Raw genomic sequence first — 57,671 nt, forward strand, 5'->3', positions numbered from 1 at the left:
TATCGATCCGCGTGCTTGTTACCCGTCTTGGAGTCTCCTCGGAAGATGGCGTCGGTCTGCGCGGTCACGTTGCGCGCGAATTCCTCAACGAGATCCTCAAGCTTGTTCACCAAATTCCCTTTCTTATGTTCTCGATGGCTCGCAATCCGAACTGACGCTGAGCCTCATAGGATTGCGTGCTCAGCCACTGCCTGATGGTCAAGGTATCTGAACCGGTGAGTCTGGGGCGCTTGGACGAGTAGAACGCACTAACGTCGATATGTAGGCGCTCATCCAACGGGACGACGTTCTCGGTGTTGTGCAAGGCCTCTGGACCGAACCGTCCGGCGTTGCGCTTCTCGACAATGTGGTGCCATTGCTTGCCCTTTCCCGCCGGGCCCATGAAGTCCTTGAAGTCATCGAAGGACTTGAACGCACGATGACCATTGGGGAGGAGCCTGCCCCCTTTGGCTATCTCGCTCCTACCACCCGACGAGTAGGCCCCCCCTCCGTTCTGGGTACCCATCGCAACGGCATTGCTCGGCAACACGACCCGGATGGTGCCCTCAGCCACCGAGACGATGACCTTCTCCGTATCGGCCGCCGCCGCGAGTACTCGCACACCACCATGCTGCGCCCCACGGATTGAGGCCTGTGCGAACCCGGGCAGAGTCGGTGCCCTGGACAGCAACGCGGCCGTTTCACCCACCGCCGCCGTGCCCACCATGACCAGGATGCGCACGCTGTTGGGCCCGATGCGCCGACCGAACCGCTCGCCCACTTCGCGCAACTCCGCGAAGCTGCTGGCCCGCGCGGACTCCTCCGAGAGCTGCATCCAGCCCTCGAGGAGCCCCCACATCTCAATCCCCAGGTAGCTCCACATGAGGACGGCGAAAGCCGCGGCAACCCCCTTGGACACCGGCTCGGGTGCCACCAACAGCGCCATGTAGGCCGTAATGGTGATGCTCGCCATGGCCGCCACACGCGTGGGGTCGAGCATGCTCCGCAACTCCGCATTCACGCCCGCCAGAGCCGGCTCCACGGCCAGCACCAGCGCGATGCGGCGCTTGTCGTCGTCTTGCAGGCACGAACCGTCCTCGAAGAGGGAGAGGCAATCCCCCGGAGTGCCACGCCGTTCGCAGAAGCGACCGTAGGACGTGGCCAGTTCCGACTGACACCGCTGACCCACCCGGGCTCCGGAAACCAGCGCGTACCTGTGACCCGGCCGCATGGGCACGGAAGCAGGAGCCACCCTCAGGGGCATCTCCAACACCAGGCCCGCCATGGCCACCGAGAACTCGGCATCCCCCACCTGCACCGGCGCGAAGTCCGTGGGCAGGGTCGCGAAGACCCGTACCTCCCCATCCACCGCAGCATCACCCATGACCGGAGTCGCTGTGGCGCATCCCACCAGCAGCACGCTCGCCGCCAGGGCCAGGACGCCCAGACCGGCGCACCGCCAGATATCTCGAAACACTCGTTCAATGACGCGAAGGGTCATGCCACCGCCAATGCTGCTGCGCGCCAGAGGCAACGGGAAGAAGCGAGGGGTACGAGCACGCGTCACTTCCAAGCATCCCCAAACGCCACACACATCACCCTACACGCATTGAACCTCCAGAAGCGAGGCTCATCCCTCGCCGTGCAGGGCCTGCCCGAGCCGACGCCGTTGGTCCCCCTCCTGGGCCCAATCGTGCTAGATGCGCGCCCATGGACGGAACCACGGAAAAGGATCCCCTTCGCGCCCGGCTGCAGGACATGGAGAAGCAGGCCGAGCTGGGCGGTGGCGCTGACCGCATCGCCAAGCAGCACGAGGCCGGCAAGCTCACCGCTCGCGAACGCATCGACCTGCTGCTCGATCCCGGCTCCTTCACGGAGATGGACAAGTTCGTCACCCACCGCAGCAACGACTTCGGCATGGGTGACAAGAAGATCCTCGGCGACGGCGTCGTCACCGGCTACGGCACCGTCGAGGGCCGCCAGGTCTTCGTCTTCGCCCAGGACTTCACCGTCTTCGGCGGCTCGCTCTCCGGCGCCTATGCCCAGAAGATCTGCAAGATCATGGACATGGCCATGCGCGTGGGCGCTCCCGTCATCGGCCTCAACGACTCGGGCGGCGCTCGCATCCAGGAGGGCGTCGAGAGCCTCGCCGGCTACGCCGACATCTTCCTGCGCAACACCCTCGCCTCCGGCGTGGTCCCCCAGATTTCGCTCATCCTGGGCCCGTGCGCGGGCGGCGCGGTGTACTCGCCCGCCATCACGGACTTCATCATGATGGTGAAGGACACCTCCTACATGTTCATCACCGGCCCGGACGTCATCAAGACGGTGACGCACCAGGAGGTGACCAAGGAGGACCTGGGCGGCGCGCTGGCGCACAACCAGAAATCCGGCGTGGCGCACTTCGCCGCGGAGAACGAGCAGACCGCCATCCTCATGACGCGCGAGCTCCTCTCCTTCATCCCCTCCAACAACCAGGAGGACCCGCCCGTCCAGCCGTGCGATGACGACCCGTTCCGCGCCGACGAGGGCCTCAAGACGGTCGTCCCCAGCAACCCGAACAAGCCCTACGACATCAAGGAGATCATCCGCGCTGTCGTGGACAACAAGCACTTCTTCGAGGTGCAGGAGCACTTCGCGAAGAACATGGTCATCGGCTTCGCCCGTATGAACGGCAAGTCGGTGGGCATCGTGGCCAACCAGCCGGCGGTGCTCGCGGGCTGCCTGGACATCGACGCGAGCGTGAAGGCCGCGCGCTTCGTGCGCTTCTGCGACTGCTTCAACATCCCCCTCATCACCCTGGTGGACGTGCCCGGCTTCCTGCCCGGCACCGACCAGGAGTGGGGCGGCATCATCACCCACGGCGCCAAGCTGCTCTACGCCTTCGCCGAGGCCACCGTCCCCAAAATCACCCTCATCACCCGCAAGGCCTACGGCGGCGCCTACGACGTGATGGCCTCCAAGCACATCCGCGCGGACATCAACTACGCCTACCCCACGGCCGAAATCGCCGTCATGGGCCCCGAGGGCGCGGTCAACATCATCTTCCGCAACGAGCTGCTCAAGGCCAAGGACGCCAACTCCGAGCGCACCCGGCTGGTGAACGAGTACCGCGAGAAGTTCGCCAACCCCTTCAAGGCGGCCGAGCTCGGCTACATCGACGAGGTCATCCGCCCCGAGGAGACGCGCGCCAAAATCATCCGGGCCCTGGAGATGCTCAAGAACAAGCGCCAGGAGAACCCCCCGCGCAAGCACGGCAACATCCCGCTGTAAGCAGGCAGGCGGGCAGGCGGCTCGCCCCGAGAAACAATGGAACGCCTCCCCGGGAAATTTTAGGGGGGGCGTTCAGGCTTTGAAGGGACGCACCACATACAGGAGCCCCTTTTGTCTCAACCCCGCCTCGTCCTCTTCCTCGCCGATATCGAAGGCAACCTCGCCGCCCTGCGCCAGACGCTCACCCGGGCCTGTGAGGCCGCCAACGTCCCTCCGCCGGAGGTCCGCTGGGTCGAGTCCGCCACCTCGCTCGCCGATGCCGGCTGGCGCGTGGCCGAGCTGAAGCTGGTCCCCTCCGGCGGCAAGGCCGTCCCCGAGGATCACCTCGATTCGCTCGTCCGCTCCGTGGCCCGTGACTTCCGCGATCAGGCGGTGGGCCTCTACACCGACAAGGCCGGCAGCTATGGCCGCGCCTCCCTCAGCGAGCCTGGCCGCCCCTCCCGCTCCCTCGAGGGTGAGTACATTGACGTGGTGCGTCAGACGGCCCGCTGGCTGGGAATCGAGGCCCCCCTGCTCGGCCGCCTGCTCGACGGCGGGGCAACCGCCCGCAACCTGCTGGCCGCCGCGGTGGACTTCGGCAACGACGACCCCAACGCCCCCACCCCCACCGGCAAGTCGCGCCGCCAGGAGCAGCCGCTTCCTCCGCCCGAGCCGGATGAGGATGACCGTTTCGTCGACGCCAAGCTGGCCGAGGCCCGCCGGCTGATGGAGCAGTACCTCAGCAACCGCAAGTAGTGGCTACAGGCTCCGAGTAGTGGTGCGTATTGGCGGCCGGGGGTCCCTGGCCGTCATCGCACTCCCCGAGCATGCGCTCCCCTGTGCTAAAGGGAGCGCCCATGGCCAAGATCCGCAAAATCCTCGTCGCCAACCGAGGCGAGATCGCCGTCCGGGTGATGCGCACCTGCAAGGAGCTCGGCATCGCCACGGTGGCGGTCTACTCCGAGGCGGACCGCTCCGCCCTGCACGTCCGTACCGCCGACCAGGCCTTCCTGGTGGGCCCCCCGCCCTCGCGCGAAAGCTACCTCGTGCAGGAGCGGATTCTGGAGGCCGCCAAGAAGTCCGGCGCGGACGCCATCCACCCCGGCTACGGCTTCCTCTCGGAGAACGCGTCCTTCGTGCGCGCGTGCGAGAAGGCCGGCATCACCTTCATCGGCCCGCCCGCCAGCGCCATGGACGCCATGGGCGAGAAGACGCGCGCCCGCCAGAACATGATCAAGGCCGGGGTGCCCGTGGTCCCCGGCACCGCCGAGCCCATCGCCACCGTCGAGGAGGCCCGCGCCTACGCCGAGAAGATTGGCGTGCCGGTGATGCTCAAGGCGGCCGGCGGCGGTGGCGGCAAGGGCATGCGCAAGGTGGAGCGGATGGAGGACTTCGAGTCCTCGTGGCGCGCCGCCAAGAGCGAGGCGATGAACGCCTTCGGCAACGACGCCGTCTACATCGAGAAGTACCTCGAGAAGCCGCACCACGTGGAGATTCAAGTGTTCGCCGACCAGCACGGCAACACCATCCACCTCAACGAGCGCGAGTGCTCGGCGCAGCGGCGCCACCAGAAGGTGGTCGAGGAGACGCCCAGCCCCATCCTCACCCCCGAGATGCGGGCGAAGATGGGCGAGGTGGCGGTGAAGGCCGCCAAGGCCGTGGGCTACGTGGGCGCGGGCACGGTGGAGTTCCTCGTGGACGTGCACCGCAACTTCTACTTCCTGGAGATGAACACCCGCCTCCAGGTGGAGCACCCGGTGACGGAGTGGGTGACGGGGCTGGACCTGGTGGCCTGGCAGATCAAGGTCGCCGAGGGCGAGAAGCTCCCGTACACCGAGGCCCCCACGCCCAACGGGCACTCCATCGAGGTGCGCGTGTACGCGGAGGACCCCGCGCGCAACTTCATGCCGAGCCCGGGCCGCATCAACTACCTGCGCGTGCCGGGAGGCCCGTACCTGCGCGACGACTCGGGCGTGTTCCCCGGGTACACGGTGCCCAACACGTATGACCCGATGATCTCCAAGCTGTCCGTGTGGGCCCCCACGCGGCGCGAGGCCATCGAGCGGGCGAAGCGCGCCCTGGCCGAGTACGTGGTGAAGGGCATCACCACCAACGTGCGCTACCTGAAGGGGATCCTCTCGCACCCGGAGTTCGTCGAGGGCGACTACGACACGAGCTTCCTCACGCGCGAGCACGAGAAGCTGCTGGGCAAGGGCGAGGATCCGCAACTGACGGAGGCCGCGCTGCTGGCGAGCGTGGTGTACGCGTACCAGCGGGATCAGAAGAAGGCGAAGACGCTGACCCAGGCGCCGTCCGAGGGCGGCAAGGGCGGCATCTCGGCGTGGCGGCTGGCGAGCCGCCGCGGGCGCTAACTCCACGGGGAACCGATTCCAATGCGTTACTTCGCGAAGCTGCAGGGACAGAAGGAAGCGGTGCCGGTGGACATCGAGCCAGCCGGAGAGAACCGCTTCAAGCTCACGCACAACGGCAAGACGTTCCTGGTGGACGCGCTGACGCTGGACCACGGCGCGGTGTCCATGCTGGTGGATGGAACCTCCTACAGCGTCGAGTTCGACGAGCAGGGCGACGAGGTGCAGGTCTCGGTGCGTGGGCAGGTGACGCGCATCGACGTGGCGGACGAGCGGCGGCTGCGGCTGCGCGCGGCCACGGCGGGCTTCTCGGTGGAGGGCAAGCAGGTCATCTCCGCCCCCATGCCCGGCAAGGTGGTGAAGGTGCTCGTGAAGCAGGGCGACGAGGTGAAGGAAGGTCAGGGCCTGGTGGTCATCGAGGCCATGAAGATGGAGAACGAGCTGAAGAGCCCCAAGGCCGGCAAGGTGGTGGATCTGCCGGCCAAGGAGGGCACCGCGGTGGAGATCAACGCGAAGCTCGTGGTGGTCGAGTAGGACCGCCGAAAGTGTGCCGCTGGGCAGAATTTCCCCTCTCCCACCGGGAGAGGGACGGGGTGAGGGTATCGGGTGAACTCGGGTTGAACCCCTTGTCCCCACCGCGGCCCACGGGTTGAAGAACGGACCCGGGCACCCTCACCCTGACCCTTGTATCTACTTTTCCCGTAGGCGACTTCTGAGGTAGAGAGGTCAGCACAAAGGAATGGAGCAAGGGGCGGGCAGGCCGATGACCCTCGGGTCCGCGAAGCGAGACCGTGGGAGAGCCGTGGTCGCACGTCCCCTTTCTCCGCTCTCCCTCTTCGGTAAGCCCGAACAGATGCCTGGGCCAGTACGTAGCCCGTATCACGCAAGGCAGGGACACGAGGTGGAGGGCGGACGTAGTCAAGGGAGTTGGTGCGGATGACAGGCAGCAGCGAGTTGTACGTGGGTATTGATGTCGCCAAGGCCCGAGTGGATGTAGCCCTGGGACGACAGGGCGCTGTCTTCCAGGTGGCTCGCGACGACAAGGGCCTGGCCGAGCTCGTCAAACGGCTCAAGCAGGTCGAACCGAAGCTGGTGGTGATGGAGGCCACCGGTGGGCTGCAGTTGCCAGTGGCCGCGGCGCTCAGTGTGGCGGGCCTGTCAGTGGCCGTCGTCAACCCGCGCCAGGCGCGCGAATTCGCCCGGGCCGCAGGCAAGCTGGCCAAGACGGACGCGCTGGATGCGCGGGTGCTGGCACATCTGGGCGAAGCCCTCAAGCCGCCGGCCAGAGCTCTACTGGATGAGGAGACACGCAAGCTGGAGGCCCTGCTGACGCGCCGCCGCCAGATGGTGGAGATGCTGGTGGCCGAGAAGAACCGCCTGCAGGTGGCGCACACAGCGGCCAGGCCCCTCATCCAGAAGCACATCGACTGGCTGCAGCTGCAGCTCAAAGAGGTGGACAAGGACCTGGGCAGTGCCGTGCGCGACAGCCCCATGTGGCGCGGCAAGGACGACATCCTGCGCAGCGTGCCAGGAGTAGGGCCGGTGCTGGCCATTACCCTGATGGCCGAGCTACCTGAGCTGGGACAGCTCAACCGCAAGCAGGTGGCGGCGCTGGCTGGAGTGGCGCCACACGCCTGCGACTCGGGCACCCTCAAGGGCAAGCGCATGGTGTGGGGCGGGCGCGCTGCCCTGCGCGCCGCCCTCTACATGGCCACGCTCTCGGCCGTACGCTGTAACGAGGTGGTGGGCGCCCTCTATGAGCGGCTGACCAAGGCCGGCAAGCCCAAGAAGGTGGCCCTGGTGGCCTGCATGCGCAAACTGCTCACCATCCTCAACGCCATGGTGCGCACCAAGAAGCACTGGAATGAGGCGGACCTTGCGTCCGCCTCTTGACCCTACACCACAGATGCTCTCCCGAGGGGAGAGGGGATATCTTCGCTCACCTACCTGAAGAGAATCAGGTCCGGGGGCCCGAGAGAAAAGCCCCCAGGATGCGCCGTGCGGACAACGTTGGGGTCGCACGGCCCTCCCGCACGTCGCGCTCCAGCGCGGGCCCGAGCTCGGCCACTCCGGGATGCGCATGCAGGGCAGCGCGCAGTCCGTCCTCGATCATCGACCACATCCACTGCACCTGCTGCACCCTCCGGCGCTTCTCCAGCTCGCCCGAGGTCCGCTCTGTCTCCAGGCGCTTCTCGATCGACGACCACACCTGCTCGATGTTGCTGTTCTCCAGCGCGCTGCAGGTCGTCACCACGGGCTCCGCGCCCGGGCGCATCAGGTGCAACGCCGCGCGATACTCGGCCCGCGCCCGCTCCGCGCGGACCACGTTGTCACCGTCCGCCTTGTTGATCGCGATCATGTCCGCGATCTCCAGGATGCCGCGCTTGATGCCCTGCAGCTCATCCCCGGCTCCCGCCAGCATGAGCACCAGGTAGAAGTCCACCATGTCGGCCACGACCGTCTCCGACTGGCCAACCCCTACCGTCTCCACCAGCACCACGTCGAAGCCAGCCGCCTCGCACAGCAGCAGCGTCTCGCGCGTCTTCCGCGCCACGCCTCCCAGGGTTCCGCTGGAGGGACTGGGACGGATGTACGCGAGGCTCTCGCGCGACAGCCGCGCCATCCGCGTCTTGTCGCCCAGGATGCTCCCCCCCGACACCGTGCTCGAAGGGTCGATCGCGAGCACCGCCACGCGCTTGCCCAGTCCCACCAGGTGCATCCCGAGCGCGTCGATGAACGTGCTCTTCCCCACTCCCGGCACGCCGCTGATCCCCACCCGCAGCGCCCCACCCGTGTAGGGCAGCAACCGGGTGAGCACCTCCTGCGCGAGCGCCTCGTGCTTGGGGTGCTCGCTCTCGATGAGCGTGATGGCGCGGGCGAGCATGGCGCGCTCATTCGCGCGGACGCCCTCGACGTACGCCTCGACCGGCAGAGCCTTCAAGCATCCCCCAGCGCGGCGTCGAGCTTGTCGAGCAGCTCGATGGCCGCCTTCGCGATAACCGTGCCCGGGCCGAAGATCGCCGCGGCACCGGCCTCCCGCAGGGCGTCGTAGTCCTGAGCCGGAATCACGCCGCCCACCACCACCATGATGTCCTCGCGGCCCAGGTCCCCGAGCGCCTTCTTGAGCTGGGGAACGAGCGTCAGGTGGCCCGCGGCGAGTGAGCTCGCACCCACGATGTGCACGTCGTTCTCGACGGCCTGCCGGGCGGACTCCTCGGGCGTCTGGAAGAGCGGACCGATGTCCACGTCGAAGCCGAGATCCGCGAACGCCGTCGCGATGACCTTCTGCCCGCGGTCATGCCCGTCCTGGCCCATCTTCGCGATGAGGATGCGCGGACGCCGCCCGTGCTTCGCCAGGAAGGCATCCGCCGTCTCGCGAGCCTTCACGATGCCCTGCGCGTCCTTGCCCGCCTCACTGGAATACACACCCGAAATGCTTCGCACGGTGGCCTCGTAGCGCCCGAAGACCTTCTCCAGCGACTCGCTGATCTCTCCCACGGTGGCCTTGGCACGCGCCGCGTCGATTGCCAGCGCGAGCAGGTTGCCCTCGTTGCGCTGAGCCGCCTGGGTGAGCGCATCGAGCTTCTGCTTCACGTCGCTCGCGTTGCGCTCGGCGCGCAGCTCGCGCAGCCGGGCGATCTGCGCCTCGCGCACCGCGGTGTTGTCCACCTTGAGGATCTCCAGGGACTCCTCGCGCTCGAGCGGGTACTTGTTCACGCCGATGATCGCCTGCCGGCCCGAGTCGATGCGCGCCTGCGTGCGCGCGGCGGCCTCCTCGATGCGCAGCTTGGGCAGGCCCTTCTCGATGGCCTTGGTCATGCCTCCGAGCGCCTCGACCTCCTGGATGTGCGCCCACGCCTTCTGGGCGAGCTCATGGGTGAGCCGCTCGACGTAGTAGCTGCCACCCCACGGGTCGATCACCCGCGTGGTGCCGCTCTCCATCTGGAGATAGAGCTGCGTATTCCGGGCGATGCGCGCGCTGAAGTCCGTGGGCAACGCGATGGCCTCGTCGAGCGAGTTGGTGTGGAGGCTCTGGGTGTGACCCTGGGTGGCCGCCATCGCCTCGATGCACGTGCGGACCACGTTGTTGAACACGTCCTGCGCGGTGAGACTCCAGCCGGACGTCTGGCTGTGGGTGCGCAGCGCCATGCTCTTGGTGCTCTTCGGCTTGAAGTCCTTGATGAGCCTGGCCCAGATCATCCGGGCCGCGCGCATCTTCGCCACCTCCATGAAGAAGTTCATGCCGATGGCCCAGAAGAACGACAGGCGCGGCGCGAAGGCATCCACATCCAGCCCGGCCGCCAGTCCCGCGCGCACGTACTCGACGCCATCCGCGAGCGTGTACCCGAGCTCCAGGTCCTGCGTCGCCCCGGCCTCCTGCATGTGGTAGCCGCTGATGCTGATGCTGTTGAAGCGCGGCATCTTCTCCGCCGTGAAGCGGAAGATGTCCCCGATGATCCGCATCGAGGGCCCCGGCGGGTAGATGTACGTGTTGCGGACCATGAACTCCTTGAGGATGTCGTTCTGGATGGTTCCGCTGAGCTGCTCGGGACGGACACCCTGCTCCTCGGCCGCGACCACGTAGAGCGCCAGGATGGGCAGCACCGCGCCGTTCATCGTCATCGACACGCTCATCTGATCGAGCGGGATGCGATCGAACAGGATGCGCATGTCCTTGATGGAGTCGATGGCCACGCCCGCCATGCCCACGTCACCCGTCACGCGGGGATGGTCACTGTCGTAACCCCGGTGCGTGGCGAGATCGAAGGCGATGGAGAGGCCCTTCTGACCGGCCGCGAGGTTGCGGCGGTAGAAGGCATTGGAGGCCTCGGCCGTGGAGAAGCCCGCGTACTGCCGGACGGTCCACGGCTGCTGCACGTACATCGTCGAGTACGGGCCCCGGACGAAGGGCGGCAGACCCGGCATCGTCCCGAGGTGCTCGACGCCCTGGAGATCCTCGGCGGAGAACACGGGCTTGACGGGAATGCCCTCGGGCGTGACCCAGGGGTCGGCGCGCCGGGTGCTCTCGTGAGCCTGCTGCCGCAGCGAGTCGCGAGCAGACGCGGGCGAGAGCGTCTCGGGGGCGTCGAAGTCGATCTCCGCGAAGTTCGGCACGTTGCTGCGCATCAGGACACTCCGAGCTGCTTGTGCAGCGAAGACAAGGTCTCGAACAGGTCGCCACCCGCGAAGATGAACAGGTCGACCCCCGCCGCCCGGAACGCCGCCTCGTGCTCACCCGGACGGCCCGCGACGGCCACGATTCGTCCGCTCTGCTGCTTCAGGGCAGCGGTCAGGGCCGGCACCCACTCGGGGTACATCGCATCCGGACCGGAGAGCACCACGAGCTGGGCTCCGGAGGCGGCGATGAGCGAAGCGGCCTGGGCCACATCCGCGAAGCCATGGTGCTGCAACGGATCGATTCCTCCCGCGGCCAGCGCGTTGGCGACCCACGTCGCACGGGCCGTGTGCTCCGCCACCGTGCCGAGGTTGGCCATGAACGCCCGGGGACGATGCCCGTGCGCCGCGAGGTAGCGGTCACTCGCATCCCGCAGCGACTCGAAGGCATCGGCCAGACGCACCGGACGCAGCGGCGTCATCCGCAGCTCGGCGGGTCCGCTCGAAGCAGGGCTCGCGGTCTCGGGCGCGCGGGGCTTTCTGCTCACGGCCTGCTCGTCTAGGTTGGGGAACTCGCTCACACCCACGATGGGCAGGCGGCGCGTGCGGATGGCCTTGTTCCGGGCCGCCACCGTCTCCGCGAGCACCCGGGCGATGTCGCCCTTCACGAGCGCCGCCGTCATGCCACCGAGCCCCTCGATGCGCCGCAGCTCCGTCCAGGCGGCGCGGGCCATGTCGCGGGTGAGCTGCTCGATGTAGTAGCTGCCGCCCGCGGGATCCGCGACGCGGTTCAGGCTCGACTCATCGCGCAGGATGAGCTGCGTGTTGCGGGCGACACGGCGGGAGAACTCGTCGGGCAGCCCGATGGCTTCGTCGAAGGGCGACGTGGTGATGCTGTCGGCCCCACCGACGACGGCCGCGAAGGACTCGGAGGTCGACCGCAGCATGTTCACCCAGGGGTCCCGCCGCGACTTGGTGGCGGCCGCGGTGCGGGCGTGGAGCGCCATGGCCTGCGCCTCGGGAGAGCCACCCGACGCCGCGACGGCCTTGGACCACAGCAGCCGCGCCGCACGCAGTTTGGCGATCTCGGGGAAGAACTGGCTGCCCACCGAGAACGAGAACTGGAGGGAGCGGGCCGCGTCCTCGGGCGGAACTCCGGCGCGCTCGAGTCCCCGCAGGTACTCCACGCCGGTGGCGATCGCCCAGGCCAGCTCGTGCACGGACGTGGCGCCCGCATCGGCGTAGGCCCGCGTCGAGACGAGCATCACGCGCAGCCCCGGAGAGTCCTTGCGCGAGGACGCGACGAGCGGCGCGGCTTCCACGAAGCTCCCCTCGAGCCCGATTCGCAGAGCGCCCGTGCGAGCCAGGACGCCAAGCGGATCCAATCCGAGGCAACCCTGGAGGGACTCGCGCGAAGTCCGGGTGCGTTCGGCGGCCTGGAGCAGGAAGGTCGCCGAGAGCGTCGGGTCCTCCTCGGACTCGAGGTAGACGGGCGTCCTGGAGAGCGGGACCGGGGCGAGGAGGCGCTCCATGTCCTCGGTATTCCGCACGCGGATGCCCTGGGGCTCACCCAGGCGGAGCCACACGCCCAGGACACCCCGCTCGAGATCGACCCGGATGGCCTCGGCGGCGGTGGCCACGTCGGGCTCGCTGTACTCCTGGCAGACGAGCCAGCCGCCCTCCGTCAGGCCGAGCGCGTTCGTCCCTCGAACGAAGGGAGCGACGCCCGGAGGCTCGGGCGGAGCAGCCGGGCCCGCGTCCTCCCGCGTGTAGAGCGGCTGGAGCGAGAGGCCCCCTTCGAGCGCGGACTGGAGCGACGTGAAGGGCTTTCCCTTCAGATCCTTGTCCACGAGGCGACGCCACTCCTCGACCGAGGTGGCAGGAAAGTCCTGGGCGATGTGCAGAGGGGTTTGCGACATGCAGCGTCCTCGAATCAGTGGCGGGGGGCCGGACTCACGAGCGGGGCCCTTTGCCTCTTAGGTCCAAATCCGCCCAGGGGGCAACGGGGCCCCGTGAGCCACCCTATCCTTCTTATACGCGCCATTTTTCCACGTTCTTCGACGGAGGGGTGTGCTGACCCTCCCGGTTGCCCCTCCTGGCGCTTGCATCTCTCCAGGCCGGGTCATAATAGTGAATGGCCTATTCACTGATGGCGGAGGCAGGTGATGGCGCAGTACCTCAAGGACGAGGTCCACGAGGCCATCCTGGCGGCCGCGCTCGAGGTGTTCGCCCGCAAGGGTTTCCGGAGCGCCAGCATGGCGGAGATCGCCTCGGCCGCCCGGGTGTCCACCGGTAACATCTATCGCTACTTCGAGAACAAGAACGCCCTCTACGAGGCCGCCGTCCCCGATTCGTTCGTCACCACCTTCCAGCGGCTCCTGCGGCAGCGCGTGGAGGCCGCCCGGGGAGTGAAGGACCTCCGGAAGCTGGAGCCTGGCGCGCCCTATCGTCTCATCTCAGAGGAGGCGCTCGCCTTCAGCCTGGACAACCGGCTGCGCGTCGTCGTGCTGCTCTCCAGTCCCGAGGGCACTCCGCATGAGCACTTCGCGGAGAAGCTGGTGCAGTTCCTGCTCGAGTCGGCCACCGCCCACTTCCACGCCCGGCCCGCCCCGCCCACGCGCTTCGCGCTCGAGGAGCTCTACCGGAACTACGTCACAACGCTGGGGCGCATCCTCCGTCACTTCGAGGAGGAGCAGGCCATCCGCGAGGCGGTGGAGGCTCTCTCCCGATACCACCTGACCGGACTCGCGGCGCTCTTCGAGTCCTGAGCTGGCGAGCAGCCGGGCCCACCCGCCCGTCCTCGCGCCCATCAAAAATGAATCACCTGTTCACTCATGAAGGAGAGGCACTCGTGACGAACCCGCTGAGCCGGGGTGTGGACACCCGATCTCTGCTGTACCGAATCCTGGAGAGCCCGGAGCAGGTCTCGGCCCTCCAGCAACTGCCAGCCCCCGCCCTGACCCGCCTCATCCACCACGTGGGGCTGGAGGACGCGGGAGAGCTGGTGGCACTCGCCACGACGCAACAACTGGCTCGCATCTTCGACGAGGATCTCTGGCGGAGCACCCGCCCGGGTCAGGAGGAACGTTTCGACCCGGAGCGCTTCGGCCTCTGGTTGGAGGTGATGCTCGAGATGGGGGCGGACCGCGCGGCGGCCCGGCTCGCGGAGATGGACGAGGACTTCGTCACCTTCGCGCTGTCCGCTCAGCTCCTCGTGCTGGACCTGGACGCACTGACGCTCGACCGGATGCGCTCGAACGAAGCACAGGACGACGAGGCCCTCGTGGACAAGGCGCTGGAGAGCAGCCTCAGTCATGAGCTGGACCGGTTCCTGATCATCGCCCGGCAGCCGGAGTCGTGGGACGCGGTGCTCTCGGTGCTCGTGGCGCTCGACGAGTCACACCATGAGCTTCTCGTGCGTCTGCTCGAGCGCTGCTGTCATCAGGCCTCCGAATTCATCGAGGACAACGGCGGGCTGTACGCGGTCCTCACCACGGCGGAGCAGCTCGAAGCGGATGTATCGCAGGCGCGGGAGGAACGGCGCGAGCGTGAGGGCTTCGTCGCCACCACGGACGCGGCGGCCTTCCTCGGCCTCGCGAGGGCCGGGCGCGTGGGAGACGACCCCATCACCCGTGGCTACGTCCAGGCTCAACGCGAGGCCACACGGACTCCGCCCGCCCGTGTGGATGGTGCACAGCCCGAGCAGGCCGCATCCTCCATGCCCCTGCTCCACCTCCTCCAGGAGGCGGAGGTGCTGACCACGCAGCCTCCCGTGGCCCTGCTCGGCGAGGGCGGCGGTTCCGGGACGTACGCCTCGGCCAGGGTCCTCCGGGAGGCGCTGGCCTGGCTCCAGGGTGAGGCGCCCGAGGCCCTCTCCCGGTGCATGCAGGACCTGGGATACCTCGCGAACGTGCTGCTCTCTGGCTGCGGCCACGCGGGCCGTCCCCTGCGCGCACTGGAAGCAGCGCAGGTGGCCATGGCCACGTGCAACCTCGGACTGGAAGCCAGCCTGGAAGCCGGCACGGCGCCCTCGCGGGCTGGAGCCCTCCTCCGGGAGGGACTCGTTCCCGCGTTCGGTCAGGGGTGGCGGGTGCTCCACGAGGAGGTGGTGATGCGAAGCGCCCGCGCTTTCGACGCCGCTCTCGCACTCAAGGTGCCCCCTGGACGCGGAGAGGCCGCGAAGGCCCGGGCCGAGTTCGCTCGGGACATCGCGGCCGGCAGGCCCTGGGCCTCTCGCAAACGGTGGATGCACCTCGCCCCGTTCCTCTCGAAGGCAGCGTTCGCCGCGATGCGGGAGCTCGTGGACGAATGCCCCACGTTCAACGGGGCATTCCTCGCCACGAGGGAGCAGGTGGAGGAGGCGGCGCGGCGAGTGGGAGAGCTGCTCGCGCCGCCCTCCCGGTGAAGCGCCGCGGCTACGGCATGGGCCGCGAGGTGATGGACGGCGCCTCGGGCATCGAGGGCCAGCCGTTGCTCCAGATGATGGGGTCCATGAGCATCACGCGCGCCGTGTGGGCACTGTTCCACGCGTGGTAGACCATGATCGACGTACCCGCGGGCGAGTTGACGACCGAGCCATGCCCCGGGCCCTCCCACGCGCTCGTGCTCTTGAGGATTGGCGCGCCGAGCTTCGTGTACGGCCCCAGCGGGCTCGTCGCGCGGGCCACGCCGATGGCGTACGTGCCGTTGTAGTACGCGTTGCCGCTGTAGAAGAGGTAGTAGTAGCCGTCACGCGCGACGACCCACGGGGCCTCGACGACGCCGCCCTCCCAGGCGAGGTTGTTGGAGATCAGCGTCCGGCGCGTGCCGACGAGCGCCTTGCCATCCGCCGAGAGCTGCTGACCGTAGATGGGCGTCGGCTGGCCCACCGCGTTGCCGTCCGCCTTCCACACCAGGTACCGCACTCCGGCGGTGTCCGCGAACACGGTGGCGTCGATCATCCCCATGGCCGTGTCGTGCACGAGCGGCGCCCCGATGTCGGTGAAGGGTCCGAGCGCGCTCGTGGCGGTGGCGGCGCCGATGGACAGCTTTCCGTTCGAGTGACGCGCGGTGTAGTACGCGATGTAGCCCGTACCAATGCGGTGGATCTCCGGCGCCCAGAAGTCACCCCGGGCCCACGTGGGCTTGCTGGCCGACGGGAAGATGAAGCCCGCGCTCGTCCAGGTCAGCAGATCCTTCGAGGTGCGGAGCGGGAACGCGTTGGCCGCACCGCCCGACGTGCAGGTGGCCACGTACTGGGTCCCGTCATGCACGACGCCCGGATCCGCGCAATCCACGGGGAGCACCGGGTTCTTGTAGAGGCCGCCACAGTTCGTGTACCGGAACGACATGGCGCACGCGTTCGAGCCGGTGAAGTACGGCGCCCACCCGTTCGACAGCCCCGCGTAGGAGTTGGTGCCCGAGTTGACGCACGCGCGGTCCCAGAACACGCGTCCGGAGACATCATCGAACCGGTTCGTGTGCCCCGCGGGCGGGATCCACGACGAGCCATAGGACACACGCGTCGAGCACGTGGCCGTGGTGCAATCCGAGTCGAGCGCAATCACGCAGGAGTTGAGGCCCAGGAAGTACGGCTTCCATCCGTTGGACAGCACCACATAGGAATTGATGCCGTCGTTGTGACAGACGCCGTCCCACGTCACGGAACCACTCGCGATGTCGTACTGGGCCGTGTGCCCCGACGGCTTCATCCACGCGTCGCCGTAGGTGATCTTCGTGGTACAGGCGAGACCGGCCTCGGTGCTCGCAACGGCCGCGGGCTCGGCCAGGGTCTCGGTCTGGGGGGCCTCGCCGCCACATCCGGACAGCAACGCCGGGACGGCGCTCACGGCGACGAGGGTTGAAATGAACGGGTGCTTCTTCATGAGGAACAACCTCCGGGGGGAATCTCCCCAATAGAGACCCTGAAACCGGGCTCATCCAAGAAAAGTGGGAAAAGTTTCAATTCAGGATGGATTGCCCGCCCGCTTCGGCGAACGCACGGGCGCGGGCTCAATACTTTCGAGGGGTTGCGAACCACTGGTAAGGTCGCCGCCCCCGTGAACCGGGCAGGAGAAACGGATGGAGATGCTCTGTACCCTGCGCAGCCTGACGGACCACCAGCGCCAGAAACTGCTCGAGCACCCTGACAAGCTCGAGGAGTTCATCGACGACGAGGAGGACTTCACGGACGCGGAGGGCGCGCGCTTCCTGGACCTCGACATCGGTGAGACCTGGCACGGCCTGCAGTACCTGATGACGGGCACGGCCTGGGAGGGCAAGGCGCCGCTGGACTTCCTCGTGCGAGGAGGCCAGGACGTGGGCGACATCCCCTCCGACGAGGGCACCGCGCGCGTCTTCACTCCGGACCAGGTGAAGGCCCTCTCCAAGGCCCTCGGCGCACTCTCCGAGGACACGCTGCGCGAGCGCTACGATCCCGCGCGCCTTCAGGAGGAGGACATCTACCCGGGCTTCTGGGAGGAGCCGCCTCCCGACCTGGATCCGGAGGAGGAGCTCTTCTCCTACTTCGAGGAGCTGAAGAAGTTCACAGCCGCCGTGGCGAAGCGCGGCCATGGGCTGCTCGTGTTCATCGGCTGAACGGGCTCACCCGACGAGCACGTCCCGGCCCAGTTTGAGGACGAGCGCCACCACCACCAGCAGCACCACCTTGCGCACCAGCTTGTCGCCCCCCCGCACGGCGAGGTGCGCGCCAATCCACCCGCCGGTGAACTGGGCCGCGGCCATGGGCAGCGCCACGTACCAGAGCACCAGGCCCCGGTACGCGAAGAGGCTCACCGCCGCGAGGTTGGAGGCGAAGTTCACCACCTTCGCGTCCGCCGAGGCCCTCATCAGCCCGTGCCCCAGCAGCCCCGAGAAGGCGATGATGAGGAACGTCCCCGTCCCCGGCCCGAAGAAGCCGTCATAGGTGCCAATGAGCAGCGCGATGACCGCGCCCAGCGACAGCAGGCGCTGGCGGGGCGGCTCGGGCCGCTCTCCTGGCGGCGGTCCCCGGCGGAAGGCCAGGAAGGCCGCGACGATCACCAGCAGCACCAGCACCACGGGCTTGAGGACCTCGGGACGCACCAACAGCACCAGCCCCGCGCCCATGAACGAGCCCACCAGCCCCAGGGGAAAGGTGACGGCCGCGAGCTGCTTGTTCAGCAGCCCCGCCCGGTAGAAGCGCACCAGCGCCGCGAACGAGCCGAACACGGACTGCCCCTTGTTGGTCCCCAGCACCACGTGCGGCGGCAGGCCGGTCGCCAGCAGGGCGGGCAGCGTCACGAGCCCTCCTCCGCCAGCGATGGCATCCACCACACCCGCCGTGAGGGCCGCGATGCACAACAGGACGATTTCGAGCGCGCTGACTTCCACGCGCGGCCACCTACCACGTCCAAAGCTTGCGTGCGCGCCGACTCTGGGCGTCAATTCGGGGGAACCCCCCGCCGAGGACCCTCCGTGCTCACGTCCTTCATCTCCGTGATGACCCTCGTGCTGCTGTCCGCCCCGCCCGCGCCCGTGGACCCCAAGGGGCCCACCTGCCGCTCCATCGACGGGCACGTGGCGTGCGGCTACCAGTGCAAGTCGGACGGCAGGCGCGTCCAGTGCGCGCAGACGCCCCAGGGCACCTGCCAGGTCCTCGACGGACAGGCCGTCTGCTTCGACCCCCCGCCCCACGTCATCCGCATCTACGGCAGCGCGCTGCCCACGCCCGAGTGCAAGGCCATCGACGGACAGGTGGCCTGCGGCTACCAGTGCGCCACGCAGTTCGGCAAGGTGAAGTGCGCGCGCACTCCCGCTGGAGTCTGCTCCGGACGCAATGACGAGATCGTCTGCTTCGATCCGCCTCCCGAGGTGTACGCCGTCCATGGCAAGGACACGCCTCGCGCCGAGTGCAGCAGCAACAGCGCGGAGATGGCGTGCGGATACAAGTGCACCTCCGCGGCCGGGAAGGTGGCCTGCAGCAAGACGCCCGTGGGCATCTGCAAGAGCGATGGGCTCCGGCTCACCTGCTTCGACCCTCCCGCCGAGGTGCTCTGCGCCTATGGCAAGAGCCTGCCGCCCCTGCAGTGCCAGTCGAGCGACGGCCAGCCGGTGTGCGGCTACGGCTGTACCAAGGCCTATGCCAAGGTGGCCTGCGCGGCCACCCCCAAGGGCCTGTGCAAGGTGTTCGATACCGAGGTCCACTGCTTCGACCCGCCCAGCACCCAGGACGCGGACCCGGCCTGCCTGAGCCTCATCGGGCTGGCTTCGTTGGAGGCTCCGTAGCGGAGCCGTTGGGTCCGGGTTAGGTTGCCCCCAGGCACACAAGGAGCGACATCCGAGATGGCGGAGGGAGAAGTCCGGCAATACTTCGTGCGGAACGAACAGGGGACCATCTGGGGTCCGCTCGCCCTGCCGACCATCGAGTTGCTGATCGATAACGGCGTCATCCAGGGCCAGCTCCAGGTGTCCGAGGACGGCATCAACTTCGCCTTCCCCGGGCGTTACCCGCACCTGCGTGATTCGTTCCCCCGCGAGACGTGGGGCGACGTCGTTCCGCCCGGTCCGAGCGCACCCGCGCCCGCCCCCGGTGCGCCCGCGGCGGTGCCTCGTGCCGTCACCCGGCCTCCCGTCGCTGGCGCCGGTGTGCCCGTCGCGGGCCCCGCCGTCACCCGGCCTCCCGTCGCTGGCGCCGGTGTGCCCATCGCGGGTCCCGGCATCACCCGGCCTCCCGTCTCCGTGCCCGCCGCGGGCCCCGGTGCCGTCGCCCGTCCTCCCGCTCCCGGTGCCGTCGCCCGTCCTCCCGCTCCCGGTGCGCCTGGGGCGGGCCCCGCCGTCACCCGGGCTCCCGTCCCCGGGGCCGGTCTGCCCACCGCGGGCCCCGGTGCCGTCGCCCGTCCTCCCGCGCCCGGTGTGCCCGGGGCGGGCCCCGCCGTCACCCGGGCTCCCGTCCCCGGGGCCGGTCTGCCCGTCGCCAATCCCGGTGCCGCCCGCCCGACTGCTCCCGTGGCACCCGGTGCACCCGCCCAGCCCTCGGCCCAGGCTCCGGGCGCGCCTCCTCCCGCGGCCGCCGCTCCCGCTCCGGCCGTCGTGCGCCCCTCGGGCACCTTCACCTCGGTCGCCCCTGTCTCCGAGGAGCCACCTCCCGCCAACGGGACGCTCGAGACGCACTCGCCCGTGCGCCTCTACGGCCTCATCGCCGCCGGCAACCACACGGGGCTGCTCACGCTCACCCTCCCCGACTGCGCCGTCAGCATCCACTTCCGCAAGGGCAACCCCGAGTTCATCGACTCCTCCCACCCCGAGGACGCGCTGGGCACCTGGCTCCTCCAGGCGAAGCTCGCCACCGCCGAGCAGCTCCAGCAGGCCGAGGCCGCCCGCGGACGCTTCGGCGGAGAGCTGCTCGCGGCCCTCTTCGGGCTGGGGCTCCTCCAGCCCGCCTCCGCCTTCACCCAGCTCGCCCACCGCGCCCAGTCCATCCTCCTCAAGGGCCTGCGCGCCGAGTCCGGCTCCTTCACCTTCGAGCCCAAGGAGCTGCCCGCCGCCAAGGCCATGCCCCTGGGCAACAAGTGGGCCGTGCTCAGCGACCTCGTGCGCCGCATCCCCAGCACGGACCTCCGCCGCCGGCTCCAGCCCGTGCTGAACCTGCCGGTGATGAAGTCCAGCGGCCGCGTGGCCACCGGTGACCTGCGCCTCACCCCTCACGAGGTGCGCGTGCTCGCCCTCATCGACGGGGTGCGCTCGGCCGGCCAGCTCCTCAACGACATCCCCCAGGACGCCGACCACCTGCTGCGCCTCGTGTTCCTCCTCAGGGAGCTCGAGGGGGTGTCCTTCGCGGCCGTGGCCTCGCGCGCGCCGGCTGCCCAGGCGGGTGCCCCGGCGGCCCAGCCCGCCGCCAAGACGGCTCCTCCGGTGGCCCCCGCCGCCAAGACGGTGCCTCCCGTGGCTCCCGCCGCCAAGACGGCTCCTCCCGTGGCTCCCGCCGCCAAGACGGTGCCTCCCGTGGCTCCCGCCGCCAAACCGGCCGCGCCTCCCGCCGCCGCGCCCCAGGCCGCCCGCGCGGCCACGGCTCCAGGAGTTCCCCAGGCCGGCGCCACGCCCCAGGCCACCGCGCCCCGCCCGGCGGCACCTGCCTCCGCCGCCGCACCCCAGGCCCCCGCGGCCAAGCCCGCTTCGCCTCCTCCCGCCGCCAAACCAGCCGCGCCCGCGGCCGCCGCTCCGCCCGCGGCGAAACCAGCCGCCCCGGCTCCGGCCCCGGCTTCCGCTCCCGCCGCGGCCCCCGGCTCCGCACCCGGCGCCAGCGAGCTTCCCGCGCTCCGGGAGCTCGCCGCGAAGATGAAGGACCAGAACCACTTCGAGCGGCTGGGCCTGGGCGCGGACACCAATGGCCCGGCGGTGAAGATCGCCTACTTCAAGCTGGCCAAGCAGTACCACCCGGACACGCTGCCTCCCGGCGCGCCTCCCGAGCTGGAGAAGCTCAAGGCCGACATCTTCGCCTACATCGGCGATGCCTACCGAGCGCTCTCGGACGACAAGAGCCGCGCCGCGTACATCGAGGAGCTCAAGACGGGCGGCAGCAAGCCGGCCCAGGTGGACGTGGAGGCCATCCTCAAGAGCGAGGAGCTCTTCCGCAAGGCCGGCCTCTACATCAAGGCCCGCAAGTTCGCCGACGCCGCCAAGCTGCTCGACGAGGCCATCCAGCTCAACCCCGAGGAGCCCGAGTTCTTCGCCTGGCGCGGCTACGCCCGATTCTTCACCTTCGAGGACAAGAAGACGGGCTACAACGAGGCCTACAAGGACATCCAGCAGTGTCTCAAGCAGAACGACAAGGTGGCCTCGGGGCACTATTTCCTGGGGGTCATCGCCAAGCTATGCGGTGACACCAGCGGCGCGCTGAAGCACTTCCAGAAGACGGTGGAAGTTCAGCCAAATCACATCGACGCGCAGCGGGAGATCCGCATGGCGGCGCAAAAGAAGTAGGGTGCGCCACCCCGGGAGCGCCGCCGAGCGCTCCCCTACACGAGGAGAAGCATCTTGCCGTTGACCGGAAAACAGCGCCGCCACCTCCGCGGGCTGGGACACCACCTGGAGCCGGTGGTCATCGTGGGCCAGTCGGGCGTCACCGAGGGCGTCATCGCCGCCGTCGAGCAGGCGCTGCAAGACCACGAGCTCATCAAGGTGAAGATCAACGAGGGCCCGGAGGACCGCCACGAGGCCGCCAAGAAGCTCGCCGAGGGCACGGGCTCCGAATTGGCCCAGCTCCTGGGCCGCACCGCCCTGCTCTTCAAGAAGCGGGACGAGGACTCGAAGTTCGAGAAGCTCGAGAAGATCTGAGCGCTCCGCTCAGCGAGTGAAGCCCGCAGCCCGGGCGGCCTCATCCGCCCCCGTGGCCAGGCGCTCCAGCAGCGCGGGACCGAAGTACTGGCGGCGCGACTCACCCTCGCCCGCCTCCACCCGCTCCGGCGTCTCCACGTAGCCCACGTAGCCGTCCGCCAGCCCCAGCACGCCCGTGGCCCCCGTGCGCCGCACCAGTGCCTCGCCCGCCCCCACCGTGGGCTCGCCCGGCAGCATCAGCAGCTCCAGTGGACCCAGCGTCAGCGCCCCCACCTCCGCTGTCCGCGAGGACGATGCGCACAGGAAGTTGTCCCCCGCCGCTCGCGAGTAGGACGGAACCAGCCGCGAGGCATCCGGCCTCGGCAGCGCCACCTCCACCCGCGCGAAGGCCAGCCTCTGGCTCCCGGCCACCACCGGCTCCGCGCGCTCGGCCAACCCCGCCACCGCCCGCGCATACCCCTGCGCCTTCTCCACGCCCTCGCCTTCGTTGAAGTCCACCGACACGTTGCCCGCGGCCCCCTGCATCACCAGCGACACCCCACTGAGCTCCTCGCGCAGCTGGCTCAGCCGACCCGGCCAGTCCGGGTCCACGAAAGCCTGTTTCCGCGGAACCACCGTGGGGTGCGCGGCGAACACCAGCAGCTCCGCCACCGGGCCCTGCGCGCCCCGAAGCACCGCCCGGGTGAGCGCTCCATCCGGAGCCTCGCCCCCCGAGCGCGAGCGCACCAGGCCCGGCTCCTTCGCCTCACCCACCTCCAGCGTGACGTCCGCGAGCCGCTCCACGGACTGACGCAGCGCCTCGGTGGCCCCGGCCACCACCGCCTCCATCGCCGCCTTCCGGAAGCGTCCAGTCCCCACCAGTTGCGACACCAGCCGCGGGTCGTATCCCCCGAAGGACGAGTGCGCGTGCGTGGCCACCACCACCACGTGCTGGAGCCCCAGGCCCGCGGCCCGCTCGCGTACCGCCGCCACGAGCTCATCGGGCACCAGCAGCAGCTCCAGCGACACCAGCCCCACCTTCATGTCCCCCGTGGCCAGCACCACGGCACGGGCCTGGGGCGGGGTGTCCGCCTGGCTGGCCTCGGGGCGAGGAGGCCCATAGCCGGCCACCACCACGGGATACGGCGGAGCCAACGGCACCTTCGCCGCCCCGGCCCTCAGAGGGCCCTCGGCCCTCGCCTGCTCCCGCACCACTGGCGTCCGCTCACTCCACCGCCCGCACCAGTTCCAGGACGCGAGCGCGTACGCCGAGCCCACGGTCAGGAGCATCAAGGGAAACAGGTGGCGCAGCCAGCGCCGGAAGCGCGAGGACATCAAGGAAAGGAAGCCTACCTCCAGATGGTGAATTCCAGGTGAATCTCCACCTGCCTGCCCGTTCCCCACATTCAATCCCGGAATACCCCCACAGGAGGCGGCCGTTCTCCAGTTCCGTTCGGCACCCGAAGGGGGTAAGGCTCGCGCCATGTGTGGGATCTTCGGAATCGTTGGTAACCCAGAGGCGTCCAACCTGACGTACCTCGGCCTGCATGCCCTGCAGCACCGTGGGCAGGAGTCCGCCGGCATCGTCGCCTCGGATGGCCATGGCCTCCGGGCCCATCGCGAGATGGGGCTCGTGGCGGACATCTTCACCGCGCCGACGCTCGAGAAACTGCCGGGCAGCGCGGCCATCGGCCACGTGCGCTACTCCACGGCGGGCGTCAGCCAGCTCAAGAACGCCCAGCCCCTCACGGTGGAGTACGTGGGCGGCCAGCTGGCCGTGGCCCACAACGGCAACCTCGTCAACGCGCAGGAGCTGCGCACCCAGCTCGAGGCCGACGGCGCCATCTTCCAGTCGGACTCGGACACCGAGGTGGTCATCCACCTCATCGCCCGCTCCAAGCAGCCCACCTTCGAGCAGAAGATCGTCGAGGCCCTCTCCAAGGTGAAGGGCGCCTACAGCATCCTCTTCCTCACCGACAAGAAGCTGGTGGCGGTGAGAGATCCCAACGGCTTCCGTCCGCTGGTGCTCGGCATGCTGAAGAACAGCTGGGTGCTGGCCAGCGAGACGACGGCCCTGGACCTCATCGAGGCGGAGTTCCTGCGCGAGCTCGAGGCCGGGGAGATGGTGGTCATCGACGAGACGGGCCTGCACGCCAGCACCCCCTTCCCGCCCACGAAGCTGGGCCGGTGCATCTTCGAGCACGTGTACTTCGCCAAGCCGGACTCGGTGCTGTTCGGCTCGAGCGTGTACGAGACGCGCAAGGAGATGGGGCGGCAGCTGGCCAAGGAGCAGCCGGTGCCCGGAGCGGACCTGGTCATCGCGGTGCCGGACTCGGGCGTGCCGGCGGCCATCGGCTACGCGCAGGCCAGCGGCATTCCGTACGACGTGGGCCTCATCCGCAGCCACTACGTGGGCCGCACCTTCATCGAGCCCCAGCAGTCCATCCGCCACTTCGGCGTGAAGCTGAAGCTGTCCGCGGTGCGCCAGGTGCTCAAGGGCAAGCGCGTGGTGGTGGTGGACGACTCCATCGTGCGCGGCACCACCAGCCGGAAAATCGTGAAGATGCTCAAGGCGGCCGGCGCGCTGGAGGTGCACCTGCGCATCTCCTCTCCGCCCACGCAGTGGCCCTGCTACTACGGCATCGACACGCCGAGCCGGCAGGAGCTGATCGCCTCCAGCCACAGCGTGGAGGAGATCGCCCGCTACGTGACGGCGGACACGCTGGGCTACATCTCCATGGAGGGCCTGGGCAGCGCGGTGGGAGACAAGGAGCGCACCACCTTCTGCACGGCCTGCTTCTCCGGCAAGTACCTGACGGGCGACATCAACCCGGGCGCCACCTCGGCGTCCGAGTCCACCCCGAAGCTCGCCATCGCCTGAGCCGTACCCGCTTCCGGAGATGGCGGCCCCTTCCCATCCCGAGACCTTCCGCGCGGAGCGGCAGTTCACCCGCTCCGTGTTCGCCGGCCTCGTGCTGCTGGGCCTGGTGGCCGTGGCCGGGCCGCTGCTCTCCTACCGGGGTGACGTGCACGAGGTGCGCGGCCAGTTCCGCACCCGCACCGCCCGCGAGGCCCGGGTCTATGCCCAGGCCCTCAGCCTGCACCTGAAGCTGCTGAAGTCCGAGCTGTCGCGCGTTTCCGCCGGCGTGGGCCCCGGGCTGCAGCAGGAGAAGGCCGCCGAGGACATGCAGGACCTCACCACCCCGGACGCCGGCCTCTTCCGCCAGGGCATCCTCCTGCTGGACGCCACGGGCCGCCCCGTCTGGAGCGAGCCTCCCGGGCTGCCCATGGCCCCCTCGCTGCACGAGCGCCCCTGGTTCCAGCGCGTCCTCGCCCAGCAGGCCCCCACCGTGGACGCACTCGCCCCGGGCTCCTCCACCTTCGTCGTCGCCGTCCCCGTGGTGCGCCAGAACCGCACGGCGGGGCTGCTCGCCGGCCTGCTCGACAGCGGCGAGGATCTGCCCGGAGGCCAGCCCACCGGAGAGAACCTCACCCTGTTGGTGCTCAATCGCCATGGGGACCTCTTCGTCCCCGACACGCCTCCCGCCTGGGCCACCGCGCCGGACTTCGCCGCGAAGGTGGAGGCCCTGCTGAACGGCGGGGGCCAGGAGTGGGAGCTGGGCTCCGGCAAGGTGTTCGCCTGGGCCACGCCCGTGCCGGGCACGGAACTGCGGCTGGTGCTCGCCGCGGACGAGACCACCACCCTCGAGCCCATCCGGGACCGGCTGCTGCTGCAGTTGCTCATGCTCGCCGTGCTCCAGGTGGGCACACTGCTCCTCTTCAGCCTGCACTGGCGCCGCGTCTACCGGCTCTTCCTGGGCATGGAGCGCCGCGCGGCGGAGAAGGAGACGATGGCCGCGCTCGGCTCCGCCGCCAGCCTCATCGCCCACGAGGTGAAGAACTCGCTCAACGGCCTCAAGGCCGCCATCGGCATGCTCTCGCCCTCGGAGGAGCAGGGCTTCGCGGTGCGCACGCTGCGCGGGCAGATCGACCGGCTGGCCCACCTGGCCACCTCGCTGCTGCACTTCGGCAAGCCGCCGCGCGTGCAGCGCATTCCCGTGGACCTGCCACGCCTGGTGCGCGAGGTGCTCGACGGGCTGCGCGTGCTGCCCGAGGCCGAGGAGGTGCACGTGGAGGCCCACCTGGAGGCGGAGCTGCTCCTGCCGGGAGATCCGCTGCTGCTGGCCACCGCGCTGGACAACCTGGTGCGCAACGCCATGGAAGCAGCCGTGGCGGCCAAGGATCTGGGACGCGTGGCCTCGCCCGAGGTGCGGGTGCGGCTGCGCCAACAGGACGGCGAGGCGGTGGTGGAGGTGGAGGACAACGCGGGCGGGCCGCCACCGGACTTCGAGGCCCGGCTCTTCGAGCCCTTCGTCACCAGCAAGCCCAAGGGCGTGGGCCTGGGGCTGTCCATGACCCGGCGCGCGGTGGAGCAGCAGGGCGGACGGCTGACGTTCTCCCGCATTCCCGGCGGCAGCCGCTTCTCCCTGCACCTGCCCGTGCAACCGCCCCCCGATGACTTCCCGGACGTCCAGGAACAGACAGCATGAGCACCCCCCTCCTCTTCATCGATGATGACCGGGCCTTCTCGTCGATGGGCGCGGCGGCCCTGCAGCGGGAGGGCTACACCGTGACCCTGGCGCGCTCGCTGCACGAGGCCCGCGCGGCCCTCGGACGCCTCACCCCCGCCCTGGTGGTGCTGGACCGGCGGCTGCTGGACGGGGACGGGCTCTCCTTCCTGCCCGAGCTGAAGGCCCAGGCGCCTGGTGCGGCGGTGGTGATGGTGACGGCGCACGGAGACATCGCCAGCGCGGTGGACGCGATGCGCGCGGGAGCGGTGGACTACGTGGCCAAGCCCGTGGAGCTGGCCGACCTGGTGCTGCGCGTGCGCCGGGCGCTGGACACGGGACGCCTGAAGGAACGGCTGGCCGCCGCCGAGGCCGAGCTCTCCGGACGGCGCCGGCTCGTGCCTCCCGCCTCGGCCGCGATGCAGCGGGTGCTGGGTGCACTGGAGCGCATCGCCTCCTCGCCCCGCAGCGCCGTGCTGCTGCTGGGAGAGACGGGCGTGGGCAAGGAGATGCTCGCCCGTCACCTGCATGGTTTCTCCTCGGGAGGCGAGGGCGCGCCCTTCGTCCACGTCAACTGCGCGGCCCTGCCCGAGCAGACGGTGGAGAGCGAGCTGTTCGGCCACGAAAAGGGCGCCTTTACCGACGCGCGCACCGCCCGCCGGGGACTCGTGGAAGTGGCGCACGGGGGCACCCTCTTCCTCGACGAGGTGGGCGAGCTGCCCCTGAGCCTCCAGGCCAAGCTGCTCACCTTCCTGGACTCGGGACGCTTCCGGCGCCTGGGCGGCACCACCGAGCACTCCAGCAGCGCGCGCATCGTCGCCGCCACCAACCGGGACCTGCCCGCCCTCATGACTCGGGGCGAGTTCCGCGAGGACCTGTGGTTCCGCCTGAGCGTCTTCCGCATCGACATTCCGCCGCTGCGCGAGCGGCGCGAGGACATCCTCCCCCTGGCCGAGGGCCTGCTGGCCGCGCTGCGCCGGGAGCTCGGACGGCGCGAGGAGGTGGTGCTCGGCGGGCAGGCACGGGCCCGGCTCCAGGCCTACGCCTTCCCCGGCAACGTGCGCGAGCTGCGCAATCTCCTCGAGCGCGCGCTGGTGATGGAGCCCGGCCCGGAGCTGCAACTGGACGTGCTGGCGGGCGTGAAGCCCGCGGCCCCGGCGACCATGGCCATGGCCCATGTGGAGCAGGCTCCCACGGACAACCCGGAGGCCTTCACGCTCCCCGCCCCACCCCGCCCCATGGAGGAGGTGGAGCGCGCCTACGCCCGCTGGACGCTGGAGCGCATGGGCGGCCGGCGTGTCGAGGCGGCCAAGGCGCTTGGTCTCGCCTACGCCACCTTCCTCAAGCGGCTCGGCGACGACTGAGCGTCTCGTGCATGGGACAGAGGGAGCTCGAGGCGGACGTAACGGACGCCGGCTCCCAGTGCGAAGCCCTGGCCCACTCCGTGCTTGGGGCCTCGTCCAGCATGTCCGGCCCCCATGACCTCTTCGTCCGCTACACCTTCGGCCACCCCGAGCGGGCCGAGGCGGAACTGCGCGCCGTGTTGCCTGCGTACGTCGTCTCGGAAGTGGACTGGTCGAGTCTGCGCCAGGAGTCCGGCTCCGTGGTGGACCCCGAGCTGCGGGAGACCGAGAGCGATCTGCTCTTCACGGCGCGGCTGCGGACGGGCCGCTCGTTGTTGCTGTACGTGCTGCTCGAACACCAGTCGTCGGTGGAGCCGTGGATGGCACTGCGCATGCTGCGCTACGTGGTGCGTCAGTTGGAGCGCTGGCGCCAGGCACACCCGGACAGCAAGCTGCTGCCTCTCATCATCCCACTCGTCATGTACCACGGGCCGGAGGAAGCCTGGACGGCGCCGCGCCGGGTGGAAGACCTCTTCGAACTGCCAGACGAAGAGGCGGAGCGGGAGCGATGGCGAGCCCTGGTGCCACGCTTCGAATACCTGCTCGACGACCTGACGGCCGAGCGTGAGGAAGCACTCCGGATGCGCCCGGGTCCACCGCTGGCCCGATTGGCCTGGCTGGTGCTCCGCTACGGACGCACCGGGGAACTGGACCAGAAACTGCCGGACTGGACGGCGCTCTTCGCCCAGGTGCAAGCAGGCCCTGAGGGCGCGGAGCATCTGGTGGTGGTCATTCGTTACCTGCTGTGGGTGGGAGGGAAGGCCGTCCACAAAGCGGCGAGGCAGGTGTTACATTCGGTGATGAATGAGGAAGGAGCGGAGGAGCTGATGCGCAGCTACGCCGAGCAACTCATCGAGCGGGGCGTCAAACGGGGTCTGCTCAGGGGCCGGGAAGAGGGATTGAAACAAGGATTGGAACAGGGACGGTTGCACGGTCGTGCCGAGGCCATGCTGCGGATCCTCACCACGCGAGGCTTTGCCATCGACTCCGCATCCCGCCAGCGCATCCTCTCCTGCTCGGACGAGGCCACCTTCGACCAGTGGATCGACCGCGCCCTCCGCGCCACCTCCCTCGCCGAAGTGCTGGACGACGTGGCTCAGTAGACCTGGCGGGCCCCGATTGCAGAATCTGCAATGTCAGGATTTGAAACTCCGGCCCGCCATGTCAGCCGCTGCAACCGGCCCGAAGTCGTAAGTCCTCGGAACCACTCGAACTGAAGCGGGCACGCGGATTGCCCAGGGGACTCCCGAACCTCACCGGGAGCCACCTCCTTGCGCCGCGTTCCACCGCTGCTCCTCTCCTGCCTGCTACTCGGGGCCACCACCACCCCCGCCCAGGCCCCGTCCTCCACCACCCCTTCGTCCACCGACTCGTCCGGCCCGCTCGCCCTGGCCTCGCTGCCGGATGAGGATGGCCTGGCCTCGCTGCTGTGGGCGCGCTCGCCCGAGTTCTCCACCGCCCGTGCCCGTGTGGCCTCGGCGCGCTCGGACCTGGTGCGCGCCGGACTGCTGCCCAACCCCGAGCTGGAGCTCGGCGCCAACACGCTGCCGCTGGGGCCCACCAACCCGCCCGGCCTCAATCGCCTCACCGAGGTACCCAACTTCGGCGTGGGCCTCTCCCAGCTCATTGAGCTGGGCAAGCGTGGCCCCCGCCAGAACGCGGCCCGCGCGGCCCTCGCGTCCACCGCCCTCGAGGTGCAGGCCCAGTTGCGCGAGCGCACCCGGGACGTGCTGGAGCGGGCGGCGGAGGTGGCCACCGTCGAAGTGCGCCTCGCCGAGCTGGAGCGGCTGGCCGGAGATGCCGCGCGGCTCACGGAGCTTCAGCGCGCCCGGGCGCAGCGAGGAGACACCTCGGGACTGGACGCGGACCGCGCCATGCTGGAGGAGGCCCAGCTCCAGGAACAGCTCGCCGGAGAGCGCGGCCGCCTGAGCGAAGCGCTCCTGGAGTGCTCGCGCACGGTGGGCCTTGCCTGCGAGCCCTTCGGTGCTTCGGAGCCAGCCACCGCGTTCCTCTCCACGCGCCTGTCAGCACCACCCGCCACCGACGCCCTGGAGCAGCGGCCCGACCTGCGAGCCCTGGAGGCCCAGCAACGGAGCGCCCAGGCCGCCCTTACGCTCGCGCGGCGGCGCTGGATTCCAGACCCCACCGTGCAGGCCGACTACCTGTATGACCAGTTCCTCATCTCCGGCAATCAGCTCCACTCGGTGGGCATCAACCTCACCATTCCCCTGCCCGTCTTCGATCGGGGCCAGGCGGACGTGCTGGCCGCGAGTGCCTCCGCCGAGGCCGCCGCGAGCACCCGCGCGCAGCTCACCGCCCAGGCCCAACGGGAGCTGACGTCCCTGTCCGCCCAGCGCGACGCCTTGGAGACCCGGCGCTCGCGAGTGCGCACCCAGACCCTGCCCCAGGCCGCGCAGCTCGTGCAGCGGCTGGAGGCCGCGGTGAAGGCCGGTGGCGCCTCGATGCTGGAGCTGCTCCTGGCCCGCCGCACCTACGGCCAGCTCCTGCTGGATGCCACGGAGCTGGACCTCTCCTCCTTCCGCCTCGCGGTGGCCCAGGAGCGCGTGCGGGCCGGAGGCCCCCGGGCTCCCGCCGAGCTGAGCGAGCACTTCTGAACCCCTCTTCCCTCCTTGGAGACACTTCCATGACCGCGTCTTCCTCCCGTCCTCCCCGCCGTCCCTTCATTCTGGCCGCCACGGGCCTCGGCATGGGCACCGCCCTCGTCGCGGGCCTGCTGTTCGGCCGCGCCACTCCGGCCGAGGCCGAGCCCTCGCCTCCCGCCGGTCCCATCGTGCGGGGCGAGAGCGTGCACCTGCCTCTCGAGGGGCCGCAGTGGCAGTACATCGAGCTCGCGGTGGCCTCCGAGGCACCCATGCTCGCGCCGCTGCCGGCCCCGGGCCGGGTGGACCTGGACGAGCGCCGGACCGCCTCGATGGGCGCGCCCCTGGCCGGACGGGTGGACCAGGTGCGCGTACGCATGGGAGACCGGGTGAAGGCCGGCGAGCGCCTCTTCTCCGTGCGCTCCGGCGCCTGGGCGGACCTCGAGCGCGAGCTGAAGGGCGCCGAGACGGAAGTGGCCAACCAACAGCGCATCGCGGACCGGGTGCGCGAGCTGGTGGGCCTGCAGGCCGCGCCGGAGAAGGAACTGGTGGCCGCCGAGGCCGAGCTGCACCAGGCCCAGCTCGCCCTGAAGGCCGCGCGGGCCAAGAAGGCCAGCCTCGCGGTGTCCGCCGAGGGCGACAACCTCTTCTGGGTGACGGCGCCACGCGCGGGCACGGTGGTGGACGTGGACGTGGTGGCCAACCAGGAGGTGACGCCGGAGCGGGACGGGCCGCTCGTGCGGCTGTCGGACCTGGGCGAGGTGCTCGTCATCGCGGACGTGCAGGAAACGGACGCCGCGGATCTGCGCGAGGGCCAGCCGGCGCTCGTGCGCACACAGTCTGGCGCGGTGGAGCGGCGCGGCACGGTGGAGCGCATCTCCGAGGTGGTGGATCCGCGCCGGCGCACCGTGGAGGTCCGCCTCCGGGTGGCCAATGAAGACCGGGCCCTGCGGCCCAATGCCTTCGTGGAGGTGACGCCCGAGGCCGCCAGCGCGGTGAAGCGCGTGCGCGTGCCGGCCAGCGCGGTGGTGACGGACGGAGCGCGCTCGGTGGTCTTCGTGGCGCGCGAGGCGGGCCGATTGGAGCGCGTGGCGGTGATGACCGGCCGCCGCCGCGACGGGGAAGTCGAGGTGCGCCAGGGCCTGGAGCCCGGCAGCCACTACGTCGCTCGCGGCGCGCTGCTGCTGGAGAACACCATCGAGCTGGCCAACTAGGCCCGCGGGGAAACGTCCATGTTCGAGAAGCTCGTTGAATTCAGTCTGAAGAACCGCGCGGCCGTCCTCTTCCTCACGGTGCTGGTGGCGATCTGGGGATGGATGTCCTTCACCGATTTGACGGTGGAGGCCTTCCCGGACTCCACGGACACGCAGGTGAACGTCATCACGCTCTACCCCGGCCAGCCCTCCGAGGAGGTGGAGCGGCAGATCGGCATTCCGCTGGAGCGCGCGCTGAACGGAACCCCGGGATTGGGCCGCCTGCGCAACCTGTCGCTCTTCGGCCTGTCCTTCGTCACGCTCACCTTCAATGACGGGGTGGACGCGCTCTTCGCCCGCCAGCAGGTGCTGGAGCGGCTGCGCGACGCGGAGCTGCCCGAGGGCGTGGTACCGGAGCTCGGCCCCCTGGCCACGCCCATTGGTGAAATCTACCGGTACACCCTCCAGGGCGCGAAGGGAGACCCGATGAAGCTGCGCACCCTGCAGGACTGGGTGGTGCGGCCGGGCCTGCTGCGCGTGGATGGCGTGGCGGACGTGGTGAGCTACGGCGGCCTGCTCAAGGAGATCCACGTCCAGCCGGACCCCACGCACCTGGCGGCCTTCGGCCTGACGCTCCAGGACGTGGAGGACGCGCTGCGGGAGGGTTCGCTCAACGCGAGTGGCGGCACGCTGGAGCGCGGCAGCGAGCAGTTCGTCATCCGCAGCGAGGGTCTGTTCCGCACCCTGGAGGACATCCGCCAGGTGCGCGTGGCCACGCACGAGGGCACGCCCGTCTTCATCAAGGACGTGGCGGACGTGACGGAGGGCTGGGCACCGCGCCAGGGCGTGGTGAGCCGTGAGGGCGACACCGACGTGGTGGAGGGCATCGTACTGATGCGCCGCGGGGAGAACCCCTCGGTGGTGCTGAGCCGGGTGCGCGACGCCGTCACGGGCCTCAACGCGCGGCTGCAGCCGGACGGGGCGGAAGTCTCCCCCTTCTACGACCGCACGGAGCTGGTGAACACCACGCTGCGCACGGTGGGCCGCAACATGTTGGAGGGAGCCCTGCTGGTGACGCTGGTGCTCTTCGTCTTCCTGTTGGACCTGAAGGCGGCGCTGGTGGTGGGCACGCTCATTCCGCTGTCGCTGCTCACCTCGTTCATCTACCTGAAGCTGAGGGGCATGTCGGCCAACCTGCTGTCCATGGGCGCGGTGGACTTCGGCGTCATCGTGGACGGCGGCGTGGTCATCATCGAGAGCATCCTCCTGCGGCTGTCCCACCACGGCAAACCGGGCGAGACACCGGAGACGCCGATGGAGCGCATCCAGGCGGCCACGCGGGCGGTGGTGAGGCCCACGGTGTTCGCGCTGCTCATCATCATCGCGGCCTACCTGCCCATCTTCATGCTGCAGCGGGTGGAGGGGCGCATCTTCGCGCCCATGGCCAACACGGTGGTGGCCGCGCTGGTGGGGGCGCTCATCTTCTCGGTGACGCTGATTCCCGTGCTGGCCTCGCTGGTGTACCGCAAGCCGGTGGAGCACAAGGAATCGCCGGTGCTTCGCGCGGCGGCCAGGGCGTACGCCCCCACGCTGCGCTTCGCACTGAGGAAGCCCTGGCTCGTCATCGCGCTGGCCTCGCTGGGACTGGCCATCTCCGGGTGGATGCTGCCGCGCATGGGCAGCGAGTTCCTGCCGGATCTCAACGAGGGCGGCCTCTACATGACGTTCACCCTGCCCTCCAACGTCTCCATCTCCGAGGGCCGCAAGCTGGTGCCGCGTCTCACGCAGCTCATCCGCCAGGCGCCGCAGGTGGACGGGGTGCTCAGCCAGCTCGGCCGGCCCGAGGACGGCACGGACGCCACGCTCACCAGCAACCTCGAGTTCTTCGTGAAGCTCAAGCCCCCCGAGCAGTGGCCCAAGGAGACACCGGACCTGGCCTCGGTCATCGCCGTGCTGCAGAAGTCCATCGACGAGGTGCCGGGCCTGGAGGTGAATTTCAGCCAGCCCATCCGCGACAACGTCAACGAGAGCATCAGCGGCCAGTTCGGCCAGGTGGCGGTGAAGCTCTACGGGGATGACCTGAAGGTGCTGCAGGAGCAGGCGGAGAAGGTGAAGAACGTCATCGCCAACGTGCAGGGCGTGGCGGACCTGGGCATCGTGAAGAGCGGCGAGGTGCCGGACATCAAGGTGATACCGGACCGGGTGGCGCTGGCGCGGCACGGTATGTCCCTGGGCGAGTTCCAGCACGTCTTCCAGACGGCGGTGGGAGGCCGTCCGGTGAGTGAATTCTGGGAGGGCGAGCGGCGCTTCGACGTGGTGATGCGCCTGCCGCTGTCCAGCCGTGACGACGTGGAGAAGCTGGCGCGGCTGCGGGTGCCGGTGGAGGGAGGCGCCACGGTGCCACTGGAGACGCTGGCACGGGTGGAGACGGGCTTCGGCCGGGCGTCCATCAACCGGGAGAACGGCCGGCGCTACATTGGCATCCGCATGAACGTGCGCGGGAGGGACCTGGGCTCGTTCGTCAACGAGGCGCGCGAGCAGGTGCGGCAGCAGGCGCCCAACCCCGCCGGCATCACCCTCGAGTGGGGCGGCGAGTTCGAGAACAAGGAGCGGGCGATGCACCGGCTGATGACGGTGGTGCCGGTGGCGCTGCTGCTGACGCTGCTGCTGCTGTTCAAGGCGTTCAACTCGTTCGGGCGAGCGGTCATCACGCTGATGAACGTACCGTTCGCGCTGATGGGCGGGGTGTTCGGCCTGTACCTGGCGGGCATGCCACTGTCGGTGGCGGCGGCGGTGGGCTTCATCGCGCTCATCGGCCAGGCGGCGCTCAACGGGGTGCTGGTGATGTCGGCCATCGCCGAGCGGCGCGCGGCGGGAGAAGCGCTAGACGAGGCCATCCTCAACGGAGCACAGGAGCGGTTGAGGCCGGTGCTGATGACAGCGGCGCTGGCGGCGCTGGGCCTGATACCGGCCTGCCTGAGCCGGGGCATCGGCTCGGAGACACAGAAGCCGCTGGCGGTGGTCATCGTGGCGGGCACGATCTCCGCCTGCGCGCTGACCCTGGTGCTGCTGCCGGTGATGTACCGACTGTTCACGAAGTACACGGAGCAGCTCGTGGACAAGATGCCCGTGAGGCTGCTGAGGGTCATGCCGGCCGCGGAGGATCTGCGCAAGACCGGCTCGTGAACGGGGGGAGTAAGCAATCCCCCTCTGCCCCTCCCCGGGGCGGAGGGATGGGGAGGCGGTGTCAGGCGAGAGAGTGGTCGCACGCACCGCCCCTCATGGGAGAGGGCCGGGGTGGGGTTCTCCCCCTCATCCGCCCCGGCCCTCACCTGGTATCGGGCGTGAGCCCGCCACGCTCAACGACCGAGCTGGATGTTCTCCAGGACTCCGAGCGCGTCGGGGATGAGCACGGCCGCGGAGTAGTAGGTGCTGACGAGATAGGACGAGACCGCCTTCTCGTTCACACCCATGTGCTTCACGGACAGGCCCGGCTCGACCTCATCCGGGATGCCCGTCTGCCGCAGGCCAACAACACCCTGATCTTCCTTCCCCGTGCGAAGCACGAGGATGGAGGTCGTGCCGTGCTCGGAGATGGGGATCTTGTCGCAAGGCAGCAGCGGCACGTTGCGCCAGCCGATGAACTTCCGGCCCTCCACCTCGACGGTGGGCGGGTAGAGCCCACGCTTCGTGCACTCCTGACCGAACGCCGCGATGGCGCGAGGATGGGCCAGGAAGAACCGGGACTTCTTGCGCCGGCTGAGCAGATCGTCCAGGTCGTCGGGCGTCGGCGGCCCGCTGCGCGCGTGGACGCGCTGCTTGAGGTCCGCGTTGTGCAGCAGCCCGAAGTCCCGGTTGTTGATCATCTCGCTCTCCTGCGCCTCACGCAGGGCCTCGATGGTCAACCGGATCTGCTCCTTCACCTGGTCCATCGGACCGTTGAAGATGTCCGCGACGCGGTTGTGCACCCGGAGCAGGGTCTGAGCCAGGCTCAGCTCATACTCACGAGGGTTGAGGTCGTAGTCGACGAACGTTCCCGGCAGTTCCTGCTCGCCGTGGTGTCCCGCCGCGAGCTGGATGGCCGCCTGCCCCGCCTTGTCCTGGGGCTTGCTCAACCGCTCCTTGATCCGATCCACATGTGCCGACAGCACCGGGGACTGTTTGATCAGATCCTCGAACACCCGCTGCGGCAGCATCATCACGATGCACGGGGTGAGCGCCTTGACCGTGAACTTCCACTGGTCGTTCGACTGCAGCACCGACGTGTCACCGAAGTGATCGCCGTCGGCGAGCGTCTCGAGCAGGACCTCGTCGCCATACTGGCCACGGCCCACCTTCTGGGCCATGCCATGGGCGAGCAGGATCACATGCTCGGCGGGCTGACCCGCCTCGACGATCCGCTCGCCCGGCTTGAACTCCCGCTGCACGAACCGGGAGGCCAGGGCGGACAACACCCCGGTGTCCTCCACATCGCGCAGCAACGGCAGCTCCCGCAGCTCCTGGGGGATGACTTCCACCCGGGCGCCGACGTTCGCGAAGCTGAGGCGCCCATCACCCACGGAGTACGTCAGACGCCGGTTGACGCGGTACACGCCACCCGGCACCTCGACCCAGGGCAGCATGCGCAGCAGCCACCGGGGGGAGATTCCCGACATCTGCGGCCGCGACTTGGTCGTCGTCGCCAACTGACGGGCCGCGTCCGTCCCCAGGCTCATCTGCTGCTTTTCCGCTTCACCACCACTGCCCGTGTTCATCGTATTCGCCATGAGCTGTGCCTCAGCTGTGTCTGGACTGACTCAGGACCGCCCGCACCCTAGGTGCGGCCGATCTCCACGCTCTCGAGGATGCCGAGCGCGTCGGGGATGAGCACCGCCGAGGAGAAGTAGGTGCTGACGAGGTACGACATGACGGCCTTCTCGTTGATGCCCATGAACCGCACGTTCAGGCTGGGCTCGATCTCGTCGGGGATCCCGGCCTGGTGCAGGCCGATGACGCCCTGGTTCTCCGCACCCGTGCGCATCAGCATGATGGAGCTGGTCCGCGACTCGCTGATGGGGATCTTGTTGCAGGGGAAGATGGGGATGCCACGCCAGGCGGTGACGGCGCGGCCGCCCACGTCGATGCTGCCCGGGTAGACGCCCCGGCGGTTGCACTCCTGGCCGAACGCGGCGATGGCGCGCGGGTGGGCCAGGAAGAAGGACGGATCCTTCCACACGGTGGCCAGCAGCTCGTCCATGTCATCCGGCGTCGGCGGACCGCTGCGGGTGTGGATGCGCTGCTTGAGGTCGGCGTTGTGCAGCAGGCCGTACTCACGGTTGTTGATGAGCTCGTGCTCCTTGCGCTCCTTCAGCGCCTCGACGGTCAGACGCAGCTGCTCCTCGACCTGGTTCATCGGATCGTTGAACAGGTCGGCGACGCGCGTGTGGACCTGCAGCACCGTCTGCGCCACGCTCAGCTCGTACTCGCGGGGCGACGTCTCGTAGTCCACGTAGGTGCCCGGCAGCACGGGCTCGCCGTGGTGACCGGCCGCCAGCTCGATGTCCGCCTGGCCCGACGCGTCCTTCTTCTTCTTGGCCAGCGCCTTGAAGTCATCGATGTGCTTCTGCAGCGTCGGAGACTGGGCGAGCACCGCCTCGAAAGCGGACTGCTGGAGCACCAGCGCGGTGACCGGGGTGACGGCCTTGGCCGTGAACTTCCACTGGTCGTTCGACTCCAGCAGCACCTCGTAGCTGTAGTGGTCGCCATCGGCCAGCACCGCGAGCACCGTCTGCTCGCCGTACTTGCTGGTGCCGATCTTGTTCACCTTGCCGTGGGCGATGAGGACGATGGAGTCGGCCTCCTGGCCGGCCTGGGTGATGACCTCACCGGCCTTGTACTCCTTCTGCTCGAAGCGGTTGGCCAGGGCGAGCAGCACCTCGGGGTCCTCGAAGCCGCGCAGCAGCGGCAGCTCGCGGAGCTCCTGGGGGATGACCTGCACCCGCGCGCCGGTGCTGGTGAAGGTCACGCGGCCATCGCCCACGTTGTAGCTCAGGCGCCGGTTGAGCCGGAACACGCCGCCGTTGACCTGCACCCAGGGCAGCAGCTTGAGCAGCCACCGGGTGGAGATACCCTGCATCTGCGGGGTGGACTTGGTCGTCGTCGCCAGCTGGCGCGCCGCCTCCGTCCCAAGGCTCATCTGCTGCTTCCGGGCTTCCTCAATCAGCTTCTCGATATTGGCCATGACCTACCTCTTTCCTTCCGTCTGAAGAACACGATCCTTTTCGTTGCCGGTCTGCCCGGCCCGATTTCCACTCAGCAGGGACACGATGCGTGCCGCCGAAGTCCCCAGCCCGGAGGGGCCCCCCCGGAGCTGGTGGATGTACCGCCCGGGCGTCCGGCTGCGGCGCAGCTCGAACTCCTTGTAGCGGTCCACCGTCTGGTGCCAGATGAGCACGCCGGCCATCCACTGCTGGAGCTGCTCCACGTACGCGTACAGCCGCTCCTGCGCCTTCCCGTCCAACCCGTAGTGGGTGATGAGGGTGGGCAGCTCGGTCTTGATGATGTGCTCGAACTGGCGCATCCGCGCGGTCATCAGGTCGTTGACGACCTCGACGCTCCGCGCCTTGTCCAGGTCGAGGTAGCGCTGCACCACCAGCACGCCGTTGTGGATCTCCCCCTCGAATTCGATCTCCTTCTGGTAGGAGAAGACGTCGTTGGTGAGGCAGGCGTAGTCGGCGGCGGAATTCTCCAGCGCGCGCATCGTCCGGGTCCGGAAGAGCCCGGCCGGAAGCCCGTGCCCCTGGGCCAGCCGGCACAGGCTCATCGTGAGATCAGAGCCGAACGTCTTGCGGCGCATCTCCACGTAGTCCACCGGATCCGGCACCCGGTTCTGCATCTGGTTGGCCAGCTCCCACAACCAGCTCTCCGTCATGTCCTGGACGGCCTTGCGGAAGTGATTGCGCGCCTCGGCGGACATGGTGACGACGGTGCGGGCCCACAAATCCGCCAGGCCCTTCTCCACCGGGTTGGTGGGCACGGTGGTCTGGGCGGCGGGGTCATCCGGCATGAACGCGGACAGCCGCGCGTTGAACACCTTCGCGCCCGCCATGTCGCCCCTGTAGCCGTAGAGCGCCGGGAAGTAGTCGTCCGCGTAGGTGCCCCAGACGAGCCAGCAGGCCGTGATGTCCAACTGCTCGCCCGTCGCCGCCGGGTGGATCAACGCCCCACACAGGGCCACGTCGGCGACATCGAAGATGTGGTCATTCCAGATGCACGCGCCCGGGAGGCCCGGCAGGGATTCCAGCATTCCCATCCGGCGCGCCCACGCCTTGGAGCTGCGCCGCGCGGCATCCAGGTGCGGGCTCTGCCGCGTCGAGTACGGCATGTAGAACTGCGGCAGCTTGACCGGGCCCACGGCCGTGAAGGGAGCGTGGGTGTAGTTCTTGAACCGTTGCAGTCCCAGGGCTCCGGGAGACAGGTGGAGCCGCGCCCCCGAGGAGCCCAGACCCGTGGGGCCCAGGGGAAGACCGCCCAGCGAGATCCCCGCGTTGCCGCCGCCCTTGTTCATGTAGCGGCTCGAGCGCATGTGCCACTCGTGTCCGCCGGACTGCCAGTCCTGGAGTCCCCGGATATAGGAGAGGACGTGTGTCCGCTCGACCGGGTTGAGTGCGAACTCCTCGAAGAGCGGAGGCAGCTCGGTCAGGGCGGTGTTCTCGAACTGATGGAGCCGCGACGTGAGGATGTCGTTGGTCAGGTCCGCGGCGCGCTGCGTCTCCACGTTCAGGAAGCGCTCGAGCACCAGGACGCAGTTGGAGAGCTCGCCCTCCTCCAGGATTTCCCGCTCGTAGGAGAACAGATCGTTGCGCAGGTGCACCGCATCGGAGAACGTGTCCTTGAGGACGCGCATCGGACGGGATTCGGCGATGCGGGCCGGCACCTCGGCGAAGACGGCGTGCTCCACGAGATCCGCCGACCAGGGCGCCCCACCCACCTTGCGGCGCATCTCGATGTACTCGATGGGGTTGGAGACGCGCTTCTCGCTGATATTGGCCAGCTCCCACATCGACTCGTCGAGCAGGTTCTTGGTGCTCTCGAAGAACCGGCGCCGCCACTCCACGGACTTGGTGGGCACCGTGCGCGTCCACAGGTCCGCCAGGCCCCGCTCCACCGGATTGGTGGGCTCCGGCGTCGCCGAGAGGTCCACCGGCATGAACGCTGGCAGCCTGTCGAGATAGGCCTTCGCGCCCGTCAAATCCTTGGAACGCTTGTAGATCTCGAGGAAATGGTCATCGAAATAGAAAACCCAGACATACCAGTCCGTGACCAGATCGAGCTCGGGGCCGGGACACTCGGGGTGGGTGTACGCGCAGAGCAGCGCGTAATCCATGGCATCGAACTTCGCCTCATCCCAGACATCGGGAGTCCCGTCCTTGGGCTCCAGGATGCCCATCTCGCGCGCCCACGCCTTCGAGTGCACCCGGGCACCCTCGAGATGAGGATTCAGGCGCGCCGGCCAGGGCACGTAGAAGTCTGGCAATTGAAAGGGTTGTTTGGCTTGCGACGCAGTCATGGTTGTACCTCATCGAACGCCGGGCGTTTGTAGTGCCAGACGGTCGACACTCCAGTTTTTCTCTGTCAGGGGATGCGGATTTCACGTACCGGGAACATTCGCGCCGGATTCTCATGACACGAGACGCGCCCGGTGGATGGAAGTCTTTGCAATTCGCGGAAAGCTACGGTGAGGCGCTCGTGCCCTCCCCCTGGTGCGGCGAGGTCTGGAGGGACCGCAGCAGCCCACCCAGGATCTCATCGAGCGTGGTCCAGCCGCGCACCACGTGGAGGGGATGCTCGAGGGTAAGCCGGCCGTGGAGGATGGCGTTGTCGAGCTCCGCCAGGAGGTGGGCCATCTCGGCCGAGAAACCCATCCCCATGCGCATCGGTACCTCGGCCGCGGGCATGTGCTCCTCCAGGCGGATGGGCCGGCCCAGCAGCCGCGCCAGCGTGTCCGCGACCTCAACAGGGCTGTAGTCCACCGGCCCCGTCAGCTCCACCACGCGCCGGCCCAACGTGGGCTCGCGCAGCAACCGCGCCGCCACCTCGCCCACGTCACGCGCCGCCACCATGTGGATCCTCCGGTCCGCGGGGCCGAGGAAGACCCGCATCACGCCCGAGTCCACCACCGCGGGCAGCCCCTCCCCCCAGTTCTCCATGAAGTACGCCGCGCGGAGGACCGTCATCGGCGTGCCCCGCGAGCCCAGCTCCCGCTCCGCGAGGTACAGCGTCTTCACGAGGCCCGTCTCCACCGGGTACTGCGCGCCCAGGGAGGAGAGCAACACGAAGTGCGGCAGCCCGCTCTCCGCCACCGCCCGCCCCATCGCATCCACCACCGTCCAGCAGGCCTCCATCACCCCGGTGCTCGCGGGCATGGGCGGCGGCACCATCAGGTAGGCACCCCGAGCCCCCACCATCGCCAGCGCCAACGCGGAGACGTCACGCAGATCCGCCAGCACGACCTCGGCCCCCAACCGCCGCCACGGCTCGGCCTTCGTCTCATCCCGCAGGATGACCCGGACCCGCTGTCCCTGCCTCAGCAGCGCTCGCGCCACCACGGACCCCGTGTGCCCCGATGCTCCCGTCACCACGAACATGACCGCCTCCTCACCTCTCGACCGGGGCCATACCCGGACCCCTCGCTTCCGCCCTTTCGCTTCAGCCGTAATGTGCGTCTCGCCTCGCCGTCACCGGGGAGCGCCCGCTGGAGAGCAGGTGGAGGGCCCGCCGCCCCCCGGCTTGACAGGGCCACGAGGCTTCGCGAGCGTCCCGTCATCGGGCGCCCTGCCGGCGCCCTCCGCACCGAGGGGGAATCCATGAAGGAAGCCGAAGACCAGAGCCAGGGGCGCAAGCTCCTCACCGCCGTCGAGCGCATCCTCTCGGACACGGACAGCCTCATCGCCCTCGCCGAGCAGCACCTGCGCCGGGCCAAGGAGGACCCACGCGAAGCCTCCGAGGAGGTGGTGCGGTATTTCTCCAACCGCGCCGCCGTCGCCGGAGGTCTCGCCGCCGCGCCCGCGCTGATTCCCGGAGCCGGCACCCTGGTGGCGGCGTTGGGGGGAGCGCTCGCGGACATGGGCTTCCTCCTCAAGTACGAGGTGGAGATGGCGCTCGTGCTCAGCTGGCTGCATGGCTTCGACATCCGGAAGGACGAGGAGCGGCAGCTGGCCTTCCTGCTCGCCTCGGTGAGCACGTACGACGCCAAGAGCGGCGAGAACGTCCTGGTGGACGTGGCCAAGGCCGAGGGCGTCGCCATCTGGAAGTACGCGCCGCGCGAGGTCTCCAAGCACCTGGTGGGCGTGATGACGAAGATCGCCCTGCTCCAGCTCTCCAGGGGCCTGGTGCGGGCCCTGCCGCTGGTGGGCATCGCGGTGGGCTCGTCGATGAACAAGGTCCTCACCACCCGGGTGGGCGAGCGCTGCATCAAAGACCTGCAGAAGCGCCGCGAGTTCCTCACCACCGAGCCCACCCGGCGGGAGCAGGAGGAAGACGTCGTGGAGGCGCGGGTACGTCCGCCCGCGAAGAAGAAGAGCGCTGCCAGGAAGAAGAGCGCGGGTACACCGGCCCGCCGCACCTCCGGGAGGAAGTCGTGAAGAACGAGTCCCACGCCGAACTGGCCCGGGCCCTCTGGCCGGACGCGAAGCAGGCCCCCGTGAAGCTGCTGGAGTGCCGCCACTGTGGCCGGCGCAATCGCGTCCAGGTGCCCCGCGCCATCCTCGAGCCCCATCACTGCGAGTGCGGTGCGTGCGGTGAGGCCCTGTTCCTCGCCCCCGGCGAGCCGCTCACCGGCATCGCCTCCAACGCCTACGAGCACCCGCTGGATCGCACGACGCTGGCGGCCCTCAAGGGCATTCCCGGCTTCCCCGCGCTCATCCGCTGGCTGATGACGCAGCTGGGCGAGCGCAGCCTGCGGCTGCTCAACCTGTCCAGCGCCGTGCTCTGCGGAGACGACCAGTTCCCCGAGCTGGTGGCGCTGCTGGAGCGCTCCCGCCAGAGCCTGGACCTGAGCCACCGCCCCACGCTGTTCCTCTCCGAGTCTCCGCACATCAACGCGGCCACCTATGGCAGCGAGGAGCCCTCGGTGATGGTCTACGCGGGCCTGCTCGACCAGCTCGATGACACGGAGGTGGTGTCGGTGATGGGGCACGAGCTGGGCCACATGCACGCGGAGCATGGGCTCTACCGGCAGGTGGCCCTGGTGATGGCCAGCGGCACCCACCTGCTGGGCACCGTGGGACAGGTGCTGAGCTTCCCGCTCCAGAAGGCGCTCTACAAATGGATGCGCTGCTCCGAGCTGACGGCGGACCGCGCGGGCCTGCTGGCGTGCAGGGACCTGGGTGCTTCGCTCCACGTGCTGATGAAGCTGGCTGGCGGGAACCGGCCGGGCACCGCACGGCGCACCAGGATGCAGCTCGCTCCCTTCATCCGGCAGGCGCGCACGCTCGCGAAGATGGAGGAGGACAACTGGTTCGACGGGCTGCTCGCGACACTGATGACAATGGACAGCAGCCACCCATTCGTCGCATGGCGGGTGATGCACCTGCTGGAATGGGTGGAGCATGGCAATTACCTGGAGATCCTCGCCGGGCACTACGAGCGCGCGAAGCGCCCGGCGGCGGCGTGAGTCCCTGGAGCAATGCCCATGCCGGGCCCGGAGCGGAGCGTCTCCAGAGGAAGAGCGTCACGCACGAGCAGGAGGACGGGGCCCGCTGACGCGTCAATGACATGTCAATGACGCGTCAGCGACGGGCTCAGAGCATCTCGGCCCCGAGCGCACGCACCACGACGCGCTCCTGCCGGAAACGGCGCTCCAGTTCCTCGCGGTAGCCGCTCCACCACGCCCGGTCGAGCCGCTCCACCATCACCTCGAAGAGCAGCATCTCGTCCCGCACCGTCCCGCCCTCCTCTTCCTCCTTCCAGGCCCCCAACGCAGGAGATTGCAAGAAGGCGGTGACGCCCCCGAAGCGTTCGGTGAGCTCGGAGCGGACCCTCTCGAAGTCCGCCCGGGGGAACGCGCGCCGCTCGTTGTCACGCAGCGGCAGCAGGAATTGGACGACGTGCATGTCCTAGGAATGCATGGGCTAGTAGCGCGAGGGAGTGTTCGGATCGAAGCCGATGGGAGGAGTCACCTCCGCGTCCTTCTCGCGCTCGGTACGCAGGTCGTACTGGCCGTGGTCCTGGAACTTCGCGCTGTCCATGCGGGCCTCGGACAGCGAGTCCGTCCCCATGTCCAGCCGATCGGACGCCTGCAGCACCTCGCCCAGACTGGCCTTCCGCAACTGGTCCTTGTCCAGGGAGAGGAGGATGTCATCCCCCTCGATGGTCTCCACGGAGCGGAAGGGGACCCGGTAGTCCCTGGCGTAGAAGATGCCCTTCTCCACCACGAAGGCGTCATCCGCCAGGCCGATCACCTTGCCCAACCGGTGGCCGTCCCTGCTCTTCACATCCATGCCGACCCGAACATCCATCCGCTGCGCCATCGCTCGCTCCTGCCGCGGTGAGGAAATGGAGGCGGCCGGGTCCTCCCCGGTCGCCCCTCCGGGCGGAAGATGCGAATCGTGACGGCTTCGGACAGCGGGGCCTCGCCCCCTCGCCTACCGGGCGGAAACAGGGGCGAAGCCGAGCCAGCCCTCCCGCCCACCCGGAGGCCCACGAGAGGCGCCCGGGCAGGTTCCCGTGGAGGGGTTACGAATCCGAGCGGCGGCGGCGCGCCAGCATCGGGGCGAGCGTCCCCAGCAGCAGCCAGGCCGCGTCCGGCGTGAGGCCCGAGGTGCAGCCGCAGCCGCCCCCCGCATTCGCCGCGGCGACCTTCACGGTGAAGGAGCAGCTGGCCCGGTTGCCCGAGGCGTCGGCCGCCGAGACCTCCACGCGGGTGTTGCCCACGGGGAAGGTGGCACCCGCCGCCGTGCTGTAGGTGAGGGTGACGTCCGAGACGTTGTCCGTCGCCTGCGCGGCCGGGTAGTTGACCACCGCGCCCGCGTCGCTGGTGGCCGCCGTCTCCACATCGGCCGGGCACAGCAACGAAGGGGGCGCGGAGTCCTTCACCGTCACCGTGAAGGAGCAGGTGTTGGTGTTGCCCGTGGCGTCCGTGGCCGTGGCGGTCACCACGCTCTCCTTCACGGGGAAGTCCGTCCCGGGCTCCTGGCTGTAACTCACCGTGGGGGCCGCCGCACTGTCATCCGTCGCCGTCGCGGGGGTGTAATTCACCGTGGCGCCCGAGCGGCCCGTGGCCTCCACCGTCACGTTCGCCGGACAGGTGATGGCCGGCGGCGTGCAGTCGACGGGAATCGAGGGGTCCACCGCGTACGGCTCCCGCCCGGACGTGGCGTCCTCGGCGGAGAGGTAGAGGGTGCCGCCGGTAAACGTCAGGTTCATCGGATTGCTGGCGGTCAGGGTCTGCGCCACCCGGGTCCCCGCATCCGTCCCATCGCTCAGCCACAGCCTGGTGCTGGTGCCGTCATCCACCACGAAGAAGAGCACCGAGCCCGCCGCCGTCAGCTGCTTGAAGAGGGTGCTCGCCCCCCCCTCGCTGATGTCCTTCACGCGCACCGTGCCCGCCGCCGTCCCATCGCTCTTCCACAGTTCCACCCCACCGCCGCCGTCATTCGCGGTGAAGTAGAGCGTCCCGCCCACGTCGGTGAAGTTCTCCGGGAAGGAGCCCTCGGGCCCGCTCTGGATGTCCTTCAGGCGCACCGTGCCCGCATCCGTCCCGTCGCTCACCCACAGCTCGGAGCCCGTGTCCGCGGTGTCCAGCCGGAAGAAGAGCTTGCCGCCCGCCGCCACCAGGGCCTCGGGGGAGGCGCTCGAGGTCACTGCGTTGATGTCCTTCACGCGCACCGTGCCGGCCGCCGTTCCGTCGCTCTTCCACAGATCGTTGACCAGACCGCCGGTGGTATAGGCCGTGAAGTAGAGGGTGCTGCCCACCACCGTCAGCTCACCGATGCTGGAACCGCCGGAGCCCGTCTCCACGTCCTTGACGAGCTGCGTGCCCGCTTCCGTCCCGTCGCTCTTCCACAGCTCGGCGCCATGGGTGCCGTCATTGGCGACGAAGTAGAGGGTGCTGCCCATCACCCGCAGCGTTCCAGGGGTGATGGAGCCCGGGAGACCGGGGTTGATGTCCTTGACGAGCCGGGTGCCGCCGAACGTCCCATCCGACGTCCACAGCTCGCGGCCCTCGACATGGTTGGCGCCGGTGAGCCAGGCCTTCCCGCCCATCAGCACCATGTCGGTGGTGCCGCCAGACTCCGCCCCCTCGCCAATCTCCCGCACCATCACCGTGCCGTCCGCCGTCCCGTCGCTCTTCCACAGCTCGACGCCGTGCGTGCCATCATCCGCCTTGAACAGGAGCGTCCCGTTCAAATCCATCAGCGTCTCGGGGAGCGAATCTCCCAGCGGGTTGATGTTCTTGACCATCACCGTGCCGGCCGCCGTCCCGTCGCTCTTCCACAGCTCGACGTTGCTCGCATCACCGAAGCCAGTGGCGGAGAAGTAGAGCGTGGGGCCGATCCGCTGGAAGGCCTGGTAGAAGGGCGGCGACGAGCCCTCCACCCCCGGGTACACGTCCTTGATGAGCGTCGCGGGACGGCACCCCGGGACTGGAGTGGCCTGCGCATGGGCCGGCAAGTAACTCCCCCCCACCAGCGCGCACGCCAGCAGCCACGACCACTCCGTGAAACGATGAGCCATCTGCAGTCTTCCTTCCGATGCGGCGCGCGCCCTCCGGCAGGACACACGCCCAAAAAAAAACAGGGGACGCGGGCCCGAGAGCCTCGCGTCCCCTGCATGAAACCCTGTTACGCCTCGGATTGCATCACCGGGAGGGCCAGCGGCACCCTCCCGGTCCCTCGGCGGACGAGCCGTGATTACAGCTCGGCCAGGTCGTAGTACTCAGCCGACGCCTGGTCGTGGTTGCTCACACCACCCACCGCGAGCACCGTGCCGTTGTTGAGCAGGGTGGCGGTGTGCTTGTAGCGGTCCACGTTCATGGCGGCCGTCTTCGTCCACTTGCCCGTGGCGGGGTCGTAGAGGTCAGAGGCCGTCTGGATACCGGTCAGCTGGTGGTAACCACCGGCCACCAGCACGCGGCCATCCGGCAGCAGGTTGGCGGTGTGGAACCGGCGCGGCGAGAGCATGCTGCCCGTGGCCGCCCAGGTGTTCGTGGCCGGGTCATACAGCTCGGCCGAGGCGCTCAGCGCCACGTCGATGCCCGAGCCACCGGCGACCAGCACCTTGCCGTTGGGCAGCAGGGTGGCGGTGTGCGAGGCGCGGCCCGTGCCCAGGGAGGCAACGGTGGTCCACTTGCCCGTGGCCGGGTCGTAGATCTCCGCGGAGGAGATCAGGCCCTCGGCGGCGTCGCTGCCACCCGTCACCAGCACCTTGCCGTCGGGCAGCAGGGTGATGGTGTGGTAGGCGCGGGCCGTGTTCAGGCTGCCCGTGTAGGACCAGCTGTTGGTGGCCGGGTCATACAGCTCGGCCGAGGCCAGCGTGGCGCTGTCGTACTCACCCGTGCGGCCACCGGCCACGAGGACCTTGCCGTTGGGCAGCAGGACCGCGGCGTGGTGGAAGCGCTGGGTGTTGAGGGCAGCCGCGGGCCTCCACTTGCCCAGGGCCGGGACGTACAGCTCGGCGGTGGTGCTGGTGATGGGGCACGAGCCGCCGCCCGCGATGAGCACGCGGCCGTCCGTCAGCTTGGTGGCCGTGTGGCCACGGTGCGAGCCCAGGTTGTTGCCCGTGGCGGACCAGGTCTTGGTCACCGGGTTGTACAGCTCCGAGGTGGTGTTGAAGCCACCGGCCACCAGCACCTTGCCGTCGTCCAGCAGGGTCGCGGTGTGGAGCAGGCGCGGCAGGGCCATGCTGCCCGTGAGGATCCAGCCGCCGCCACGGTCATCGCAGGTGCCGGAGGCGCCCGGGACGACGGTGACGCTGCGGTAGGCCGTGGCCTCGTTGCCGGACGCGTCCTTCACCGTGTAGGTCAGGACGTAGGTGCCCGGAACCTTGGTGTTGACGGTGCCAGAGACAGTCACCGCGGCCGTCAGGTCGCCGTAGCACTGGTCCGTGGCCGAGGCGCCCGCCTCGACGTAGGTCGTGCGGCACTCGAGCGTCACGTCGGAGTAGCCCGCCAGGGAGATCTCGGGGGCCTGGGTGTCGACCACCGTCACCGTGTTGGTGCAGGTGGAGACGTTGCCGAAGTAGTCCGTCGCCTTGTGCGTCACGGTGGTGGTGCCCAGCCCGTAGTAGCCCTCGCCCGGGCCACGGATGGTCGGCACGCCGCAGTTGTCGAAGCCGCTCGCCTCGCCGGGATCCACGAGCGCCCTGTAGCCCGTGCACTCGGCCTCCAGGTTGTCCGGGCACGAGATGCTCGGAGCGCTGTCATCGACCACGGTCACCATCGCCGAGCACGAGGAGGACAGGCCGGCCCGGTCGGTGCAGGTCAGCGTCACGGGCGTGCTGCCCGGGCTGAAGATGGTCGCGGACTGCGTGCAGCCCACCAGGTCACCGTCCGGATCGGACGAGCCGTTGTCCACGGAGCCAGTGGCGCCGCAGGTGGCATTGGCCGACAGCGTCAGGGGCTTGCACCTGGCCACGGGGGGACGGTTGACGACGGTGATGGTGCAGGAGGCGCTGCAGGAACCGGTGCCGTTGCCAGCGCCGTTGTCGCACTGCTCGCCGGAGTCCACCTTGCCGTCACCGCACCAGTTCAGGCGGCACGTGGCGGAGCAGGGGGTGCCGGGCTTGCCGTTGTTGGCGCCGGTGTCGCACTGCTCGGGGTACTGAATGACGCTGTCACCGCACCGCACGGGCGCCGCGCCACGCACCAGGATGTAGGGCACGCCGTGCGAGCCGTCCGCGAAGTCCCTGGAGCCGGGGAAGCGCGAGCCGTAGACCGGGTCACGCGCGATGGCCAGCGGGGTGAAGTTGGCCTCGGGGTAGGTGTCGAAGGCCTCGTGAACCGAGCAGCTCCAGTTGGAGAGGATGGCGTCCGTCAGGCCCGTCAGGGCCGAGTGGCTGGCCACGATGTGGGCGTCGTTGTAGCAGCCCACGCCCGTCACGGTGAAGGTACCGAACGGATCCATGATGGGCAGCGGCGTCTTGGCCGCGACGCCGTCGTAGTAGCAGCTCAGGTTGATGTACATACCCGTCTTGCCTTCCTGAGCGGCGGCGAACTTGACGGAGTTGGTGGTGAGCACACCACCGTCCCGGTTCTTGTGGAACACGGGGTCGGTACCGACGAGGATGACGTTACCGTCAACCACGGGGCCCCAGACGTGGCGGTTGGCCACGGCGGCGGCGATCAGGCTCAGGCCGCTGCACGTGTTGTCGCCCAGGATCAGGGCGCGGTAGGTGGCGAAGTCCGCGGAGGTCTTCGCGGCCCAGGCGGCGTCGGTGGCGAGCTCCACCGTGTAGCCCTGAGCCCGGGCGGCGGCGGCCTCGAGGCTGCTGGTGCCACCGGTCACCGTGTTGGCCAGGATGAGCACCTTGTTGGTGCTGCCCACGCCCTGAGCGCGCACGCTCACCGCGGACGGGGCCACCTCGGACTTCTCACTGCCCTCTTCCGACGGCATCTCCGTGCCGCAGGCGGCGATGAGCAGCGCGCTCATCACCATCAGCATCCGTGCCCGGATGCCACTACAAGTCCTCGTGAAGGTTTCAGTTTGCATCCGGCCCCCCTCTTCTTTCGTTCAGGCGCATCGCGTTCTCCGTTGGAGACTCGGCCTGCGACCAGGAACGGTGAAGCCACCCTCACCGCTGCGCATTCGGCAGTGCGCCCCTGGCTTCGTACTGACTGATGCAGACCGCCATTGCACTTTTACACCAGATCCACTCCAGAAATGAATCACTCTTTTAAGTGAATCAACCCGCAAAGCCCGTCCGGCGCGGGCAATGCTGAGATCATGACCTTTGACGCATGTGGCATGGAAACATTCATGTCAGGCTTTGATTTCCATGGAGACTACCCAGCACGCAGGGGGCCCGTGATGGACCCGGCACGTCGTAGGTCCCGCTCCAGTTCTGCCACACGGGACTGACGCTGAGAGTCGGAGGAGAAGGGCACGCGCGCCAGGTCCTCCTGAGCGGCCCGGGCGACGCGGGCCACTCCGTCCCGGGCGATCACCCCCACCTCGAAGGCCTCCACCGCCGCACCTATATAGGTGTCGAAGAAGAAGACGCGCTTGCCGCGCCACGTCATCCGGACGGACTCGGGGGTATCCACCACATCGTGGATGAACACGGCCCGCACCGCGTCCGGGTGCTCTGTGAGCATTCTCTCACCAAAGGCCACATCACCCTGGCCGCTGTCGCCCGTGAAGACAAAGCCATACTCGGGGTAGAGCTGGAGATAGCGGCCGAAGTTCTCGAACTTCATGGCGGCGATGCGCGCATTGCCCAGCAGGTGGGTGAAGGCCCCCGAAAGCATCACCGCCGACGACACACCGTGCTCGCGCAGCGTGGCCAGCGTCCGGTCCTCGATGAGGCCGAGTGGATCCTGCGGCCGCGCGCTGATGAAGGTGAGGTCCCCCTCGCGCCCGGGGATGATTCCCGGCCCGCGGTCCAGCTCTCGGTAGAACTGGAGCACCCCCGGGTACACCGTCTTCGGCGGGTAGCGCGTGTCCTTCCAGTTGGCCAGGAAGGTGTCGTCGATGTCGCTCAACACCTTGTTCTCGCCGCTGGGGGCTGCCGCGGCCTCCCGCTGGAGGTGTGTGAGGATGTCCTGCCGGATGCTCGCGTCATCCACATCGTGGAAGAGCAACTGCTGGAGGTCGTGGGAGTTGCCCCGGCCATCGAGCAGGTTCTTGAACTCGGACAGCTCGCGGCCCCGCAGCCCGAGGAAGAGGGCGCGCACCATGCGCTCGGCCAGGCCGGGGGTCTTCCCCTTCTGGAGCGAGGTGATGAGCGCGGCGCGAAGGGGGAGACCCAGCTCGGGAGCGCGCTTCACGCACAGCAGCTCCAGCAGGGCGGTGAGGTTGTCCGGACCCACCACCCGGTCATCCACGTCCCCGAGCAACGCGTCCAGGTCCACGTTGAGGAGCAGGTAGTTGAGCTCGGCGGCGGTCGCGCCGGCGAACACCTCGAGGATGCGCCGCTCCTCGGTCCGATCGGTGTGACCGGTCATCAAGGAGCGGAGCGACTGGAGCTTCCGGACAGCGGCGGTCAGGTCCACGGACCCAGCCTACCGCGAGCCCCCCTCACCACCGCCAGGGGTCCCCCCCGGCGCTCCCGGCCCCTGTATCGCGGTGGCGGTGGCGGTGGTACTACCGGGTCCCCCAGGACCCTGGGGTGCCACGGCGGCGGCCTGCGCGTCGGCGACGAAGAGCTGCGCGGCCTGGGTTCCCGGCCCGCCGGGTGCTCCGGGTCCGGTGGGCGTCGAGTACGCCCCGGGGCCTCCGGGCGCTCCGGGTCCGGTGAGCGTCGCATACCCTCCGGGGCCTCCGGGGGCGCCAGGGCCGACGAGACCCGGGCCCGCGCCAGGGCCCACCGGTGAGGCGACGCTCACGACCTGCAGCGAGGCCATGGGCGCGTACATATAAAGGTACGCCGGCATGAGGACGGGGACCATCGCCGGCATCTGCGGCATGGCCATGGGCATCATCCCCCCTCCGGCCCCGGGTGCCGCCCCCGGTGCGCCCATGGGCACCAGTGAGAGTGTGCTCAAGGGCACCTCGGTCAGGTCTCCCGCCTCCCCCAGGCGCTCCAGCTTCACCGCCGCCCCCGTCGCCGAATCCACCGTCAGCAGGTACCTCGTCTGCTTCGACATCTCCCCTCCCTTCGTTGTCAGTGGGCCCTCACGAGCCGTTCCGTCCGCAGTCCATCCGGAAGCATCGCCAGCGTCACCAGCAGCGAGCCCAGACTGGCGATGATGCCCCGCTCGAGCAATCTGGAAAGCTCCCGTTCCAGGGCTCCGGCATCCTCGGAACCCGTGGCCTCCGCCGCCGTCCGCAGCGCCTGCTCGCGCGAGACAGGTGCATCACACGCCAGGAGCAGTGCCACCGTGGCCTCGGCCAGACGCTCGCTGGCGGGCGTGAGGTTGAAGCGGCTGTCCACGAGCACGAAGCCTCCCCGCCAGTGCGGCCTCACGGCGAGCTCTCCGTTCTCCCGCCGCCGGTGGCGCTCCTGCCACTGGAGGATGAAGGCCTGGAGCTCCGCGCCCCGCGCGAGCACCTCGTCGAAGCGGGGGTGCTCATAGTCGAAGTAGTAGGCCAGTTCGTGGAGCGTCTCCTCCGGCAGCGAGAAGACGTGCCGGTAGGCCGGCATGGGCCGGATGCGGGTGAAGCCCTGCTCCCGCCAGCCCGCGTGGTTGGGGCTGAAGCGATCCATGCGGATGGGCGAGCAGATGTCCGGAGGCCGCAGGTGCCCCATCTTCTGGAGGAGCGAGAGCGTGCGCGCGTAGTCGTCCACGTCCTCGCGGGGGAAGCCGTAGATGACGTTCCAGAGCGAGTCCACGCCCAATTCCTGGCACCAGCGCAGCAGCGCCACGTTCTGCGCGCCCGACACGCCCTTGCGCATCACCTTGAGCGTCCCATCCGCCAGCGTCTCCACGCCCGCCTGCACCCGGGTGATGCCCGCGTCCTTCAGCAACCGCACCTGGCGGCGCTTGAGGTTGGATTTGATCTCGAAGAACTTCTCCGTGCGCACCGGCTGGCCCGCCCAGTGGGGCAGCAGGTCCTTGAAGTAGTCCATCGCCAGGATGTTGTCGGCGTACTGCACGGGCGTGGCGCCATGGCGCCGGCCTACCTCCTCCAGCTCGTCCACCACGCGCCGCCAGCTCTTGCGGCGGAAGGTCATCGCCTCGCCGTTGAGGCCGCAGAAGGTGCAGTGCGAGTGCTCTCCCCACCAGCAGCCCCGCGAGGCCTCCAGCGGCAGCCACATCCCGGCCCCCAGCTCCGGCGCGCTCGTGCGCACCAGCTGGAAGAAATCCTCGTAGTCGGGCGTCGGCAACACGTCCAGGTTGGCGTAGCCCGGCTCCTTGCGCCGGGGCGACTCACGCACCTCGCCGCCCTCCCGGTAGAGGAAGCCCGGAGGCACCTCGCCGCGGCCCTCGCGCAGGTTCTCGCAGAGCCGGGGAAAGGAGACATCCGCCTCGCCCGTGGCCACGTAGTCGAGGAAGCCGTACTGCTCCATGTATTGCCGGCCCATCCCCGCCTCGAAGTTGGCGCCGCCCGCCACCAGCTTCACCTTCGGGTAGCGCTCGCGAATCATCCGCGCCAGGCACAGCGAGGGCATCGTCTGCTCGAAGGTGCTGGTGAAGCCCACCAGGCCGTACTGGCCCCAGTCGCAGGACTCGAAGGCGATGCGCAGGAACGACGGCGCCACCGCCTCCAATGCCCAGACATGCCCGCGCAGTGCGGTTGGCATGCCCCACACCGGATGGTCCAACACCTCGCGCGCGTAGGCCTCCCGCGCCCCCTCGCGCCGCCCATGGAAGGCCTGCGCGAAGGCCCACTCCCCGGCCAGCGCCGTCATGGGCGCCTCATGGCAGAAGAAACGGTAGGGCTCCGCGCCCAACATCTTCCAGAGGGTGACGTTGAAGTATTTCGTCTGGCATTCGATGCCGCGGGCCTTCAGCGCGGCCTGGAGCAGACCCGCGGCGAGACTCGGGCGGTAGACCGCCGCCAGCGGCATCACGACCAGCGCGACCTTCATCGGCCGGGCAGCATAGGGGAGCCCTCCCCGTACGCCAATGCGGGACCACACGTATGGCAGAATCCCTGTCATGTCCGCGCCAACCTCCCCAGCACTCGAATCCCTGCGCCGCCAGCTCGAGGGCCGCTGGGAGCGCATCGAGCAGGCCCGGGAGCGCTACACCCGGCTCACCCAGCAGCTCTCCTCCTTCCGATGGCGGAGCGTCCTGCGCACCCAACCCGAGCTGCTGAAGGAGACGCGGGAGCACGAGGCGGAGCTCACCGAGGTGCTCGCCTACGTGGAGCACCGCGCCCGCCAGGAGCAGTGGCCCCGGGAGCACGCCGGGCTCCATGTCCTCCAGGCGCTGCGCACCCAGCGCGTGAAGCTGGAGGCCCTGGCCCACAAACGGCTCGCACAGGCCACCCTCCAGAACGGAGCCTCCCTCGCGGAGGCACTGAGCGGGCTGGAAGCCCTGACGCTCGCACTCCCGCCACGGCCGCCCGACGCGGAAGACCCCGTGCTCTTCGAGGACTGGATGCTCTCCTGGACCTCGCCCGGGCGCGTCTGGCTCACACCGAAACGGCTGCTCTGGCGGCCCTGGCTCGGAGAGCCGGTCCAGCTGCCCCTCGCCGCGCTCCAGCCCGAGGCCATCACCCTGCTGCCCGGGTGGATGGGTCTCCATGTGAAGAGGATGGGGCTCACCCTCTTCTCCCTCTCCTACGCCGAGACATTGACGTCCCTGCTCCGGCTCTGCCTGCGGACCGTGAACATGCCGCACGGGCAGCCCCAGGCGAACGGCGTGGCCACCAGCCCGGCGTATTGCCACCGCGTGAACTACCTGCACCCCGAGCGGTGGGGGCTGGGCGTCTTCGGGCCCCATGGAGCCGCCCTCCTCCCCGCGCGCCACCGCACCTTTCTCGACTCGTGCCTGAAACTCGTGGGCTTCCCTGCCCGGAAGCTCCAACCCGCGGAGTTGCGGCAGTTGGAGTCCCTGGTCGAGCACCTGCGGCAACTTCCTCCCAGCGAGCTCGAGCACGCCCTGCGGGAGCTCACCCGCGCCCGGGATGGGCGGTTCTGGCCGCTCACCGGACTCCATCGTGGACAGAGCACCGGACAGGAACTCATCTTCCAGTCAGGGAAGCAGTACCTCGTGGTGCCCCAACCACCGGCCACCCTCCACGACGTCCTCCAGCAGCCTCGCCCCGCGGGTGACGGCCACTCGCCCGAGCGCCATCCCCTCGTGCATCCCTACCCACCCGGGAACAGCTGGTTCCAGGAGAACAAGTTCCGGGTGGGCATCGCCGGCGGAGCGGCCCTCTTCTATGCGTCCGCCCTCTTCGGGCCATTTCCAGACGATCCCCTCTCGTACGTCTCGGGCAATCCCGTCTTGTACGCCGGGCACGCGCTCCTGGCCTGGAGCAGCATGAGCTACACGAAGAACAGGGGCCTCACCGTGCTGCCCGGCCTGCTGTTCTCCCTCGTGTTCTACCCGCTGCTCACGTGCTTTCCCCTGATACTCGTCTTCATGTGGGGCAGCTTGAAGCCGAAACAGCAGTAGCTCGGGGAGGGCCTCCGCCCGTTCATCGAAGGTGGAATTCCACCCACAACGTTCCCCTTCAGTCATCTGGCCGTAATGACTTGCGCATCGCGCCAACCGGAGATCGCCTCCCCGGGGGCGTGTGGCACAATCCGCAACGGCTCCCCCCCCGGCGTCCGGAATGGCTCCGATGACCTCATCTGGTAGCGAGCGGCTCATCGTCGGCCGCTACAAGCTGCTGCGGTCCATCACCCCGACGGGACGGGACGAGACGTACGAAGCGCTCGACGTGGAGCGCCAGCAACACGTCACGGTGCGGCTGGTCCGCACGGGTTCCGGAGACCCGGAGTCATTGGAGCGCCTGGAGCACGAGCTGCACCGGGCCCGGGACGTGGTGAGTCCCCACGTGCAGCGCATCCTGGAGGTCGGCCGCCACCACGACGAGGCGTCCGGCGCGGAGCTCCCCTTCCTCGCCACGGAGCTGCTCGAGGGAGAGAGCCTGGAGGAACGGCTGCGCCAACGCGGCCCGCTGACTCCCCAGGAAGCCCTGCCCCTGGCGCGCCAGCTCTGCGAGGGCCTGGCCACGCTGCACGACGCGGGCCTCGTCCACGGAGACCTCCGCAGCGCCCGGGTGATGCTCATCTCCGCGCCGGAGGGGACGCGCGCCGTGCTCGCCGCGCCCGCGTGGGCCTGGGAGTCCGCGAACCCTCCCGCCACCGCGCCCCACCTCGCTCCCGAGCGGCAGACGGGCTCCGCTCCCACGAGCGCCTCGGATCTCTATTCGCTGGGGCTCGTGCTGCTCGAGCTGCTCGCGGGGGCGCTGTCCTCGCCGGACTCCGAGACGCTGGCCCTGCTCGAGCGGGTGCGCCGCGGCTCGGTGTCCTCGGAGGGACTGGGCCTGCCTCATCGCTGGGTGGTGGTCATCCGCCGCTGCATGGACCCGTTGCCGCGAAAGCGCTTCACCAGCGCCCGAGAGGTGGTCCGCACACTCGTGCAGCCCAGCGGCGTGCCCCGTCCGCTCGACGAGCCGAGCGTCGCCATCCGCACCGTGCTGCTGTTGGACCTCACCGACAGCACCCGGCTCGTCGAGTCCCTGGGAGATGCCCGCGCCGCCGAGCTCTTCGCCCGGCATGATCAACTGGCCCGCGAGCTGCTGCACGTGCACGGCGGGCAGGAGATCGACAAGACCGATGGCTTCCTGCTGCTCTTCGAGCGGCCGGTGGACGCCACCCGCTACGCGCTCGCCTACCATGAACGGCTCGCCCTGCTGGAGCAGGAGCAGGGGGTGCGGCTCCAGGCGCGCGCGGGCATCCACCTGGGCGAGGTGGTGCTGCGCGAGAACCCACCCCACCTGGTGGCCCAGGGCGCCAAGCCCGTGGACGTGGAGGGGCTCACCAAGCTGATCGCCGCGCGCATCATGCCGCTGGCCCATGGCGGACAGACGTTGATGACGCGCGCCGCCTTCGACATCGCCCGCCGGGCCGTCGTGGGCACCAGTGGAACGGGACCCGGGCTGGCCTGGCGCTCCCACGGCTTCTACCTGCTGGCCGGGGTGGAGGAGCCGGTGGAGGTGTGCGAGGTGGGCGAGGTCGGAAAGGCGCCGCTGGTGGCGCCCCAGGACACGGCCAAGGCCCGGCGCATCACCCTCTCGAGCCCCTCGCTGCCCTCCATTCCCACGCTGCCCGGACGGCCCGGGCGCGGCCGCCGGGTGCCCGCGGTGCTGCTCGTGCTGTGCGCGCTCGTGCTCGCCGCGCTGGGCGGCTACACGGCACGGACGTGGCCCCTCCCGCCGTCCCCTTCCGGCATGGAGGCCCCCCAGGTGAAGCCGCGCCGCTCGGTGGCGGTGCTCGGCTTCAAGAACCTCTCCGGACGCGCCGACGTCGCCTGGCTGTCCACGGCCTTCTCCGAGATGCTCACCGCCGAGCTCGCCGCGCGGGGAGACCTCCGCCTGGTCTCGGGCGAGACCGTGGGGCGGATGAAGCGCGAGCTGTCCCTCGCCGAGAACGAGAGCCTCGCGAAGGACACGCTCGACCGCATCCGCACGCACCTCGGCGTGAACCTGGTGGTGCTCGGCTCCTACCTGGCGATGCCGGAGGAGATGGGCGGCAGGCTCAGCCTCGTCGTCCGGCTGCAGGACGCCTCCACCGGCGAGGAGGTGGCCATGCTCCGGGAGAACGGGACGCAGGCGGAGACCATCGAGCTCGTCACGCGCATGGGCGACCAGCTCCGGGAAAGGCTCGGCCCGGCGGAGGACGCCGGCCACACCACGGGCGCGCTGCCCGCCAACGCCACCGCGCTGCGCCACTACGCCGAGGGCCTCGCCCGGCTGCGCGCCTACGAGCCGCAGAAGGCCCGGGACTTCTTCACCCAGGCCATCGCCGCGGACCCCCGCTTCGCCCTGGCCCACTCCGCCCTCGCTGAGACCTGGGCGGTGCTCGGCTACGACGCGCGCGCGCTCGAGGCCGCCAGCCGCGCGCTCGCGCTCGCCAAGGGCCTGTCCCGCGAGGAGCAACTGCTGGTGGAGGGCCGCCTCCACGAGATGGAGAAGGACTGGGCCAAGGCGGTGGACAGCTACCGCACCCTCTCCACCCTCTTCCCGGATGACCTCGACCATGGCCTGCGGCTCGCCAGCGCCCAGTCCTCGGGCGGCCAGGGACATGACGCGCTCGCCACCCTCGCGGCGCTGCGCCAGATGGCCCCGCCCGCCTGCGAGGACGAGCGCATCGACCTCGCCGA

General features: G+C 69.3%; 41 protein-coding genes (2 of these 41 running past the window's edge). 22 read left to right on the plus strand and 19 right to left on the minus strand.

What is annotated here, in order from left to right; genetic code table 11:
- Both BO221_RS43990 and BO221_RS43995 read right to left on the minus strand, forming a co-directional pair.
- On the minus strand, positions 1-113 hold the 5' portion of the coding sequence (locus BO221_RS43990) for a DUF2019 domain-containing protein (protein WP_083682399.1). It extends 244 nt beyond the left edge of the window; the window shows 113 of its 357 coding nt (coding positions 1-113); it begins with the start codon at positions 111-113; its stop codon lies off the left edge, out of view.
- Positions 107-1,480 carry a hypothetical protein gene (locus BO221_RS43995; RefSeq protein WP_073567044.1) on the minus strand — a complete coding sequence of 458 codons (1,374 nt, stop codon included), beginning with the start codon at positions 1,478-1,480 and terminating at the stop codon, positions 107-109. The genes BO221_RS43990 and BO221_RS43995 overlap by 7 nt, the downstream gene beginning before the upstream one ends.
- A 209-nt stretch (positions 1,481-1,689) precedes the next feature.
- Here BO221_RS43995 and BO221_RS44000 point away from each other — a divergent pair, with 209 nt between their 5' ends.
- The 5 genes from BO221_RS44000 (at position 1,690) to BO221_RS44020 (ending at position 7,493) form a co-directional block, all read left to right on the plus strand.
- Positions 1,690-3,252: an acyl-CoA carboxylase subunit beta gene (locus tag BO221_RS44000; protein WP_073566916.1), complete on the plus strand. Its 1,563-nt coding sequence runs from the start codon at positions 1,690-1,692 to the stop codon at positions 3,250-3,252.
- A gap of 111 nt (positions 3,253-3,363) precedes the next feature.
- Positions 3,364-3,987 (plus strand): hypothetical protein, encoded by a 624-nt coding sequence (locus tag BO221_RS44005; RefSeq protein WP_073566917.1) that lies wholly within the window; start codon positions 3,364-3,366, stop codon positions 3,985-3,987.
- Positions 3,988-4,088: 101 nt separating this feature from the next.
- Entirely contained in the window at positions 4,089-5,603 is a 1,515-nt protein-coding gene (gene accC / locus BO221_RS44010; protein ID WP_073566918.1) for an acetyl-CoA carboxylase biotin carboxylase subunit, read from the plus strand.
- Between the two features lie 21 nt (positions 5,604-5,624).
- Positions 5,625-6,134, plus strand: coding sequence for a biotin/lipoyl-containing protein (locus tag BO221_RS57500; RefSeq protein WP_073566919.1), 510 nt, complete (start codon positions 5,625-5,627; stop codon positions 6,132-6,134).
- Between the two features lie 402 nt (positions 6,135-6,536).
- Complete coding sequence (locus BO221_RS44020; RefSeq protein WP_073566920.1) at positions 6,537-7,493, plus strand: IS110 family transposase; 957 nt, start codon at positions 6,537-6,539, stop codon at positions 7,491-7,493.
- Between the two features lie 64 nt (positions 7,494-7,557).
- On the opposite strand, the gene meaB is transcribed toward BO221_RS44020, so the two are convergent.
- The 3 genes from meaB to BO221_RS44035 are packed head-to-tail and all read right to left on the minus strand — an operon-like array spanning position 7,558 to position 12,634.
- Complete coding sequence (meaB, locus tag BO221_RS44025; RefSeq protein WP_073566921.1) at positions 7,558-8,541, minus strand: methylmalonyl Co-A mutase-associated GTPase MeaB; 984 nt, start codon at positions 8,539-8,541, stop codon at positions 7,558-7,560.
- Positions 8,538-10,727: a methylmalonyl-CoA mutase gene (gene scpA, locus BO221_RS44030; RefSeq protein ID WP_073566922.1), complete on the minus strand. Its 2,190-nt coding sequence runs from the start codon at positions 10,725-10,727 to the stop codon at positions 8,538-8,540. Before scpA ends, meaB begins: the two co-directional genes overlap by 4 nt.
- Positions 10,727-12,634, minus strand: coding sequence for a methylmalonyl-CoA mutase family protein (locus BO221_RS44035; protein WP_073566923.1), 1,908 nt, complete (start codon positions 12,632-12,634; stop codon positions 10,727-10,729). Before BO221_RS44035 ends, scpA begins: the two co-directional genes overlap by 1 nt.
- A 246-nt stretch (positions 12,635-12,880) precedes the next feature.
- On the opposite strand from BO221_RS44035, the gene BO221_RS44040 reads away from it, so the two are divergent.
- Both BO221_RS44040 and BO221_RS44045 read left to right on the plus strand, forming a co-directional pair.
- Positions 12,881-13,483 (plus strand): TetR/AcrR family transcriptional regulator, encoded by a 603-nt coding sequence (locus BO221_RS44040; protein ID WP_073566924.1) that lies wholly within the window; start codon positions 12,881-12,883, stop codon positions 13,481-13,483.
- Positions 13,484-13,566: 83 nt separating this feature from the next.
- Entirely contained in the window at positions 13,567-15,120 is a 1,554-nt protein-coding gene (locus BO221_RS44045; protein ID WP_073566925.1) for a DUF6178 family protein, read from the plus strand.
- 10 nt (positions 15,121-15,130) lie between these two features.
- On the opposite strand, the gene BO221_RS44050 is transcribed toward BO221_RS44045, so the two are convergent.
- Positions 15,131-16,579 (minus strand): glycoside hydrolase family 43 protein, encoded by a 1,449-nt coding sequence (locus BO221_RS44050; protein ID WP_073566926.1) that lies wholly within the window; start codon positions 16,577-16,579, stop codon positions 15,131-15,133.
- A gap of 196 nt (positions 16,580-16,775) precedes the next feature.
- On the opposite strand from BO221_RS44050, the gene BO221_RS44055 reads away from it, so the two are divergent.
- Positions 16,776-17,291 carry a YfbM family protein gene (locus BO221_RS44055; RefSeq protein ID WP_073566927.1) on the plus strand — a complete coding sequence of 172 codons (516 nt, stop codon included), beginning with the start codon at positions 16,776-16,778 and terminating at the stop codon, positions 17,289-17,291.
- 6 nt (positions 17,292-17,297) lie between these two features.
- On the opposite strand, the gene BO221_RS44060 is transcribed toward BO221_RS44055, so the two are convergent.
- Positions 17,298-18,065 (minus strand): TSUP family transporter, encoded by a 768-nt coding sequence (locus BO221_RS44060; RefSeq protein WP_073566928.1) that lies wholly within the window; start codon positions 18,063-18,065, stop codon positions 17,298-17,300.
- An 84-nt stretch (positions 18,066-18,149) separates the two neighbouring features.
- Between BO221_RS44060 and BO221_RS44065 the strand changes: the two genes are divergently transcribed.
- The 3 genes from BO221_RS44065 to yhbY are packed head-to-tail and all read left to right on the plus strand — an operon-like array spanning position 18,150 to position 22,007.
- Entirely contained in the window at positions 18,150-18,959 is an 810-nt protein-coding gene (locus BO221_RS44065; RefSeq protein ID WP_073566929.1) for a hypothetical protein, read from the plus strand.
- 57 nt (positions 18,960-19,016) lie between these two features.
- Entirely contained in the window at positions 19,017-21,653 is a 2,637-nt protein-coding gene (locus BO221_RS44070) for a DUF4388 domain-containing protein (protein WP_073566930.1), read from the plus strand.
- Positions 21,654-21,707: 54 nt separating this feature from the next.
- A complete protein-coding gene (gene yhbY, locus BO221_RS44075) occupies positions 21,708-22,007 on the plus strand; it encodes a ribosome assembly RNA-binding protein YhbY (RefSeq protein WP_073566931.1) in 300 nt (99 codons plus the stop codon).
- A 9-nt stretch (positions 22,008-22,016) separates the two neighbouring features.
- Here the strand turns inward: yhbY and BO221_RS44080 are convergent, their stop codons facing one another.
- The gene (locus BO221_RS44080) at positions 22,017-23,321 is read right to left on the minus strand and encodes a neutral/alkaline non-lysosomal ceramidase N-terminal domain-containing protein (protein ID WP_198956312.1); all 1,305 of its coding nucleotides are present in this window, start codon (positions 23,319-23,321) and stop codon (positions 22,017-22,019) included.
- Positions 23,322-23,469: 148 nt separating this feature from the next.
- On the opposite strand from BO221_RS44080, the gene purF reads away from it, so the two are divergent.
- From purF to BO221_RS44115, 7 genes are all read left to right on the plus strand, one after another.
- On the plus strand, positions 23,470-24,867 hold the full coding sequence (purF, locus tag BO221_RS44085) for an amidophosphoribosyltransferase (RefSeq protein ID WP_073566933.1): 1,398 nt from the start codon (positions 23,470-23,472) through the stop codon (positions 24,865-24,867).
- 19 nt (positions 24,868-24,886) lie between these two features.
- Positions 24,887-26,536 (plus strand): ATP-binding protein, encoded by a 1,650-nt coding sequence (locus tag BO221_RS44090; RefSeq protein ID WP_073566934.1) that lies wholly within the window; start codon positions 24,887-24,889, stop codon positions 26,534-26,536.
- Entirely contained in the window at positions 26,533-27,918 is a 1,386-nt protein-coding gene (locus tag BO221_RS44095) for a sigma-54 dependent transcriptional regulator (RefSeq protein ID WP_073566935.1), read from the plus strand. The genes BO221_RS44090 and BO221_RS44095 overlap by 4 nt, the downstream gene beginning before the upstream one ends.
- An 11-nt stretch (positions 27,919-27,929) precedes the next feature.
- Entirely contained in the window at positions 27,930-29,060 is a 1,131-nt protein-coding gene (locus tag BO221_RS44100) for an Rpn family recombination-promoting nuclease/putative transposase (protein WP_233166533.1), read from the plus strand.
- A 168-nt stretch (positions 29,061-29,228) separates the two neighbouring features.
- Positions 29,229-30,572, plus strand: coding sequence for a TolC family protein (locus tag BO221_RS44105; RefSeq protein WP_073566936.1), 1,344 nt, complete (start codon positions 29,229-29,231; stop codon positions 30,570-30,572).
- A gap of 29 nt (positions 30,573-30,601) precedes the next feature.
- Positions 30,602-31,771, plus strand: coding sequence for an efflux RND transporter periplasmic adaptor subunit (locus BO221_RS44110; RefSeq protein WP_073566937.1), 1,170 nt, complete (start codon positions 30,602-30,604; stop codon positions 31,769-31,771).
- A gap of 18 nt (positions 31,772-31,789) precedes the next feature.
- On the plus strand, positions 31,790-34,936 hold the full coding sequence (locus tag BO221_RS44115) for an efflux RND transporter permease subunit (RefSeq protein WP_073566938.1): 3,147 nt from the start codon (positions 31,790-31,792) through the stop codon (positions 34,934-34,936).
- A gap of 173 nt (positions 34,937-35,109) precedes the next feature.
- Here BO221_RS44115 and BO221_RS44120 read toward each other — a convergent pair whose 3' ends face one another.
- The 4 genes from BO221_RS44120 to BO221_RS44135 all read right to left on the minus strand — a co-directional run bounded on the left by BO221_RS44120 (position 35,110) and on the right by BO221_RS44135 (position 41,376).
- Positions 35,110-36,516, minus strand: a complete 1,407-nt coding sequence (locus tag BO221_RS44120; protein WP_073566939.1) for a family 2B encapsulin nanocompartment shell protein — start codon at positions 36,514-36,516, stop codon at positions 35,110-35,112.
- Between the two features lie 47 nt (positions 36,517-36,563).
- Positions 36,564-37,970, minus strand: a complete 1,407-nt coding sequence (locus BO221_RS44125; protein WP_073566940.1) for a family 2B encapsulin nanocompartment shell protein — start codon at positions 37,968-37,970, stop codon at positions 36,564-36,566.
- A 3-nt stretch (positions 37,971-37,973) separates the two neighbouring features.
- Positions 37,974-40,298, minus strand: coding sequence for a family 2 encapsulin nanocompartment cargo protein terpene cyclase (locus BO221_RS44130; protein ID WP_073566941.1), 2,325 nt, complete (start codon positions 40,296-40,298; stop codon positions 37,974-37,976).
- A gap of 163 nt (positions 40,299-40,461) precedes the next feature.
- Positions 40,462-41,376 carry an NmrA family NAD(P)-binding protein gene (locus tag BO221_RS44135; protein ID WP_073566942.1) on the minus strand — a complete coding sequence of 305 codons (915 nt, stop codon included), beginning with the start codon at positions 41,374-41,376 and terminating at the stop codon, positions 40,462-40,464.
- A gap of 219 nt (positions 41,377-41,595) precedes the next feature.
- Between BO221_RS44135 and BO221_RS44140 the strand changes: the two genes are divergently transcribed.
- A complete protein-coding gene (locus tag BO221_RS44140; RefSeq protein ID WP_073566943.1) occupies positions 41,596-42,372 on the plus strand; it encodes a hypothetical protein in 777 nt (258 codons plus the stop codon).
- Positions 42,369-43,403 carry a M48 family metallopeptidase gene (locus tag BO221_RS44145; RefSeq protein WP_073566944.1) on the plus strand — a complete coding sequence of 345 codons (1,035 nt, stop codon included), beginning with the start codon at positions 42,369-42,371 and terminating at the stop codon, positions 43,401-43,403. Before BO221_RS44140 ends, BO221_RS44145 begins: the two co-directional genes overlap by 4 nt.
- A 127-nt stretch (positions 43,404-43,530) precedes the next feature.
- On the opposite strand, the gene BO221_RS44150 is transcribed toward BO221_RS44145, so the two are convergent.
- From BO221_RS44150 to BO221_RS44180, 7 genes are all read right to left on the minus strand, one after another.
- Entirely contained in the window at positions 43,531-43,842 is a 312-nt protein-coding gene (locus BO221_RS44150) for a hypothetical protein (protein ID WP_073566945.1), read from the minus strand.
- Positions 43,843-43,860: 18 nt separating this feature from the next.
- Positions 43,861-44,259 (minus strand): hypothetical protein, encoded by a 399-nt coding sequence (locus BO221_RS44155; protein WP_052517611.1) that lies wholly within the window; start codon positions 44,257-44,259, stop codon positions 43,861-43,863.
- 205 nt (positions 44,260-44,464) lie between these two features.
- Positions 44,465-46,465 (minus strand): ELWxxDGT repeat protein, encoded by a 2,001-nt coding sequence (locus tag BO221_RS44160; protein WP_073566946.1) that lies wholly within the window; start codon positions 46,463-46,465, stop codon positions 44,465-44,467.
- Positions 46,466-46,641: 176 nt separating this feature from the next.
- Positions 46,642-49,437 (minus strand): kelch repeat-containing protein, encoded by a 2,796-nt coding sequence (locus tag BO221_RS44165; protein ID WP_073566947.1) that lies wholly within the window; start codon positions 49,435-49,437, stop codon positions 46,642-46,644.
- 293 nt (positions 49,438-49,730) lie between these two features.
- Positions 49,731-50,939 (minus strand): phosphatase domain-containing protein, encoded by a 1,209-nt coding sequence (locus BO221_RS44170; protein WP_073566948.1) that lies wholly within the window; start codon positions 50,937-50,939, stop codon positions 49,731-49,733.
- A gap of 9 nt (positions 50,940-50,948) precedes the next feature.
- Positions 50,949-51,533, minus strand: a complete 585-nt coding sequence (locus BO221_RS44175; RefSeq protein WP_073566949.1) for a hypothetical protein — start codon at positions 51,531-51,533, stop codon at positions 50,949-50,951.
- 17 nt (positions 51,534-51,550) lie between these two features.
- Positions 51,551-53,419, minus strand: a complete 1,869-nt coding sequence (locus BO221_RS44180) for a RiPP maturation radical SAM C-methyltransferase (RefSeq protein WP_073566950.1) — start codon at positions 53,417-53,419, stop codon at positions 51,551-51,553.
- A gap of 70 nt (positions 53,420-53,489) precedes the next feature.
- On the opposite strand from BO221_RS44180, the gene BO221_RS44185 reads away from it, so the two are divergent.
- Entirely contained in the window at positions 53,490-54,956 is a 1,467-nt protein-coding gene (locus BO221_RS44185; RefSeq protein ID WP_073566951.1) for a hypothetical protein, read from the plus strand.
- Positions 54,957-55,125: 169 nt separating this feature from the next.
- A protein-coding gene (locus BO221_RS44190) for a tetratricopeptide repeat protein (protein ID WP_073566952.1) crosses the window boundary here: on the plus strand, positions 55,126-57,671 show its 5' portion. 1,366 nt of this gene lie beyond the right edge of the window; only the first 2,546 of its 3,912 coding nucleotides appear in the window; it begins with the start codon at positions 55,126-55,128; its stop codon lies beyond the right edge, outside the window.

This window comes from Archangium sp. Cb G35, from assembly GCF_001896145.1.
GTDB lineage: Bacteria > Myxococcota > Myxococcia > Myxococcales > Myxococcaceae > Archangium > Archangium violaceum.

What these genes read in the sequence shown, in the direction of transcription:
- BO221_RS43995 (WP_073567044.1), bottom strand. Translation starts at nt 1,480, where the DNA reads ATGACCCTTCGCGTCATTGAACGAGTGTTTCGAGATATCTGGCGGTGC.
- BO221_RS44000 (WP_073566916.1), top strand. Translation starts at nt 1,690, where the DNA reads ATGGACGGAACCACGGAAAAGGATCCCCTTCGCGCCCGGCTGCAGGAC.
- accC (WP_073566918.1), top strand. Translation starts at nt 4,089, where the DNA reads ATGGCCAAGATCCGCAAAATCCTCGTCGCCAACCGAGGCGAGATCGCC.
- BO221_RS57500 (WP_073566919.1), top strand. Translation starts at nt 5,625, where the DNA reads ATGCGTTACTTCGCGAAGCTGCAGGGACAGAAGGAAGCGGTGCCGGTG.
- BO221_RS44020 (WP_073566920.1), top strand. Translation starts at nt 6,537, where the DNA reads ATGACAGGCAGCAGCGAGTTGTACGTGGGTATTGATGTCGCCAAGGCC.
- scpA (WP_073566922.1), bottom strand. Translation starts at nt 10,727, where the DNA reads ATGCGCAGCAACGTGCCGAACTTCGCGGAGATCGACTTCGACGCCCCC.
- BO221_RS44035 (WP_073566923.1), bottom strand. Translation starts at nt 12,634, where the DNA reads ATGTCGCAAACCCCTCTGCACATCGCCCAGGACTTTCCTGCCACCTCG.
- BO221_RS44040 (WP_073566924.1), top strand. Translation starts at nt 12,881, where the DNA reads ATGGCGCAGTACCTCAAGGACGAGGTCCACGAGGCCATCCTGGCGGCC.
- BO221_RS44050 (WP_073566926.1), bottom strand. Translation starts at nt 16,579, where the DNA reads ATGAAGAAGCACCCGTTCATTTCAACCCTCGTCGCCGTGAGCGCCGTC.
- BO221_RS44055 (WP_073566927.1), top strand. Translation starts at nt 16,776, where the DNA reads ATGGAGATGCTCTGTACCCTGCGCAGCCTGACGGACCACCAGCGCCAG.
- BO221_RS44070 (WP_073566930.1), top strand. Translation starts at nt 19,017, where the DNA reads ATGGCGGAGGGAGAAGTCCGGCAATACTTCGTGCGGAACGAACAGGGG.
- BO221_RS44080 (WP_198956312.1), bottom strand. Translation starts at nt 23,321, where the DNA reads ATGTCCTCGCGCTTCCGGCGCTGGCTGCGCCACCTGTTTCCCTTGATG.
- purF (WP_073566933.1), top strand. Translation starts at nt 23,470, where the DNA reads ATGTGTGGGATCTTCGGAATCGTTGGTAACCCAGAGGCGTCCAACCTG.
- BO221_RS44090 (WP_073566934.1), top strand. Translation starts at nt 24,887, where the DNA reads ATGGCGGCCCCTTCCCATCCCGAGACCTTCCGCGCGGAGCGGCAGTTC.
- BO221_RS44095 (WP_073566935.1), top strand. Translation starts at nt 26,533, where the DNA reads ATGAGCACCCCCCTCCTCTTCATCGATGATGACCGGGCCTTCTCGTCG.
- BO221_RS44100 (WP_233166533.1), top strand. Translation starts at nt 27,930, where the DNA reads ATGGGACAGAGGGAGCTCGAGGCGGACGTAACGGACGCCGGCTCCCAG.
- BO221_RS44110 (WP_073566937.1), top strand. Translation starts at nt 30,602, where the DNA reads ATGACCGCGTCTTCCTCCCGTCCTCCCCGCCGTCCCTTCATTCTGGCC.
- BO221_RS44115 (WP_073566938.1), top strand. Translation starts at nt 31,790, where the DNA reads ATGTTCGAGAAGCTCGTTGAATTCAGTCTGAAGAACCGCGCGGCCGTC.
- BO221_RS44120 (WP_073566939.1), bottom strand. Translation starts at nt 36,516, where the DNA reads ATGGCGAATACGATGAACACGGGCAGTGGTGGTGAAGCGGAAAAGCAG.
- BO221_RS44125 (WP_073566940.1), bottom strand. Translation starts at nt 37,970, where the DNA reads ATGGCCAATATCGAGAAGCTGATTGAGGAAGCCCGGAAGCAGCAGATG.
- BO221_RS44130 (WP_073566941.1), bottom strand. Translation starts at nt 40,298, where the DNA reads ATGACTGCGTCGCAAGCCAAACAACCCTTTCAATTGCCAGACTTCTAC.
- BO221_RS44135 (WP_073566942.1), bottom strand. Translation starts at nt 41,376, where the DNA reads ATGTTCGTGGTGACGGGAGCATCGGGGCACACGGGGTCCGTGGTGGCG.
- BO221_RS44140 (WP_073566943.1), top strand. Translation starts at nt 41,596, where the DNA reads ATGAAGGAAGCCGAAGACCAGAGCCAGGGGCGCAAGCTCCTCACCGCC.
- BO221_RS44150 (WP_073566945.1), bottom strand. Translation starts at nt 43,842, where the DNA reads ATGCACGTCGTCCAATTCCTGCTGCCGCTGCGTGACAACGAGCGGCGC.
- BO221_RS44155 (WP_052517611.1), bottom strand. Translation starts at nt 44,259, where the DNA reads ATGGCGCAGCGGATGGATGTTCGGGTCGGCATGGATGTGAAGAGCAGG.
- BO221_RS44160 (WP_073566946.1), bottom strand. Translation starts at nt 46,465, where the DNA reads ATGGCTCATCGTTTCACGGAGTGGTCGTGGCTGCTGGCGTGCGCGCTG.
- BO221_RS44165 (WP_073566947.1), bottom strand. Translation starts at nt 49,437, where the DNA reads ATGCAAACTGAAACCTTCACGAGGACTTGTAGTGGCATCCGGGCACGG.
- BO221_RS44175 (WP_073566949.1), bottom strand. Translation starts at nt 51,533, where the DNA reads ATGTCGAAGCAGACGAGGTACCTGCTGACGGTGGATTCGGCGACGGGG.
- BO221_RS44180 (WP_073566950.1), bottom strand. Translation starts at nt 53,419, where the DNA reads ATGAAGGTCGCGCTGGTCGTGATGCCGCTGGCGGCGGTCTACCGCCCG.
- BO221_RS44185 (WP_073566951.1), top strand. Translation starts at nt 53,490, where the DNA reads ATGTCCGCGCCAACCTCCCCAGCACTCGAATCCCTGCGCCGCCAGCTC.